Annotated in this window: 61 protein-coding genes and 5 pseudogenes (1 of these 66 running past the window's edge); 56 read left to right on the top strand and 10 right to left on the bottom strand. The window is 35.2% G+C overall.

The window, feature by feature from the left end; genetic code table 11:
* The 8 genes in view from hypF to ACP3VS_RS20330 are tightly spaced (at most 55 nt apart) and all read left to right on the top strand, a layout consistent with a single transcriptional unit that may run on beyond the window.
* On the top strand, positions 1–2,123 hold the 3' portion of the coding sequence (hypF, locus tag ACP3VS_RS20365) for a carbamoyltransferase HypF (RefSeq protein ID WP_197224042.1). 181 nt of this gene lie to the left of the window's left edge; only the last 2,123 of its 2,304 coding nucleotides appear in the window; its start codon lies off the left edge, out of view; its stop codon occupies positions 2,121–2,123.
* Positions 2,124–2,138: 15 nt separating this feature from the next.
* Positions 2,139–2,372: a HypC/HybG/HupF family hydrogenase formation chaperone gene (locus ACP3VS_RS20360; protein WP_197224041.1), complete on the top strand. Its 234-nt coding sequence runs from the start codon at positions 2,139–2,141 to the stop codon at positions 2,370–2,372.
* Positions 2,347–3,453 carry a hydrogenase formation protein HypD gene (gene hypD / locus ACP3VS_RS20355; protein ID WP_197224040.1) on the top strand — a complete coding sequence of 369 codons (1,107 nt, stop codon included), beginning with the start codon at positions 2,347–2,349 and terminating at the stop codon, positions 3,451–3,453. Before ACP3VS_RS20360 ends, hypD begins: the two co-directional genes overlap by 26 nt.
* A gap of 1 nt (position 3,454) precedes the next feature.
* A complete protein-coding gene (gene hypE / locus ACP3VS_RS20350; RefSeq protein ID WP_197224039.1) occupies positions 3,455–4,465 on the top strand; it encodes a hydrogenase expression/formation protein HypE in 1,011 nt (336 codons plus the stop codon).
* 55 nt (positions 4,466–4,520) lie between these two features.
* Positions 4,521–5,048 carry a cytochrome b5 domain-containing protein gene (locus ACP3VS_RS20345; protein WP_197224038.1) on the top strand — a complete coding sequence of 176 codons (528 nt, stop codon included), beginning with the start codon at positions 4,521–4,523 and terminating at the stop codon, positions 5,046–5,048.
* Positions 5,048–5,953, top strand: a complete 906-nt coding sequence (locus tag ACP3VS_RS20340) for a hydrogenase small subunit (protein ID WP_197224037.1) — start codon at positions 5,048–5,050, stop codon at positions 5,951–5,953. The genes ACP3VS_RS20345 and ACP3VS_RS20340 overlap by 1 nt, the downstream gene beginning before the upstream one ends.
* Positions 5,946–7,352 (top strand): nickel-dependent hydrogenase large subunit, encoded by a 1,407-nt coding sequence (locus ACP3VS_RS20335; RefSeq protein ID WP_197224036.1) that lies wholly within the window; start codon positions 5,946–5,948, stop codon positions 7,350–7,352. Before ACP3VS_RS20340 ends, ACP3VS_RS20335 begins: the two co-directional genes overlap by 8 nt.
* Positions 7,352–7,801: a hydrogenase maturation protease gene (locus tag ACP3VS_RS20330; protein ID WP_426389782.1), complete on the top strand. Its 450-nt coding sequence runs from the start codon at positions 7,352–7,354 to the stop codon at positions 7,799–7,801. Before ACP3VS_RS20335 ends, ACP3VS_RS20330 begins: the two co-directional genes overlap by 1 nt.
* Positions 7,802–8,923: 1,122 nt before the next feature.
* Here ACP3VS_RS20330 and ACP3VS_RS20325 read toward each other — a convergent pair.
* The 5 genes from ACP3VS_RS20325 to ACP3VS_RS20305 form a co-directional block, all read right to left on the bottom strand.
* Positions 8,924–10,030 carry a Ger(x)C family spore germination protein gene (locus tag ACP3VS_RS20325; protein ID WP_197224034.1) on the bottom strand — a complete coding sequence of 369 codons (1,107 nt, stop codon included), beginning with the start codon at positions 10,028–10,030 and terminating at the stop codon, positions 8,924–8,926.
* Positions 10,031–10,034: 4 nt separating this feature from the next.
* Complete coding sequence (locus tag ACP3VS_RS20320) at positions 10,035–11,138, bottom strand: GerAB/ArcD/ProY family transporter (RefSeq protein WP_197224033.1); 1,104 nt, start codon at positions 11,136–11,138, stop codon at positions 10,035–10,037.
* On the bottom strand, positions 11,122–12,636 hold the full coding sequence (locus tag ACP3VS_RS20315) for a spore germination protein (RefSeq protein ID WP_426389780.1): 1,515 nt from the start codon (positions 12,634–12,636) through the stop codon (positions 11,122–11,124). The genes ACP3VS_RS20320 and ACP3VS_RS20315 overlap by 17 nt, the downstream gene beginning before the upstream one ends.
* A gap of 1,070 nt (positions 12,637–13,706) precedes the next feature.
* Entirely contained in the window at positions 13,707–14,816 is a 1,110-nt protein-coding gene (locus ACP3VS_RS20310; protein ID WP_426389778.1) for a GerAB/ArcD/ProY family transporter, read from the bottom strand.
* Between the two features lie 162 nt (positions 14,817–14,978).
* Positions 14,979–15,131, bottom strand: a complete 153-nt coding sequence (locus ACP3VS_RS20305; RefSeq protein ID WP_426389776.1) for a Ger(x)C family spore germination C-terminal domain-containing protein — start codon at positions 15,129–15,131, stop codon at positions 14,979–14,981.
* A 280-nt stretch (positions 15,132–15,411) separates the two neighbouring features.
* On the opposite strand from ACP3VS_RS20305, the gene ACP3VS_RS20300 reads away from it, so the two are divergent.
* A complete protein-coding gene (locus tag ACP3VS_RS20300) occupies positions 15,412–15,783 on the top strand; it encodes a hypothetical protein (RefSeq protein WP_426389774.1) in 372 nt (123 codons plus the stop codon).
* Positions 15,784–15,989: 206 nt separating this feature from the next.
* Entirely contained in the window at positions 15,990–16,214 is a 225-nt protein-coding gene (locus ACP3VS_RS20295) for a hypothetical protein (protein WP_426389772.1), read from the top strand.
* A 76-nt stretch (positions 16,215–16,290) separates the two neighbouring features.
* On the opposite strand, the gene ACP3VS_RS20290 is transcribed toward ACP3VS_RS20295, so the two are convergent.
* Positions 16,291–16,443: a hypothetical protein gene (locus ACP3VS_RS20290; RefSeq protein ID WP_012294237.1), complete on the bottom strand. Its 153-nt coding sequence runs from the start codon at positions 16,441–16,443 to the stop codon at positions 16,291–16,293.
* Between the two features lie 135 nt (positions 16,444–16,578).
* Positions 16,579–16,716, bottom strand: coding sequence for a hypothetical protein (locus ACP3VS_RS20285; RefSeq protein WP_012294238.1), 138 nt, complete (start codon positions 16,714–16,716; stop codon positions 16,579–16,581).
* A 170-nt stretch (positions 16,717–16,886) separates the two neighbouring features.
* Here ACP3VS_RS20285 and rsbW point away from each other — a divergent pair, with 170 nt between their 5' ends.
* The 4 genes and pseudogenes from rsbW (at position 16,887) to ACP3VS_RS20265 (ending at position 19,603) form a co-directional block, all read left to right on the top strand.
* Positions 16,887–17,357, top strand: a complete 471-nt coding sequence (rsbW, locus tag ACP3VS_RS20280; RefSeq protein WP_197224029.1) for an anti-sigma B factor RsbW — start codon at positions 16,887–16,889, stop codon at positions 17,355–17,357.
* 397 nt (positions 17,358–17,754) lie between these two features.
* Entirely contained in the window at positions 17,755–18,432 is a 678-nt protein-coding gene (locus tag ACP3VS_RS20275; RefSeq protein WP_426389770.1) for a YetF domain-containing protein, read from the top strand.
* An 89-nt stretch (positions 18,433–18,521) separates the two neighbouring features.
* A pseudogene (locus ACP3VS_RS20270) lies at positions 18,522–18,995 on the top strand (8-oxo-dGTP diphosphatase).
* Positions 18,996–19,126: 131 nt separating this feature from the next.
* Positions 19,127–19,603: an NUDIX hydrolase gene (locus ACP3VS_RS20265; RefSeq protein WP_197224027.1), complete on the top strand. Its 477-nt coding sequence runs from the start codon at positions 19,127–19,129 to the stop codon at positions 19,601–19,603.
* Between the two features lie 221 nt (positions 19,604–19,824).
* Here ACP3VS_RS20265 and ACP3VS_RS20260 read toward each other — a convergent pair whose 3' ends face one another.
* A complete protein-coding gene (locus ACP3VS_RS20260) occupies positions 19,825–20,367 on the bottom strand; it encodes a recombinase family protein (RefSeq protein WP_036215928.1) in 543 nt (180 codons plus the stop codon).
* A gap of 95 nt (positions 20,368–20,462) precedes the next feature.
* On the opposite strand from ACP3VS_RS20260, the gene ACP3VS_RS20255 reads away from it, so the two are divergent.
* From ACP3VS_RS20255 to topB, 40 genes and pseudogenes are all read left to right on the top strand, one after another.
* Positions 20,463–21,893: a SulP family inorganic anion transporter gene (locus tag ACP3VS_RS20255; protein ID WP_426389789.1), complete on the top strand. Its 1,431-nt coding sequence runs from the start codon at positions 20,463–20,465 to the stop codon at positions 21,891–21,893.
* A 12-nt stretch (positions 21,894–21,905) separates the two neighbouring features.
* Positions 21,906–22,319: a universal stress protein gene (locus tag ACP3VS_RS20250; protein WP_036215934.1), complete on the top strand. Its 414-nt coding sequence runs from the start codon at positions 21,906–21,908 to the stop codon at positions 22,317–22,319.
* 43 nt (positions 22,320–22,362) lie between these two features.
* Entirely contained in the window at positions 22,363–22,920 is a 558-nt protein-coding gene (locus ACP3VS_RS20245; RefSeq protein WP_197224026.1) for a hypothetical protein, read from the top strand.
* A 394-nt stretch (positions 22,921–23,314) separates the two neighbouring features.
* A complete protein-coding gene (locus ACP3VS_RS20240) occupies positions 23,315–23,488 on the top strand; it encodes a hypothetical protein (protein ID WP_426389767.1) in 174 nt (57 codons plus the stop codon).
* Positions 23,469–24,107: a hypothetical protein gene (locus tag ACP3VS_RS20235; protein ID WP_426389765.1), complete on the top strand. Its 639-nt coding sequence runs from the start codon at positions 23,469–23,471 to the stop codon at positions 24,105–24,107. Before ACP3VS_RS20240 ends, ACP3VS_RS20235 begins: the two co-directional genes overlap by 20 nt.
* Before the next feature lie 173 nt (positions 24,108–24,280).
* Positions 24,281–24,604, top strand: a pseudogene (locus ACP3VS_RS20230) (histidine phosphatase family protein); the annotation flags it as partial.
* A 101-nt stretch (positions 24,605–24,705) separates the two neighbouring features.
* The gene (locus ACP3VS_RS20225) at positions 24,706–25,308 is read left to right on the top strand and encodes a nucleotidyltransferase domain-containing protein (RefSeq protein ID WP_426389763.1); all 603 of its coding nucleotides are present in this window, start codon (positions 24,706–24,708) and stop codon (positions 25,306–25,308) included.
* 293 nt (positions 25,309–25,601) lie between these two features.
* On the top strand, positions 25,602–26,426 hold the full coding sequence (locus ACP3VS_RS20220) for a cupin domain-containing protein (RefSeq protein WP_426389761.1): 825 nt from the start codon (positions 25,602–25,604) through the stop codon (positions 26,424–26,426).
* 312 nt (positions 26,427–26,738) lie between these two features.
* Positions 26,739–27,065, top strand: coding sequence for an ArsR/SmtB family transcription factor (locus ACP3VS_RS20215; RefSeq protein WP_012294252.1), 327 nt, complete (start codon positions 26,739–26,741; stop codon positions 27,063–27,065).
* Positions 27,058–28,116: an ACR3 family arsenite efflux transporter gene (gene arsB, locus ACP3VS_RS20210; RefSeq protein ID WP_426389759.1), complete on the top strand. Its 1,059-nt coding sequence runs from the start codon at positions 27,058–27,060 to the stop codon at positions 28,114–28,116. The genes ACP3VS_RS20215 and arsB overlap by 8 nt, the downstream gene beginning before the upstream one ends.
* A 12-nt stretch (positions 28,117–28,128) precedes the next feature.
* Positions 28,129–28,548 carry an arsenate reductase (thioredoxin) gene (arsC, locus tag ACP3VS_RS20205; protein WP_036161510.1) on the top strand — a complete coding sequence of 140 codons (420 nt, stop codon included), beginning with the start codon at positions 28,129–28,131 and terminating at the stop codon, positions 28,546–28,548.
* A gap of 1 nt (position 28,549) precedes the next feature.
* On the top strand, positions 28,550–28,909 hold the full coding sequence (gene arsD, locus ACP3VS_RS20200; RefSeq protein ID WP_426389756.1) for an arsenite efflux transporter metallochaperone ArsD: 360 nt from the start codon (positions 28,550–28,552) through the stop codon (positions 28,907–28,909).
* Between the two features lies 1 nt (position 28,910).
* Entirely contained in the window at positions 28,911–30,680 is a 1,770-nt protein-coding gene (gene arsA, locus ACP3VS_RS20195; RefSeq protein WP_426389755.1) for an arsenical pump-driving ATPase, read from the top strand.
* Complete coding sequence (locus ACP3VS_RS20190) at positions 30,677–30,958, top strand: Fe-S cluster assembly protein HesB (protein ID WP_036124835.1); 282 nt, start codon at positions 30,677–30,679, stop codon at positions 30,956–30,958. The genes arsA and ACP3VS_RS20190 overlap by 4 nt, the downstream gene beginning before the upstream one ends.
* 71 nt (positions 30,959–31,029) lie before the next feature.
* Complete coding sequence (locus ACP3VS_RS20185) at positions 31,030–31,251, top strand: hypothetical protein (RefSeq protein WP_197224022.1); 222 nt, start codon at positions 31,030–31,032, stop codon at positions 31,249–31,251.
* A 106-nt stretch (positions 31,252–31,357) separates the two neighbouring features.
* Positions 31,358–32,290: pseudogene (locus ACP3VS_RS20180) on the top strand (flavoprotein); the annotation flags it as partial.
* Between the two features lie 335 nt (positions 32,291–32,625).
* Positions 32,626–33,759, top strand: a complete 1,134-nt coding sequence (locus ACP3VS_RS20175; protein WP_426389752.1) for an ATPase, T2SS/T4P/T4SS family — start codon at positions 32,626–32,628, stop codon at positions 33,757–33,759.
* A complete protein-coding gene (locus ACP3VS_RS20170) occupies positions 33,759–34,499 on the top strand; it encodes a hypothetical protein (protein ID WP_426389751.1) in 741 nt (246 codons plus the stop codon). Before ACP3VS_RS20175 ends, ACP3VS_RS20170 begins: the two co-directional genes overlap by 1 nt.
* Before the next feature lie 156 nt (positions 34,500–34,655).
* A complete protein-coding gene (locus ACP3VS_RS20165) occupies positions 34,656–34,862 on the top strand; it encodes a hypothetical protein (protein ID WP_031417591.1) in 207 nt (68 codons plus the stop codon).
* A gap of 78 nt (positions 34,863–34,940) precedes the next feature.
* Positions 34,941–35,126, top strand: a complete 186-nt coding sequence (locus tag ACP3VS_RS20160; protein ID WP_426389749.1) for a hypothetical protein — start codon at positions 34,941–34,943, stop codon at positions 35,124–35,126.
* Positions 35,104–35,784 (top strand): Fic/DOC family protein, encoded by a 681-nt coding sequence (locus ACP3VS_RS20155; RefSeq protein WP_426389747.1) that lies wholly within the window; start codon positions 35,104–35,106, stop codon positions 35,782–35,784. The genes ACP3VS_RS20160 and ACP3VS_RS20155 overlap by 23 nt, the downstream gene beginning before the upstream one ends.
* Before the next feature lie 162 nt (positions 35,785–35,946).
* The gene (locus ACP3VS_RS20150) at positions 35,947–37,050 is read left to right on the top strand and encodes an S-layer homology domain-containing protein (RefSeq protein WP_426389745.1); all 1,104 of its coding nucleotides are present in this window, start codon (positions 35,947–35,949) and stop codon (positions 37,048–37,050) included.
* Between the two features lie 68 nt (positions 37,051–37,118).
* On the top strand, positions 37,119–39,176 hold the full coding sequence (locus ACP3VS_RS20145) for a hypothetical protein (RefSeq protein ID WP_426389743.1): 2,058 nt from the start codon (positions 37,119–37,121) through the stop codon (positions 39,174–39,176).
* 80 nt (positions 39,177–39,256) lie between these two features.
* On the top strand, positions 39,257–41,785 hold the full coding sequence (locus tag ACP3VS_RS20140; RefSeq protein WP_426389741.1) for a pLS20_p028 family conjugation system transmembrane protein: 2,529 nt from the start codon (positions 39,257–39,259) through the stop codon (positions 41,783–41,785).
* Positions 41,785–42,108 carry a DUF5592 family protein gene (locus tag ACP3VS_RS20135; protein WP_426389740.1) on the top strand — a complete coding sequence of 108 codons (324 nt, stop codon included), beginning with the start codon at positions 41,785–41,787 and terminating at the stop codon, positions 42,106–42,108. Before ACP3VS_RS20140 ends, ACP3VS_RS20135 begins: the two co-directional genes overlap by 1 nt.
* Positions 42,101–42,742 carry a hypothetical protein gene (locus ACP3VS_RS20130; protein WP_426389738.1) on the top strand — a complete coding sequence of 214 codons (642 nt, stop codon included), beginning with the start codon at positions 42,101–42,103 and terminating at the stop codon, positions 42,740–42,742. Before ACP3VS_RS20135 ends, ACP3VS_RS20130 begins: the two co-directional genes overlap by 8 nt.
* A 23-nt stretch (positions 42,743–42,765) precedes the next feature.
* Complete coding sequence (locus ACP3VS_RS20125; protein WP_426389736.1) at positions 42,766–44,709, top strand: VirB4 family type IV secretion system protein; 1,944 nt, start codon at positions 42,766–42,768, stop codon at positions 44,707–44,709.
* Position 44,710: 1 nt separating this feature from the next.
* Positions 44,711–45,316 carry a hypothetical protein gene (locus ACP3VS_RS20120; protein WP_426389735.1) on the top strand — a complete coding sequence of 202 codons (606 nt, stop codon included), beginning with the start codon at positions 44,711–44,713 and terminating at the stop codon, positions 45,314–45,316.
* On the top strand, positions 45,313–46,356 hold the full coding sequence (locus ACP3VS_RS20115) for an NlpC/P60 family protein (protein WP_426389733.1): 1,044 nt from the start codon (positions 45,313–45,315) through the stop codon (positions 46,354–46,356). Before ACP3VS_RS20120 ends, ACP3VS_RS20115 begins: the two co-directional genes overlap by 4 nt.
* Positions 46,357–46,372: 16 nt before the next feature.
* On the top strand, positions 46,373–47,296 hold the full coding sequence (locus ACP3VS_RS20110) for a hypothetical protein (RefSeq protein ID WP_426389731.1): 924 nt from the start codon (positions 46,373–46,375) through the stop codon (positions 47,294–47,296).
* A gap of 311 nt (positions 47,297–47,607) precedes the next feature.
* A complete protein-coding gene (locus ACP3VS_RS20105) occupies positions 47,608–47,901 on the top strand; it encodes a hypothetical protein (protein WP_036165797.1) in 294 nt (97 codons plus the stop codon).
* On the top strand, positions 47,901–48,227 hold the full coding sequence (locus ACP3VS_RS20100; RefSeq protein WP_036165800.1) for a hypothetical protein: 327 nt from the start codon (positions 47,901–47,903) through the stop codon (positions 48,225–48,227). Before ACP3VS_RS20105 ends, ACP3VS_RS20100 begins: the two co-directional genes overlap by 1 nt.
* A gap of 1 nt (position 48,228) precedes the next feature.
* Entirely contained in the window at positions 48,229–48,690 is a 462-nt protein-coding gene (locus ACP3VS_RS20095) for a hypothetical protein (RefSeq protein ID WP_051891007.1), read from the top strand.
* 19 nt (positions 48,691–48,709) lie between these two features.
* Positions 48,710–49,942 (top strand): MobP2 family relaxase, encoded by a 1,233-nt coding sequence (gene mobP2, locus ACP3VS_RS20090; protein WP_330493412.1) that lies wholly within the window; start codon positions 48,710–48,712, stop codon positions 49,940–49,942.
* Between the two features lie 14 nt (positions 49,943–49,956).
* Positions 49,957–50,340: a hypothetical protein gene (locus ACP3VS_RS20085; RefSeq protein ID WP_036165806.1), complete on the top strand. Its 384-nt coding sequence runs from the start codon at positions 49,957–49,959 to the stop codon at positions 50,338–50,340.
* A gap of 13 nt (positions 50,341–50,353) precedes the next feature.
* Positions 50,354–51,973 carry an LPD25 domain-containing protein gene (locus tag ACP3VS_RS20080; RefSeq protein WP_051891012.1) on the top strand — a complete coding sequence of 540 codons (1,620 nt, stop codon included), beginning with the start codon at positions 50,354–50,356 and terminating at the stop codon, positions 51,971–51,973.
* Between the two features lie 138 nt (positions 51,974–52,111).
* On the top strand, positions 52,112–52,885 hold the full coding sequence (locus ACP3VS_RS20075; protein ID WP_036165809.1) for a DNA-methyltransferase: 774 nt from the start codon (positions 52,112–52,114) through the stop codon (positions 52,883–52,885).
* Positions 52,886–52,989: 104 nt separating this feature from the next.
* The gene (locus tag ACP3VS_RS20070; RefSeq protein WP_036165812.1) at positions 52,990–53,226 is read left to right on the top strand and encodes a hypothetical protein; all 237 of its coding nucleotides are present in this window, start codon (positions 52,990–52,992) and stop codon (positions 53,224–53,226) included.
* Between the two features lie 181 nt (positions 53,227–53,407).
* Positions 53,408–53,758 carry a hypothetical protein gene (locus ACP3VS_RS20065; protein WP_196243937.1) on the top strand — a complete coding sequence of 117 codons (351 nt, stop codon included), beginning with the start codon at positions 53,408–53,410 and terminating at the stop codon, positions 53,756–53,758.
* Position 53,759: 1 nt separating this feature from the next.
* Entirely contained in the window at positions 53,760–55,898 is a 2,139-nt protein-coding gene (gene topB, locus ACP3VS_RS20060; RefSeq protein ID WP_197148993.1) for a DNA topoisomerase III, read from the top strand.
* A gap of 15 nt (positions 55,899–55,913) precedes the next feature.
* Here topB and ACP3VS_RS20055 read toward each other — a convergent pair.
* Positions 55,914–56,303: pseudogene (locus ACP3VS_RS20055) on the bottom strand (transposase); the annotation flags it as partial.
* 610 nt (positions 56,304–56,913) lie between these two features.
* Here ACP3VS_RS20055 and ACP3VS_RS20050 point away from each other — a divergent pair.
* Both ACP3VS_RS20050 and ACP3VS_RS20045 read left to right on the top strand, forming a co-directional pair.
* A complete protein-coding gene (locus tag ACP3VS_RS20050) occupies positions 56,914–57,162 on the top strand; it encodes a hypothetical protein (RefSeq protein ID WP_036165818.1) in 249 nt (82 codons plus the stop codon).
* A gap of 38 nt (positions 57,163–57,200) precedes the next feature.
* Positions 57,201–57,368 (top strand): hypothetical protein, encoded by a 168-nt coding sequence (locus tag ACP3VS_RS20045; protein WP_207889922.1) that lies wholly within the window; start codon positions 57,201–57,203, stop codon positions 57,366–57,368.
* Positions 57,369–57,489: 121 nt separating this feature from the next.
* Here ACP3VS_RS20045 and ACP3VS_RS20040 read toward each other — a convergent pair.
* Positions 57,490–57,671: pseudogene (locus tag ACP3VS_RS20040) on the bottom strand (lytic polysaccharide monooxygenase); the annotation flags it as partial.

Genomic DNA, 57,671 nt, shown 5'->3' with positions numbered 1-57,671 from the left:
AGAAAAATTCACCAAAACTATCTAAAATAACAGATATAAAAATCCAAAAAATACCACACAACTATTATCAAGATTTCACTATTCTTCAAAGTGAAAAAGGGGAACAGCCTACGACTCTCGCTATTACTCCAGACGCTGCAATTTGTGAAGTATGTTATGAAGAAATGATGAATACACAAAATCGTCGTTTTCAATATCCATTTATTAATTGTACACAATGCGGTCCACGTTATACGATAATACATCATTTCCCATATGATCGTCCTTATACTAGTATGAATAAATTTCCAATGTGTTCAGATTGTCAAAATGAATATAATAATCCGAATGATCGTCGGTACCACGCACAACCAATTTGTTGCCCAAATTGCGGTCCGACATTGAAGCTTCTTAATAAAAAAGGGGAGCTATTAGCGGATAACCAACGTGCCTTACCCAAAACAGCAGAATTGTTGAAACTTGGAAAAATCATTTCCATTAAAGGAATAGGTGGGTATCATCTTGTTTGTGATGCCACCCAAGAAAGAGTAATCGATTTAATAAGGGATAGAAAAAAACGTCCACAAAAACCATTAGCTATGATGGTAAAATCACTAGAAGTTGCAAGAAAGTTTTGTCATATATCATCTGATGAGGCAGAATTATTATCGAGTTCTAAAAGGCCTATCGTTTTATTACAAAGAAATAAAGAAAATTTATTATCAAATAATATCGCCCCAGGCTTAACGAAGATTGGAATTATGTTACCCTATACACCTATTCACCATTTGTTATTTGAAAATCAAGAATTAGAGTGTCTAATCATGACAAGTGCAAATAGTTCCGGGCTTCCGATTTATTATAAAGATTCGGATTATGAGGGTTTGAGTCAACTTTGCGATTATATCTTAACGCATAATCGTGAAATTGCACATCCAATTGATGATTCAGTTATACAGCATAATGGACAGAATCCTGTATTGATGAGATATGCTAGAGGTTTCGCACCAGAGGTAATAGAGTCCAATATTAATGTTTCAAACATTATTGCTTTTGGTGGCAATCAAAAAAATGCATTTGCCATTGGGAGACAAAAGGATATCATACTAAGCCCACAAATTGGTGATTTAGATAATGAGGAAATGATGAACTGCTTTAACAAACAACTTCAATGTTTTAAAGAATGGTACGAGGTTGATGAAAAATATATAGCTGTTGATATGCATCCCTTATACGCAACAACTATACTGGCAAAACAATTGGAAAACAATATAATACCAATCCAACATCATCACGCACATCACGTATCTTGTATGACAGAACATAACCTCAATGAGCCGTGTTTCGGTATTATTTTAGATGGCACTGGTTACGGTGAGGACGGTCATATATGGGGGTTCGAATTTTTATACGGAAATGCAAAAAAAATCAGCAGGTTAGGTCATTTAAAATACACACCTTTACCTGGTGGTGAAAAGGCAGTAAAAGAACCGTGGCGAAACGCAGTTGGCATGATACTTTCATCTATAAAAGAAGAAGGAAATAAATTTGCTAGGCAACTTTTCCCTGAAAAATCAAATGAAATACATGTTTATGAACAAATGATCTTAAAACAGTTAAATACAACGTTGGCAGGAACTTGCGGACGTTTATTTGACGCAGTTAGTGCAATACTGGGCATTTGTACAAGTTCTACTTATGAAGGTGAAGCAGCAATCATGCTATCTGATTATATAACTCATAACACAATTAATAGAACAACAAAGGTATATCCTTTTCATATTATTGAAAAGGATCAAATGGAATTTGAACTTGATATGAGTGCTATGATACATCAAATAGTCATCGATAAATTAAAACAAAAACCTCTAATCCCAATCATCTATAAATTCCATCAAACGATTGTTGAAAGTTGCGTTAAAATGATCTCAAAAATTGTTGAAAAATTTCCTCACTTAAATAGAAATATAGTCCTTTCAGGTGGTTCCTTCCAAAATAACTATTTATTAACCGAAATAACCCATATGCTTCACATGGAAGGGTTTCAAGTATACACACATCAAAAGATTCCATGTCATGATGGCGGCTTAGCTATCGGACAACTTTTGATTGCTGCTCATAAAATTACAGAAAAAAATGGTTAGGAGAGACTTGAAACGATGTGTTTAGGGGTACCTGCTAAAGTAATAAAAATACAAGATGAAAAGGCACTGGTGGATGTAATGGGATCAAGGATGTTTGTTGGAATCATATTTGTGCCAGAAGTTCAACTAAATGATTATGTTTTGTTACATGCTGGACAAGCCATGACCATAGTTGATGAGAAGTTCGCAAAAGAGAGTATGGAAGAATGGAGGAATTTAATGAATGGAGCAACTGACGAATCTATCTAATCCGATTATTCTACGAAAATCATTAGAAGCGGTCATTCAACTAGCCGAGCGATATAAGGAAGAAAAAGGTAGAATTCCGGTATTCATGGAAGTGTGTGGTTCACATACTATGGCTTTTGCAAAAACGGGTATTAAAATGACACTGAAAAACCATGTTCGTTTAATTGCAGGTCCAGGATGTCCAGTTTGTGTAACAGATCAAAAATCCATAGATACCATGATTGAATTATCAAAAGATACAAATCACATACTTTGCACATTTGGTGATATGATGCGTATCCCTGGATCTAAGTTTTCTTTAATGGATGCAAAAACAGAAGGCAAGGATATAAGAGTTGTGTACTCGCCGCTAGACAGTATTAAAATTGCAGAGGAGAATCCAGTTAGAGAAGTCATTTTTTTAGGCATTGGTTTTGAAACGACGATACCTATTCTCACAGCCGCTATTCAGGAAGCGGAAAAGAAAAGGTTAACAAATTATACTATTTGGATGACAACAAAATTAGTGGAGCCTGTATTAAGGACTCTACTTAATTCTAAAGAAATTAATATAGATGGTTTTTTATTACCTGGCCATGTTTCTGTAGTGACAGGAAAAAATAGTTTTGATTTTTTAGTAGAAGATTATCATGTTCCTGGTGTTATAACTGGTTTTGAACCAGTTGAATTGTTAAGAGGGATATATAAACTTTTACAGCAATTATTAAACGAAAAAATTGAAATTATTAATGACTATCCATATATGGTGAAAAATGAGGGGAATGTCGTCGCAAAAAAGTTAATGGAAAAATATTTAGATTACTACGATGAAGCATGGCGTGGTATGGGGGTAATTCAGAACAGTGGTTTTACTTTAAAACATAAATACGAGAAATATGATGCAAAGAAGAAGTTTCATGTATCTGTTAGTGAACCGAGAAAAACAAAATGCCGATGTGGTGAAATTATTCAAGGAGTAATTACTCCTGAGGAATGTGTACTATTTAATAAAGGTTGTACACCAATATTTCCTATTGGTCCTTGTATGGTTTCGACAGAGGGTACGTGTGCAGCACATTACCAATACATGAGGGAGGAGTAATTTGGTCCAACGAATTAGTTTAACACATGGAGAAGGTGGAGAATTAACTCATCGGTTAATCAAAGATGTTTTTATTAAGTCTTTTGGAAACCTTCAGCACACTCAACTTGATGCTGCAATAATCAAAGGGAGTTCTTCGAAATTAGCAGTTACAACAGATAGTTACGTTGTGAAACCTTTATTTTTCCCTGGTGGAGATATTGGAAAGCTTGCTATTACAGGAACAGTCAATGATTTAGCAGTAAGTGGTGCGACACCTCAAGCTATTACGACAGGTTTTATTCTTGAAGAAGGATTTCCATTAAGGCAATTAAAACTCATAGTTGAGAGTATGGCCAAGGAAGCAAAAAATGCAGGTGTGTCAATCATAGCTGGTGACACGAAAGTAGTAGAAAAGGGAAGTATTGATGGGTTATTTATTAACACGACTGGTATTGGGTTTGTTAAAGAGACAAATCAATTGCGTCCAGAAGATATAAGAGTGGGAGACACGGTGATAGTAAGTGGAACAGTTGGAGACCATGGAATTGCTATCGTATCTGCACGTGAGGAATTGGGATTGATGACAGATGTTCAAAGTGACTGTGCTTCATTAAATCATTTGATACTGGATCTTTTAGAAAAAGTGGAAGGGATTCGTGTAATGCGAGATCCTACACGTGGTGGTATGTTAACTGCACTTGTCGAACTATGTGAAGAGTTTCATTGTACAATTGAATTAGAAGAAAGTTTAATTCCTGTTCGGCAAGAGGTAGAGGGCGCATGTGATATTTTAGGTTTTGATCCACTCTATCTTGCGAATGAAGGTAAAGTATTGATGATTGTGGACAAAAATCAAAAAGATATCGTTTTAGATATCCTACTAAATCATGAATTAGGAAAAGATGCAAAAGTGATTGGCCAAATTATAGAATGTCAAAAAGAAGAAGGAAAAGTGTTATTAAAAACACCTATCGGTTCTACAAGACGTTTATTTCGTCTTTCAGGATTACTTTTACCTAGAATTTGTTAATCTAAATAAAAATGAAGCATAAAATGTATGTAATCTCTCTAATTAGGAGGATAACATGCAAAACATCGAGATGCTTAGATGGCAGTTAAACAGTCTTGTTTCGCAAGTACGACAAGATATTTTTACGCTCTCTACAATTAATCCATCAATAACACCTCAAATTCTTCAAAGGTTATGGGATACAATTTCAAGTATACATTTGATTAGTGAATTACTTGCCAATCAAGCTTTAAATTGTTACCCGCCACTACATGGTAATTCACAAATAATTCCTGTAAACAATACTCCTATAAACACTCAAGTGCCACCTATTACAACACCTCAACCAAATCAATCGATTTCCCAAATAAACGGACGCATTTTTACCATCGAAGAATTAGCAAACTTTGATGGTAAAAATGGAAGGGCTGCCTATCTAGCTGTAAACGGAATTGTTTATGATGTTACTAATAACAGAGCGTGGGCTGCTGCAACCCACTTTGGCTTACTTGCAGGTAAAGAATATTCACAAGAATTTGCTTCATGTCATGCTGGTCAACAATCAATTCTAGACACATTACCGCAAGTGGGGAGGTTAGTATAATGACAATATCAATTTTACCACCAGAAGATTTAAGTAATGGAGCCATTTCAGCAAGGTTAACGTCAAATGCGTTAAATAATATTAACAATGGACTGATTCAGAAAAAGAATCTTGTTTATTTAGAACTAAATGGTTGTTCAGGGAATATCATTTCTTTGTTAAACGGTCAAAATCCAGACTTTGAATACACCTTTACATCAATGGTCAATATTCTATACAGTAATTCACTAATGGTTTCTGAAGGGGAAAAAGCTATTGAAAAGTTAATGAACGCATTAGAAGGAGATTACATTTTAGCCGTTGAAGGTGCAGTAGCATTAAAAAATAACGGTCTTTACAATATCATTGGTAGTTGGAAAGGAAAACAGTTAACAGGACTAGAGGCAGTCAAAATGCTAGGTGAAAAAGCATCGCACATTTTAGCAGTTGGTGCATGTGCTACGCATGGTGGGGTGTCGGCAGCAAAACCAAACCCATCTGAATCAGTAGGCATAAACAAAGTTCTAACAAATAAAAAAATAATCATGTTACCTGGTTGTCCTGTGCATCCAGATTGGTTTTTAGGGACGTTAGCGCATCTTTTATTGTATGGCGAGCCAGATACAGATAACCTAAACCGTCCATTGATGTTTTATAGTACGCTTATCCATGATCGTTGCCCAAGAAGACCGTTTTTTGACCGGGGAATTTTCGCAGATAAATTAAGCGATAAAACCTGTCTATTCAAACTTGGTTGCCGTGGCCCAGTGACGAGAACGGATTGTCCGACAAGGCAATGGAACGGGCATGTAAATTGGCCAATTGGGGATGATACACCTTGCATTGGGTGTGCGCAATTTGGTTTTCCAGATGCGATGGCTCCTTTCATTAGCTATGACACAACGAGAGTGGTAAAAGATGAATAAAAGAATTGTCATAAATCCTTTAACACGTATTAGTGGTTTTTTAGAAATTGACGTTCGGATTGAAAACAATATAGTTGTGGATGCGAAAACAAAAGGAAACTTATTTCGAGGATTTGAACAAATGTTAGTAGGCAGAAGTCCATTTGATGCGGTTTATTTTACACAAAGAATATGTGGCATTTGTTCTGCAGCACATTCTATGGCTTCCTCACTCGCTTTAGAAAATGCACTGAAGATTGAACCTGTGGAACAAGGGCGATATTTACGGGACATCATTCATTGCTGTGAGTTTTTACAAAATCATATTCGTCATTTTTATCAATATACTGTTCCTGATTTTGTGAAATTGGACCAAAATACGCTCTTAGAAACGGATCATAACGATTTTCGACTAGCAAAAGCTATCAACGATCGGATTGCACAGCATTATTTAGATTCACTAGCTATCAGTCGTTCTGCTCATCAAATGTTAGCGGTATTAGGAGGGAAAGCGCCACATAATCATGGTGTGTTTATCGGTGGTATAACCACAAAAGCGACAGCTGAGAAGGTAGTACTCATTGATTCACTATTACAAAAAATTATTGAGTTTATTGACGATAAAATGATTCCTGACGTTTATGATATTGCTCATTATTACCCCGAATATTTTAAACTAGGTGGAGGGTACAGTAACTTACTATCTTATGGTTCATTTCATGATTATAAAGAGCTAGGAACACTTTATACGAATCCACTTGTATTAACAAAAAAAGGCCTAGAAGTGTTTGACGAAAATAAAATCGAAGAAAAAGTAGATTACTCTTATTATAAGTTGTCAGTGAACACTGACAAACGAGATCAAGTTGTTCCAGAACCAGACATGGATAAAAAAGAGGCATATTCTTGGGTAAAGGCACCACGATACAATGGTCTTCCTTTTGAAGTAGGTCCATTAGCAAGACTAATTTTAAGTGGAAATTATATAAATCGTATTTCAGCGATGGACCGTACAATTGCAAGAGCAATAGAAGCAAAGAAGATTGCAGAGATTATGAAAATACTACTCAAACAGATTATTCCAGGTGTGGAAATGCAACAAAAATATGAACTCCCTTTATCAGCATCTGGTAGAGGATTAGTAGATACTACAAGAGGGGCGTTAGGGCATTGGCTTGAGATTAAAAATCAGAAAATTTCCTTCTATCAAATTATAACGCCATCTACGTGGGATTTTTCAACTCGAGATGAAAATGGATATAGAGGGGTAGCGGAAGAAGCATTAATTGGGACACCGATAGCCAATCCTGATGAACCTGTGGAGATTGGCAGAATACTACGTTCTTTTGATCCGTGCATGTCATGTGCAACACATGTATACAGTCCCGGAAAAAAAGTAAAAACTATACAGGTGTTCTGATGGAAAAAGTTATCGTACTTGGTATAGGGAATCGTTTAATGATGGATGATGGGATTGGTATTTATTTAGTGGAAGAATTGATGAAAGATGAGAGTGTACAAAATATCCAGTATATTATTGGGGAGTCAGACATCGACTATTGTATTCAACAAATTGAACATGCGACTTTTGTTATTATAATAGATTGTACTATTATAGGTGGGCAACCAGGAGATGTAACAATTCATTCACTAGATAATCTTGTTGTATCCCGATCATTCGACTTTTCGATTCATAATCTTCATTTATTTCAAGTATTGTATCAATTGAGAAATCAAATCAAAGGTTTTCTAATTGGGGTTGAGCCATATAAAATTTCATTTAACTTTGGATTAAGCAGAGTCATAGAAAATAAAAGAAATAAAATAGAAGAAAAAGTGAAAGAAGTGATTAAACAGTTAATCAACTGACATGATTATTTTTAAAAAAGGGAACTTATTTATAGTAATGAAGCAGTCAAGAAACACACGGTAATTAGAGCAACTTACAGGGTGGCTATTACTTGGAATGCTAATTAAAGTTTTTAAGACGAAGAGGAAAAGACATTTTTTAATATCGTTTATAGTTCACTATCAATAAATAACATTGAGACCACTCTATTAATGGTGGTCTCAATGTTATTTATTAAAGTGTAAAAGGCGACTTTGGTCGACCAAAAAGCGAACAACATTTTTCACCACCACCAATTAATAACGCTAGAGTGTGGAATATTTAACGAAATTTAAAAAGTGACTATTCCACACCCTATCAATTACTTTATTCATGGTCAATACAATTATCATTAACGTAGCGTATTCCCTTAGTATTAATTAATGAATGTGAATTACGCTGTTTACAAGTTGAGAAATCAAAAGAACAGAGATTGATGGATGATTACCGTGTTCTTATCACATTTTTTCTAGCTTGTGTCAAATGTGACATAAAACACCCCATAAATGTAAGCTTGGTGTAGTGCCTTCATCAGACATGATTTGACCACCGAGATTGTATTGAGTAAACCAGAAGTATGACTCTTTTAATGTATTTGGGTTTCCAGAGAGGTTAACAATGAAATAGATAATCTGTTTCAATGATTATGAGTTAAAATGTACAGATACAACATTAATAGATCATCCAATAAAAAGTAAACTGAACCCAAAATGAACTACACCCTGAATTTTAGATTCTAGCTATCATCGGGGTGTAATTTTTAAGGTTAGAATGCATCAAAAACCAATGGGATCACAATCCCTGTGGATGAAGAGTCTTAAGGTTTAGAGACTAGTTATTAATCTCATTTGTATTTATTATCTCATTATGAATATTTTGATCCTACTTATATGCTGCTGGGGCACAAACTATTAAAAAACCTGGTATATAACAATGTAATGTGTATTAAAAAGGACCTCGGCAACGTACCGAAGTCAACTAACAGCTTTTTAAGGTGGAAAACGGTTAATCTGCCTATTTTATAGGTTCCGTTGTGGGGCTAATTTTTTAAGTTAATCTTTATAATCGTTAAATGTGTATTCTGAGCCAGTGGGACAATCATATTAATTGATGACTCCATGTCCCACGATTTCTACTTCAAACTTAGGTCTAATATTTATATTAGGGTATTTTTCCTCCCACTTTATTTGTTTCCATGTTTTAGGGTGATATGCAATCAATTCTCTCCCTATTCCGAATAGATCAGAATTGGAGGCTTGGAGTTTTTTTACTAATTTTTCTGCTTTAGCAGTCAAGTCCTTTGATAATAGAGTATTGAGTTGCTGTATCTTTTCTTCATTGGATAACTTATCCTCCGGAAACTCTAAAATGTTTACATCTACTTTCACATTAATTTCTACTTTAATATTTTCGGGTGAGGCGGATAGGACAGCTAAGTTGGAATTTACTTTGCTAAAGTTATACGAAATGTAGTTCTGAATTCTTAGTTCCTTATCATCTCTGATTTCTGAAACGAATCGAGCAACCTTTTTTTTCTGATTAGACATGATAAGAAATAAGGTAGACTCTTCCAAAGTTAGAGAACCCACTAATTCGTGTTTATGAAATAATCCTGTGCCAGCTAAAATCACCTCGTCATCCTTTAATGAAATTAAGGGTAATGCAAAGTCTTTCCCTGGATCAAACATATTTGTCCTAATGGATTGAACATTAAGTTTTGGAATTTGCGTTGATTTCTCTGCACTAGATAACAATTCAATGATGAATTCTGCGATGAGTGTATTTTTTTGTGTCATCTTTTTCAATATATCTTCAGCATTTCCCTCTGTAACAACGATATTAGCTGAGACAGAGCTATTTGGATCACGATAAAAGATGTCTAAGAATTGATAAATGTCTTTTTGAGCTAATTCCTCTCCCAATAAGAATAAACGATTTTTAGTCGGATCAAAATCGCCAGATAGTTTATTGTCCATATCTATTCTGGTTTCGCGAATGGTGTTCCCTTCTCCTTGAATTATGAAATTAGTCGGAACCCCATTCTTCATATCGCGAACAATGGCCGTCGTTTTAATTTTTTCATCTTGTTCTAAATCAAATGCAGAGGCATATACCAATCTTCCTTCTTTAAGAAGTCTCTGATCCCAACACCCTGCTAAGCAAAATACATTCACTACAATTATTACCCAAATCATACATTTTTTTATCATTCTCCTAAGCCCTTTCACTCTTTCTGAATAAAAGAGAGATTCCAAATAAGAATAAAGGAATTATCAGTAACGTGACATACGACATTATAATGACAGCTTTATTCATTAAATCAATTTCCGACTCTTTATTAGGAATTATAGAGACCCCACTCGCTATGATACCTATTAAGAAGATAAATACTGTGCGTCTTTTTTTTGAAAAAGTGATTGAACACCCTTCGGTAGCTAAAAAAATGTAGCTTGTTAATGAAGTAATGACATTGATAACCCAAAGAGAGATGAACAAGAGATCAATCCTCTCAACAATTTGTAGATATAATGATTTTACATAATATAATACGGGTTGTGGGATACTTAACAACTCCTCTGGACTAAAAATCACCACTGTGACTACTGTTAGGAAGGTGTATAACAATGTTACACAAAGATTAGCTATAGATGCTGAGAATAAAATCTTTTTTTCTCCTATATGTTGAAAGTATGGGTATAGAATGAGTAATAACTCAAATCCAAGCATTGAAAAGTAAGCTTCCTTGGCCCCTTTAAGAATATTTCCAAATCCAGAATGCCCAATAGGAAATAAAAACCTCCACTCTGCTGGATAAGTTAACATAACAATAAAGGAAATAATAATCAATAAGATGATGAGGGAGGAAACCATAACAAAAAAATTGCTGATTTCTGACACAGTTCCTTTTCCTATATAAATAGCAGTTAGTGTTAGAAGCACTATCACAATCCATCTGGGGGTAAGAGGTAAAACCCACATTTTAATGATGGCAGATGAGTACATCAATACGAGGCTAGCGACCATTACCGCATAAATAATATAAACAATGTTTATGCTGTTTCCCGCAACTTTTCCAACTAATTGGGTAGAATAGTGAAACAGTGACTTAGAAGGAAATCTCCTTCCAAGACCCCAAATCATTAGAATTAAAATTTGAATTACAATCCCTGAAACCAAGACCGACATCCAGCTGTCTTGCTTTGACTTAGAAAAAACATCAGATGGTAAACCAAGTATACCTACTCCAATTTGTGCCTGCATAATTAAAAATGTTAACTGAAAGGTAGTCAAAGTGGTTAGATTAGTCAGACTTTTCATCTTTTTTCCATCCTCTTGCGTGAGACGTCTTCCAGCGGTTTTGGGTGTTCAGATCTTTCGGTCTTACCTTCATCGACCATATAGGGCCTCTAATAATTGTATCTTTTAAAGCAGAAAAATCAAAAGGTGCCAAAGGGTATAGATACGGATGACTTAATGATTTTAGTTTACACATATGAATCAATATAATTGTCAAGCCAATAACAATTCCAAACACTCCAAACAGTGCTGCCCCTATCATGAGAGGAAATCCCAATATCCGACTAGAAGTACTTAATTCATTTGATGGAATGACAAATGAAGAAATTGCCGTGATGGCCACCACAATGACCATAGTGTTGGATACGAAATTAGCTTCTACAACAGCCGTTCCAATGACGAGTCCCCCTACAATCCCTATAGTTTGTGCAATCGGGTTAGGTAGCCTGATGGCTGCTTCCCGAAGAAGCTCAAGTGTTAATTGCATAATTGCCGCCTCTATTAAGGGAGGGAAGGGGACGAACTCCAAAGAGCCCTTAATAGAAAACACAATTTCAATTGGAATAATTTCGTAGTTGAAAGAAATTAAAGCAATGTAAAAAGCAGGGAGACATACCGTTGTGATGAAACTAAAAATTCTAATCATTCTAAAAAAAGAGCTAATTGTGGTTCTGGAATTGTAGTCCTCAGCCGTTTGAAAGAAACTAAAAAATGTGACTGGAAAAATCAATGCTGTTGGACTACCATCCATAATAAGTGCGACTCTTCCTTCCGTCAGATTGGACACAACACGGTCAACTCGCTCAGTATTTAGAAATTGTGGAAAAGGTGAATAAGTATTGTCTTGAATATATTCTTCAAATCCACCTGGTGCCTGAATAGAATCAGTCTGGATATAACTGATTCGATTTTCAATTTTTTTCAAGATTTCGGGATCTGTTATATCATATAAATAGATCAAAGCATATTTGGAATTTGATGTCTCACCAATAGTGGAAAGTGTAATCGTAAGTTTTGAACTAGAGATCCTTTCACGAATGAATTGAATGTTTTCCGAAATATTTTCTCCAAAACCTTGATGTGAACCTCTAATGATTCTTTCATTTTCTGGTTCTATTCTACCAGAATGCTCGTTAGGAAAAGGAACCAGCAACAGGGTATCTGATAAATCTTCCATGATGACACAATAGCCTTCGGGGATCATTTCAATTGCAATGTCAAGGTTTGTTGTCGTCACTAACTTTGCGCTCGTGATCACATGTTTAAGGTCATTTAAAGTTGAGTCAATTAACGGTTTTATGATATTAGTTTCCAAGCTTGTTTTATCAGTAAGAGAATCTAAAAAAAAGATTTTGATTAATTTTTCATTCATTTTTAACTCTCTTATAAATAAATCATCTGTGTGATGTAATCCATCTTGGATGTACTTTTCTTTCTGTATGATAGTGGAAATGACTCCTTGATCTAAACCCATTTTCTCATTCTGAATCTTTTTAGTATCTTGATTTTCATTACTCATTGATAAAACACCTTCTACTGTAGGGTATAAATAAAGATTTCCCAATAAGAGCATTCTTATACATTTATAAAGTAAGCTGCATTATAAATGATTAATCTAAAAAGCTTCTACAACTTTTTAAGTTTTATCTATGTTAAAAGTATTCATTAAGATAATTGTATTACTACGTCAACAATTAAATTTAAACTTAACTTGTATTTTTGAAGAAGCAATAAATTATGTCTTCTGAAAAACTTGCAAAAATAGCACTAAGTGCAAGGTTACAGAGAAATATGGTACTTCATAGTATAGAAATAGCATGCCTGCGATTGGAAAGCACATGAAATTATCGAGCACAACAATCTTTAGAAATCAGAACAATATCTTGAAAAAGTGAAGAAGTAGCCCATTGGGTACTTCTTTTTAATACATAATTATACAATCAGGAGGCCTATTAGTTAATGAATTTAACTATATAGGTGTGTTGTTGGAACATAACATAAATTTAAGTCTTCCTATCCAAAAAATGAGGTACTTTTCTTTAAAAATCGAAGGTATAGGGGATTCACAAAAATAAATTGCCTCTGGTGACACAATACAAAAAGATGTTGATAAAAAGTAGGAACCGAACCAAATTAAACTAGTTTATTAATGAAGAGCAAATTATATTGTGAGTCCCTAGTCAATTGCATTTCATAAAAATTATGGAGAGAGGGAGAACTTAGTTAAGTGTTAAGGATTTGATGGTCTAGCTTTGTCCTTCAAACTGATGTATAAGGAGCCATTCGTTTGAATCTGTGCAAAATAGACATCTTTTGCTTTTTTAACTTTTTCATTAGCCAATCTTCTGTCAAATCAAGTTCCACTAGGGTTTTCGTAAATAAGCTGGCCAACTGAAATTACTTCTGTTGGTAGGTTGGTGGTGATACACCTGCTTTCACGTCCTGTTTCGTCGCAACCTGTTCAGAAGTTTTTTGTAAAACACTAAGTTTACCATCTGTCTCAAGTTATGCATATTGTACATCTTGTACAGAGAAAATAGCTTGTTCGCGTAACATCAATCTCCATGGTTCCCTAAAGTTCCCTAACTTCTAATGCTGTTGGCTTTTATCTTCACTTCCATGAGGTATGTGGTTTCTTCGTAATAAAAATATAATTCCTAAAAAGACTGGCCAAAGAATTACAATATATCCAATATAGTTACTAGCCATAATAAGTTTTGTTTGAATTTCCTTTGAGAGTGGTAATTTTATAAGGCAAAAAATAATCACTGCAATATATATAAGTTTATATTTACTTCGCTTTACTAAAAGTGAATCTAGTCCTTTTTTTGCACACCATACATAAGCACCAACCGTTGATAAAATTAGAAATACCCACATTGTAATGCCAATAATATCGATTCTTTCTACAAAAGACAGTTCCCCTGCTTTAAATAAATTTAAAACGGAAAATTCTACGTTTTTCAATTGCCATTCTGAATAGTACATTATACTTATAGCAGTTGTAAAAAAGAATAAGAGTATACTTATCCAAATTCCTATCAAAGAATCGCGAAATGCTTTTTTCTGATTTATAATGTAAGGAAAGTAAAACATGATTAGTTCATAACCTAGAATAGAAAGGTAGCCTTCTTTAAAAGCAGTAAGAAATTCTTTAATATTGAAATTAAATAATGGAAATAAATGACTTATATTCCCTTTTTCAATAGCCCAATGTAAAAAATAAAATAAAGCAATTGATAAAAAGAAGGCAAATATGCTAAATCTTGCAATAGATTTTATACCTCCATTAACAATGTAAACAAGAATTAATAAAAAACAAATAACTGGTAAAGTAATTGTTTGCTCTTGTAGTGCTGAACTTTGTATAAGATGCATATAATCACTTATTATTCCTGCGCTAAAAACAATGAATTGAATAATAAGAAATAGGTTAATTATCTTACCAAAAGATTTTCCTAACAAAACTTCATTTATACGAAATAAATTATCATTTGGGAACTTTGAACAAAGCCAAATTATCTGCCATAAATTCACACTTGCAATAATCCCAAATAAAAGTGGCATAAATGCCTGACTATATCCCATTGAACTAAGGTTCTGTGGTAAAGTAAGGATACTTGTGCCCATCATTATATTTTGCCCTAATATGATAACATGGTAGCGATTCAATATTTTTGCATTATTATTTGCGCACAAACGTAGTTCACCCATTTTCGGTTTATAGTCAACAATGGTAATCATTTTTAATAATGAATGCTTAGATTTTTTTGAATATATCTTATATAGTATTTGAATACTTATTCGAATACGCCATTTCTTAAAATAGTAAAGGCAATATGTACATTTACTTTCATATTTTTATACTTCTTTTGTTAGTTTTGATTGTCTCACAGTTCTTCTATATTTTCCCCAAAATCCAAAAATATCTGACTCTAACTCTTGAATACGATCAATTACTCTAGATATTTCATTTTTAAGTTTCTTTTCAATGTTCTTTTCTAGTGCAGTCACACTTTTCTTCTTGTCCGATATCGTAACCTATTAATGAAGTTAACCCCACTTTATCTAGGGATATTAGACCGTACACGAATAAAAATAACATGAAATAAAATCTTCTAATCGGCAATTCTTTACTCCCTATCCTTTTTCTTCTCATTATTTTGTTCTATCTAAGAGGAGTTTATACTATCCAAGAATGATACAAGCATTAAGTTACTTATATTGCATAGAACATCTTTATAATGTTAATAATTTACTTGTGTACAATTTAAAAATCAGGAGAAAAATGCCGATGATTAGAGTATTTTTATTAATTTCCCCTTTTACTCTTTTTCTACTTACAGGCTGTTGGGATATTACTGAACCACAGAAAATGTACTATGTCTATGGAGTCGGGGTAGATTATATAGATAATCAGTATGTAATTTATTTACAGTTCATTAACTTCTCCAATGTTGCGAAATCTGAAAAAACCAGTCCTGATGCCACCCTATCTGAAATTGCACATGCTAAAGGAAAAACTATTGAAGAAGCTATTTATAAATTATATCTATCAGCTGACCAAGAAATTTATTGGGGGCATATGACTTATTTACTATTATCTGAGGATGCTTTAAAAAGTGAACTTGCTAATTCGGTATCTAGACACTTTCACAAGATTTAGGGAGACAAGATATCAAATTTACGTACATTGTACATCGGACTTTATTGAAGAAATTCTTCTAGTTACCCCTATATTAAATAAGCCACTTGATAATTCAAAATTAAGCACCCCCTTGAACACAAATACATTAGAGGCATTTACAAAACCAGTTGATTTAAGAAAATTAATTATAGGGTTGATGAACCAAGTATGAGGTAGCTTTATCATTGGTTTCTATCAATAAAAATTGGGTATCTGAAAAAGAGAATCCCTCAACCGAAACAGCCATAAATGGTGTCTGCGTAATTTCAAAAGATGGATTTAAAGGTGCTATAACTAATAATCTTGTTGGTGGGAATCGCTGGATGACAGGTCAGGATTCAACATACAACCCCATCCTCTCGATAAGAACTTTCGTTTGTATTATTTCAGAACACGCCTTTGCGTTTTGACAAGTATTAATTTGTGGAAATAAAAAAGCTTAGACTCAAATTAATGAGTATCTGGGCAATATTAAAAAATACTTTACTAAAAATATGATTTTTGTGGATCGTCTTTATGTTCTTTTTTACGAGACTCTTCAGACGAATCCATTTCCTTTTCATCATTATCTTTTCCACATCCAAACAATAATCCCGTACAAAGTATTAATGTAAGTGCGCTAAAAACAATTTTTTTCATTTATTCACCTCATTTATATTACTTCATTGAAGACTTCTAATAGGTTTAGTGTTGTGAATTCGAATTATACCTCACAATAATCGGTTTTAATTCCAGGTTTTTGCTATTAGGTGCTACGTTGTGTAATGATAATCTTTAATCCTTCAAATCACCATTGGTCATCGTACCTTGGTCGAATTTATCAAGCAATGACTTATCGATTTTCTTTTTATCAACTGATTGTTTAATGTAGTCACGTACTGCTGCCTTAGTTGTTTCATTAGTGAATAACATTTTATCAACATCCTTTGCGATTAAGTGAACAAAGCCTTTTACAAAAGAACATTACGTAAAAATGGCAAAGTGAAGCTAGTTGGTTTATCGACTAGATTACAAAAATTATTTGAAATTACTGAACTAAGTGTTTGGGGATTTCGAAACTATAAAAAGGTGGGATTAAGATAATGAAGAAATTTGACTATATTGAAATTAGGGTTCCTGCTAAACCGCAATTTGTCAGTGTTATTCGGTTAACTGTTTCTGGTTTAGCAAGCCGGATTGACTTTAATTATAATGATATCGAAGACTTAAAAATTGCTGCAAGTGAGGCTGTCACTAATGTCGTCCATCACGCTTATAAAAAAGATGGAGAAGGTGAAATCGTCATCGGATGTGCGTTATACGACAATAAAATAGAATTGATGATTGCTGACTACGGCGATGGTTTTAATTTCGAGGAAATTAAGACTAAGATTAGACCGTACCATCCTGAAGAAAATATTGCTGGGCTAAGAGAAGGTGGGTTAGGACTTTATTTAATGGAAACTTTGATGGATGAGGTGATGATCAATAACGATGGTGGCGTAACTGTCTTTATGACAAAGTATATCACTAGGGAGCATGTGGAAAAAAATGTTGAAAGAGTCACTACATAAATCTTCTCCCAAGGAAGATTTATTAAAGTGGGTTGAATTGTACAAGTCAACAGCTTAATGAGGCTGATACTGATAAATAATGCGTAGAGAGAAAATAGAGGATCACTATAAGTAACTCGTTTGATTTTAAATTAAGGATTTATAATACTTTGTACAATAATGAAGGCGGAATGCTTAGGAGTGATTCCCTTTATTTACAGTCTTGCTATAATGACAATTGTTATTTAGTGAGCCCCTATACACACTTAGTTAAAGAAAACTTGAAATAGATATTGTGCAGTATAAAGAAAAAATAAAATCCCTTTAAAAAAAAGCAGTGATTTATAGCTTTAAATGATTTAATCCCTAAAAAGAAGTTAATAATGTCAATAGTTCTTTTTTAGAAGGGAGTTAAATTTTGAACGTCTTTTATTTAACAATAGAAATTGTTATTGGTTTTTTTCTGTTATTCATTCTTGTGAAAATCGTGGGGAAGAAAATAATAAATCAAGTATCTCCTTTTACATTCATAGCTGCTATAGTACTTGGAGAATTATTAGGTAATGCTCTTTATGATGAAAAAGTAGGAGTTCTTTACATTATTTACTCTATGGTATTATGGGCATTACTTTTGTTAATTGTTGAAATTTTAGGTCAGAAATTTCTAAAGCTGCGTCTAATATTTGAAGGAAAACCATCTGTTTTAATACGAGATGGAGTTATAAATAGGGAACAGTTGAAAAAAAATAGGATGAATATTAATCAACTTCAAAGTCTATTGCGTCAATCCGAAACATTTTCTATACGAGAAGTAGCTTATTGTTATTTAGAATCCAATGGTTCTATTAGTATATTGAAGAAATCACCTTATCAAAAAACTACAAGAGAAGATTTTAATAAACCATTAAAAAAAGTGCATGTTCCAGTTACCATAATTAGAGACGGTAAATTGTTAGTCAATGAATTAAGGGATATTGGGAAAAATGAGGAATGGTTGAAGGTTCAACTTAAGACCCAAAACATAATGGATATTAGAGATGTTTTTATAGCTGAATGGTTAGAAAATGATGGATTGTTTGTCCAAACCTTTAGTTAAATTTAAATATATTTTCTACTATATCTTTTTATCAAGTTGTAAAAGACCTAAGAAATATATGGTTAAAATAAAAATTAGTAGGTGAAAAAATGGGTAATTATGTAAATTGTAAAATGTGGACTGTTTGCATGATTCAAAAAGAAGATAAGGTTTTACTACTTGATAGACAACATGATCATTTCAAAGGGTTTATTCCACCTGGTGGAAAAGTTGAATTTCCAGAAAGTATTGTGGAAAGTGCAATTAGAGAAGTAAAAGAAGAAACGGGTTTAGAAGTAAATAACCTTATCTTTAAACGTCTCTATGAATATGTAAATCCAGTTACTATGGATAGATATATGATTTTTAACTACATCACAAAAGATTTCAAAGGAGAATTACTTGAAGATGCACCAGAAGGAAAGGCCATTTGAGTAAATATAAATGAAGCAGATAGCCTTCCGATGCAGGAATCTATTCGAAGAAGATTCCCTTTATTCTTTAAAGAAGGGACATTTGAAATACAAGTTGAATGGAATCATGCAGAAAATAAAGAGGGAAAAGTTACAATAAAGAAGACTTAACTAACGAGTGTGATTGTTCAATTGAACCGTAGCTTTTCACTATTGTCCAGGTTAGTTCGATACATATATAAATTAGTTGGTTAAAGAAAGGTCAAATTTATTTTAAGGTTATTTTTGGGAGGAGATAAGCAATGAGGGCACCTTATCAAGTTTTGGTATTTCCTTATACAATCACTGACAATTCCGTTGAATATGCAATTTTTAAGAGAAGTGATTATGGGTATTGGCAGGGGTTAGCTGGTGGTGGAGAAGAGGGTGAGACTCCTATTGAATCAGCTAAAAGAGAAGCATTTGAAGAGGCTGGCATTACCAGAGATCATCCATATATTGAATTAGATTCTATGTCTTCACTACCAGTAGAAGATGTAGTTGGGAATTTCCTTTGGGGAGAAGACGTTTATGTATTAAAAGAATTTTCTTTTGGTGTTAAAGTTCCTACAAAAGATATATCTTTATCCAAAGAGCACCTTCACTATAAATGGTTATGTTTTGAAGAGGCAGTAACGCTTTTGAAATGGGATAGCAATAAAACGGCGTTATGGGAATTGAACAAAAGGTTATTACATCGGTTAAACACCAATCAAAAGTTTGTGAAAGAGTATATTTAGGCTAACCGGTGCTTTACTTGAAGAACACGTAGTTGCATAGGCAGCTAATTTTTTTAATTAACGAGCCTATTATTGAATACCATTCTTGTATGACTTTTCGGGAAGTAAAAACGAAGGATTTTTAATTCACTCAAAAAACAAGCCTGCTCAAATTAACGCATAAGCAGGCTTGTTTTTAATTTAATTAAAAGTGGTTATAAAGATTTCAGTTTTCTGTTGTTTTATTCTATTGACTCTAGATAACGATAAAGTGTTGATTTACTAATACCTGTTTCATTCTTAATATCCAGTAATGTGCTATTTCCAGACTGATACATCTCAATTGCCTTTTTTACATTTTCATCTGACTTCTTAGGTCTCCCAATTGACTTTCCTTTTGCTTTCGCTTCAGCCATTCCCAAAGTAGTTGATTGCTTTATGATATCACTTTGAAATGTTAAAAAGAATTGTAAAACTTGTCCTAGTTGCATTTCAAGAATTTGTTTGGACGTAATATTTTCCTCCATAAAATGAATTGTTACTTGATCTCTTTTACAAATTTTTAGTAAGTCTTCTAAATGCCTAGTTGTATCTGCGATGCTAAAGAAACGAAGTACCTGAATGGTATCGTCTTTTTCTATGGTCATGAGTAATTCTTCAAGAACTAATCGCTTTTTCGCACGACCATGATTTTCAGTAAATAGATGGTCACAATTCTTTAAAGCAGCAGTTTGAATTTGCATATCCTCATCATTATATAAGGGTCGTTGATAACCGTAAATCATATAATTTCACTCCATTTTAGTTCCACAAAGGTTCCTTTTTGGGAAAAGTGTGCTATGATATTTTCAAAGATTATATTGTAGTCAAGAAGGAGAATATCATGCAAAGTTTAAAGCAACAATGGTTTGGTAATGTGCGTGGTGACATCTTGTCAGGGATTGTCGTCGCCTTAGCACTTATACCAGAAGCAATAGCCTTTTCTATTATTGCTGGTGTCGATCCAATGGTCGGACTTTATGCGTCCTTTTCTATTGCTGTTATTATAGCATTTGTTGGGGGAAGACCGGGAATGATTTCTGCCGCAACAGGAGCAATGGCACTCGTGATTGCAGATTTGGTGACAGACCATGGGTTACAATATTTATTAGCAACAACAATTTTAACAGGAATTATTCAAGTTTTATTTGGTGTAGTTGGAATTGCTAAGCTCATGCGTTTTATACCGAATTCCGTCATGATTGGATTTGTTAATGCACTAGCAATCTTAATTTTCATGGCTCAAGTACCACACTTTTTACGGGAAGGGTATATAACGTATATATTTATCGTGGTCACATTATGTATCGTTTACATTTTACCTCGATTCATTAAAGCAATACCTGCACCGTTAATTGCGATTATCCTGTTAACGGCTGTAACATTCATTTTTAATTTTGAACTAAAAACGATAGGAGATTTAGGTGCGATTTCACAGAGCTTACCGCATTTTTTCATTCCAGACGTACCATTCAATTTTGAAACGTTAGCGATTATTTTCCCTTACGCACTAGCATTAGCGCTTGTTGGATTAATGGAATCACTAATGACCGCACAAATTGTTGATGATATGACGGATACAAAATCCAATAAAAATATCGAGGCACGTGGACAAGGAATTGCAAACATCGTTAATGGTTTCTTTGGAGGTATGGCGGGATGTGCAATGATCGGACAGTCGATGATTAACGTAAAATCAGGTGGACGAGGACGCCTATCAACACTTGTGGCTGGGATGTTCCTAATGTTCTTAATCCTAGTACTTGGCAACATCGTGATCGATATTCCAATGCCAGTACTTGTTGGGATTATGATCATGGTAAGTATCGGTACATTTGATTGGGGATCGTTTAAGTATATTGTCAAAGCACCTAAAAGTGAGGCATTCGTTATGCTCGCAACGGTAGCTGTAGTTGTCTATACAGATAACTTGGCGATTGGAGTAGTATTAGGGGTAATTTTAAGTTCATTATTCTTTGTCGCAACGATTTCAAAGGTACGAATACATCAAGATAACGGTACATTTATTGTAGAAGGTCCTTTATTCTTTGCCTCTACACAAAAATTTGTCCAAACACTTGAAGCAGTTAAGGCTGATATCGTTACAATCGACTTAACAAGTAGCCATTTATGGGATGAATCAGCAGTTGGTGCAGTCGTAAAAGTCGTCACGAAGTTAGAAGAGCAGGGGAAAACAGTCAAAGTCATTGGCATGAACCCAGCGAGTGAAAAATTATATAACCAATTATTAAATGTAAGTGTATCACATTAAGGGGGATACATTATGTATAAGCATATTTTATTGGCTGTTGATGGTTCTGAGAATTCAGTGCGTGCCGCAAAAGAGGCAGTCAAAATTGCTTCTGAGAATTCATTGATTGAAATGGTGTATGTGGCAGATTTTGAAAAGGCAAAAACAGAAGTGTTACATGCTGCATCTAGTGATAGTTTACTATTAGAACGTAAACGAAAGGTAGCACCAGTAGAAGAAGTTTTAAGAGTTGCTGGTAGTAATACAAAATTAACGATTTTACATGGTACACCTGGTCCTAAAATTGTAAAGTACGCAAATGAAAAGCAAGTTGATCTAGTTATCATTGGTAGCCGAGGCTTAAATACATTACAAGAGATGGTGTTAGGAAGTGTAAGCCATAAAGTTATGAAACATGTTCATTGCCCAGCGTTAATTGTGAAATAGTGAGGTCTATTAATCCCAATACAAGGGAAGGAGAAAACTTCTGATGCGTAAATATGATACGCCTTTGGCTATTTTCTTTGCTCTATGCTCCACCTGTTTACTGATTGCATTTATATTTAATCACGATTTACTTGATTGGGCTTTTGCAAGACATCATAATCAGTTTTCTTGGTATATTAGACCTATATTTATAATTCCTTTTTGTTTTTTTGCCTTCAAAAGGAGCCTTGCCGGAATCTCCTTTACTCTGTTCTGCATTTTCACATCCATGTTTTGGTTCCCTGAACCGACTACTGTAGATACAATAGTGCAAGAATTTCTTCAATATGAAGTCGATTATTTAACTGGGGATTGGGAATTGGGTAAAATTTTGCTTACATTAATGGTACCACTATCTTTAACCCTCTTAGCTCTTGCTTTCTGGCAACGAAACATTTGGTTCGGCTTCTCGATTATGGCCTTTATAGCAATAGGGAAAGTAGGATGGAGTATCCTATTTGTAGGGAACTCTGGCAAATCTATAATTATTCCAGCAACATTTGGTCTTATAGTATGTATGGTATTTGTTTATCTCGGAATTACACGAAGTAAGAGGCAATAACCTTGTAAAGAAATAGAAGGGATGTATGTTGCGTAAACGACAATGCGAGAAACGAAGCAATATCTTATTGATGTTTTTAACGATGATATGGTTAGCGTAATAGAAAATTCAATTGTAAAAAAATAAGTGAAATTTGAATAAAAAATATTTATTATTATACTGTAAATGGCGCAATCCTTTCTTCTGGAATGCGTCTTTCTTCGTCTAAAAGTCAAATTTAGAAAGCAAATTATAAATGTTGTGCAACTAACGGGTGTGATTGTTCAATAGAAGCGAAGATTTCCACTAATGTCCAGGTTAGTTCAATGCATATATAATTCCAAAAAATAAATAATAAAGGAAGTAAGGTCACTTTCTGGTATAATTATGTATTTGAGATAATTAGGAGGTATATATGAAGACAAATATTTTAAATATACAAGAGGAAGCAAAAAAAATTGTAGAAAAAGTTGCTTATATTTATCAATATCATACAAGAGAGGATTTTATAGGTTTAATTGTTCACGGTTCCGTTGTAAAAGGTGGCATTATTCCAGGTTCAAGCGATATTGATTTTCATCTTTATTGAAACGGCTTTTGAAAAACAAGGTATACTGCCATTGGAATTATATCTAAAAATTCATCGAGACTTAAGCAAAATTGATATAAAACCATTTAGGTATATTCAATGTGATGCATTAACAGATAAATTGCCAGAGGGATTTATTGGTCCAGTTCCTGGCACTTATCAAATTGTGGCTGGAAGGCTACCAGTAGAGGAAGCATCAAATGGACAATTGAAGCAAACGGCATTACAATCATTAAATGATTTAACTGATGTTCCTAAGTATTTTTCTACACTATTAGACCACGGAAAAGAGAGACTAACGAGAGTTGTACGTTTACTCAATACACAAGTTTCCCCAACCATTTATCACGTCCTCACTTTAATACATCAAGATGCCATTGCAATATGGCAGATGCCAAAAAATAAGGCAATACACATATTACCCGAAGAAATGAAAAAATTTGCAATTCAATTTTATGAATGTGCTAAAAGGTATTACCCTGATGAAATATCGGTTAATGATGCTTTAGGTATGATTGAAAATGGCGCAAAGTTCTTCGAAAGTGTAAATTTCTGGTTCAAACGAAACGAAAGTAAGATTATAAGTCAATGTTTTTCCACAAACGGGCGCCTTAATTGAAAAGGATAGCAAAACCCCGAAGCAACAATCTTTGAGAGAACTGTCTATACAATTAAAGGAAGCAGTTTAGTTTTATATTTTTGGGATTTAAAGATATAAGGAGGAAAAGGCATGCAAATACTGTTAATTCGCCACTGAGAATGTGAAGCAGATATTTTAAACGTACATGAAGGGAGAGTTTTGAGAATGGAGAGACATTCATAGAATTTCGAATGAGAATAGAAACGATATTTTCAAAGATTGTGATAGGAGATACATATGAAAGTATAGCGATTGTTGCTCATGGTGGAGTAATTAATAATATATTACGTGCTTTTTACCAAATGCCAATCAATATGGATTATTATTTTAAAATTGGAGATACGGGAATTAGCCTAATTGAACTTACTGAAAAGGAAAAGGTAAGTCACATTCTAAATGATACGAATCATTTAGATAATAGGATAACTTTCTTAAAAATCTTGTTCCACTTTTTAAGAAACCTATTTAATCAATAGAATTCCACCGTTAATTTTAAAACGGTGGACTTTATAACGAAATTAAGGTTACAGGATACTTTTATTCAAATATTATTTCAACGCTACCGGAGGAGATTTATTTGCGGACAGATATAGATAATTGGGAATCAATCACCACAACAGAAATTAATAAGCTCTTTTCTATTATTCCGATTAAATGGGGTATTGGAGGGGGATGGGCTTTAGATTTATATTTAGGCGAACAGTCAAGGGCACATGAGGATATTGATGTAATAATACTTCGAGAGGAACAATTGACCGCCTATAATCATTTGTCAAGTGATTGGATGTTATACAAAGCAGAGAATGGGAAACTTGTTCCTTGGCAAGAAGGTGAGTTTTTAAAAACCACAAATGATATCTGGGTTACAAAAAGCAGTAGTTCTCCCTGGGCTTTTCAAATTATGTTAGTAGAGACAGAGCAACAATCCTGGATTTACAGGAGAGAAAAATCTATTCGAAGAAGATTAGAGGATATATTTTTAAGAACAGATGATGAGATACCTTACCTGAGACCCGAAATTCAACTCCTTTATAAAGGTGGTAGCTCAAAGGTTAGAGAAAAAGATTTTAAAGATTTACAAATTATGCTTCCACATTTACTGCCTGAACAAAGGGATTGGTTAAAAATGACTTTGAAAAGACAATTTCCAACTGGTCATTCGTGGCTTGACTATATCTAAGAGTGAAATGTGATTGAAAACAGAAGTTATTATTAATTCCGAAAATTAGGAATCTTATTCAACAATCGGCCGCTTTCCGTAATAAGGAAAGCGTCTTTATTCATAGAAAGGGCCAGATTGTGCAATAAATATAGCTAATAGATGCATTCGGAAATTTTCTTTAAACAGTAATCATTGCTACTTTGATAATATTTCTTATTTTTACGGATAAACATACAACTAATTTTCAATGAAAGACGTTTCTAAAACAATTGCATATGATAATACGATGAATCTGTGAAGGGAATGATTAAATGTATTATCAATCTAACGGGTATCCATATCAAACCCCTTATTATGGAAATGCATCAATGCATCATTATATGGAATACCCGAATTACTGGACATACCCTTATGGGGCAACTCCTGCAAATCAATTAAATCCTTATCATGCTACCAATGGTAATAATGAAATAATGTTAAAAGATTATGGGGCTAACCCATTTGTCATTAATATTAACGAGGCGTCAAAGAAAAACAATACGTATCGTTCAGCTTTATGGACAGGAAAGCATTTACAGCTAACATTAATGAGTCTAAATCCAGGAGAAGATATTGGACTAGAAATGCATCCTAATGTCAATCAATTCTTACGTATAGAGCAGGGTCAAGGGGTAACTCAAATGGGCGAGAGTAAAGATAATTTAACCTTTAAAAGAAATGTCCATGATGATTTTTCCATTTTTATCCCTGCCGGAACATGGCATAACTTAACAAATACAGGAAGTATTCCACTAAAACTGTATTCAATCTATTCCCCGCCTAACCATCCGTTTGGAACCGTTCACCCTACTAAAGCTGCAGCAACGGCTGGAGAAAAGGGTAACAATAACAGTAATGGAAATACCGTTATTTCTGGCAAGACTCCAGATGAATGGGTGCGGTACACGGAATTCTTGGTAAATGAAGGATTAGAGGATGTTCAAAGAGGAATAAATCCAACACACATTCTTCAGGAATTTATTCTTATGGGGGTTCTAGTAGGAAAAGGATATTCTCCAGAAAAGGCATATGAGACAGTGGAAGAATGGGAACGGACAGGGGAATCTAAACTTCTACAACAAAGCAAAAATATGTAGAAAAACTTTTAAAGATAATGGATACAGATATCATTCAATTAAGACACTCATGTAGAAATGGGTGTTTTTTTGTTATAGGGCCATAATTTGAATAAAATACAATAATTAAATAGTACGCGCTAATTCTAATGAATTTGTTTTAAGAGAGTTGAAATAAGAAATTTTCAAATTGGGCAAATTTCTGTTGCAATTCAAAACATTAAAACATAGTATAAGAATATAGTTATATACATATTAATTCACCTTTCCTTAACGAGGTGATTTTATATAAATTGATATATAAGCAAATAATTATATAAGGAGCTCAGATAAATGGAAAACACACTAATTGAAAAACAACTAAAAGCAGCAGCTGATTTAAATCGTATTAAATTACTTGCATGCATGAAAAATGGGGAGGTATGTGTGTGTGATTTGGTGGATGTGCTAGGAATATCACAACCAGCCGTTAGTCAGCATCTACGAAAATTAAAGGAGGCAGGCATTATTACGGAACGAAAAGTAGGGACTTGGAAACATTACCGTTTAGTAGAGGAACAAACGCCACTGATGAAGGGGATTTTAGAACAAATTCAGCCTTTAAACGGGTGCAACTGTGGCACAGATTGCTGCCATGTAGGGGGAAATACAAATGAGTAATGAATCATTAACCAAACAGCTTTCTTTTTTAGATCGTTACCTTACCCTTTGGATATTCGTTGCGATGGGAATAGGTGTTGTATTAAGTATCACCATGCCTAATGTTGGTGAAGCGTTAGAGTCCATGTCTATTGGCACAACGTCTATACCGATTGCTATCGGGTTAATTGTCATGATGTATCCCCCATTAGCAAAAGTAAAGTATGAAGAAATGTGGCGCGTGTTTAAGGATTGGAAAGTGCTATTACTATCACTTTTACAAAACTGGTTACTAGGCCCGTTCCTCATGTTCTTTTTAGCGATTATCTTTTTACATGATTACCCAGAATATATGGCTGGACTCATTATGATTGGCTTAGCTCGATGTATTGCCATGGTGATTGTGTGGAATGATTTAGCGCGTGGAGACCGTGAATATGTAGCTGGTTTAGTTGCATTTAACTCTATTTTTCAAATTTTAACATATTCTATTTTTGCTTACTTTTTCTTAAATGTATTACCTGGTTGGTTTGGTCTAGAGAATTTCCATGTATCTATTTCTATGTGGGAGATTACAAAGAGCGTTCTAATTTACTTAGGAATACCATTTGCTGCAGGGTTCCTCACACGATGGGTAGGGATTAAAACAAAAGGAAAACAGTGGTATGAGGAAAAGTTCTTACCGAAAATTTCACCACTGACTCTAATTGCACTGCTGTTCACGATTGTGATGATGTTTGCTTTAAAGGGAGAGCAATTAGTAGAACTGCCACTTGATGTAGTGCGGATTGCTATTCCATTATTTATTTACTTTGTGATCATGTTTACTGTGTCATTCTTCTCTTCCCGTAAAGTTGGGGCATCTTATCCTGTCACAGCAGCTCTTTCTTTTACAGCTGCAAGTAACAACTTCGAGCTAGCGATCGCCGTGGCAGTTGGCGTGTTTGGCCTTCACAGTGGCGTGGCATTTGCTGCTGTTATTGGTCCACTTGTAGAAGTACCTGTTCTCATCGGACTTGTATGGGTTGCCTTACGTTGGCAGAAAAAATACTTTAAAACCATTAAATTATAAGGAGCAATTACTATGACAAATACACTTTATTTCTTATGTACAGGAAACTCATGTCGAAGCCAGATGGCTGAAGGATGGGCAAAGAAATTACTCCCTACCAATTGGACAGTTAAAAGTGCTGGTATTGAAGCTCATGGCGTAAATCCGAATGCTATTAAAGCGATGGCGGAGGTAGGGGTTGATATTTCAAATCATACATCCGATTTAATTGATTTTGAGACATTAAACAACGCCACATTAGTTGTCACTTTATGTGGGGATGCAGCTGATAAATGCCCAATGACACCTCCTAACGTTCGTCGTGAGCATTGGGGATTTGAAGATCCAGCGAAAGCGACAGGTACTGATGAAGAGAAGTGGGCTGTATTCCAAAATGTTCGTGATGCAATTGGTAAACGCATTGAACAATTTGTAGCTGAGGAGCTGAAATAAATTGAAAAAAATTCATATCTATGAGCCAGCAATGTGCTGTTCTACAGGCTTATGTGGACCCTCTATAGACCCAGAATTATTGCGTATGTCATTTATTATGAATAATTTAAAGAAAACAAACATAGAAGCAAAAAGATTTAATCTTACAAACGAGCCAAATGCTTTTGTAGAAAACGAAGCAATCAATCAACTATTAATGTCAGAAGGAATGGAAGCCTTGCCTGCAACATTTGTGGATGGAGAATTACTTTGCAAAGGGGTCTATCCAACAAATGAACAATTTTCACAGTGGTCAGGACTTTCAGAAGACGAATTACTAAAAAAGCCAAAAGTACGCTTGTCACTAAAAGGAGATGCGTAAGATGGAACGCTTTACAAGAAGTCATTTCCCAGACACCCCATTCCTGTTTTTTACGGGGAAAGGGGGCGTTGGGAAAACATCGGTTGCGTGTAGCCTATCAATAGCCATTGCAAAGGAAAGGAAAAAGGTACTTTTAATTAGTACAGACCCCGCATCCAACTTACAAGATATTTTTGGCCAAACGCTTTCTAATAGTCCAACAAAAATTGAAGGCATAGACAATTTATTTGCAATAAATTTGGACCCTGAACAGGCGGCACAGCATTACAAAGAGCAAATGGTTGGTCCGTACCGTGGAAAACTACCTGATGTGGTATTACAAAATATGGAGGAGCAACTTTCTGGTGCTTGCACAGTAGAAATTGCTGCTTTTAATGAATTTGCAACACTATTAACTGATACTTCAGTCATTGGAAATTTTGACACAGTCGTGTTTGATACAGCGCCAACAGGGCATACGTTACGATTATTACAACTGCCTTCTGCATGGTCTACGTTTCTAGATGATAACACGACTGGTACCTCATGTTTAGGTCCTTTAAAAGGGCTAGAACAGCAACGAGAAGTCTATAAAGAGGCAGTTGAACGTTTAAAGAATGCTAATCAAACAACGTTAATGTTAGTGACACGTCCTGAAGAAAACCCTTTAAAGGAAGCAGCACGTGCTTCTCAGGAGCTGTTTGAAATCGGTATTCAAAATCAGACATTACTAATTAATGGATATATGAGTAATGTCTACTCTACTGATGATATTGAAGAGGCTTTCATTGCGCATCAAGCTGATGCATTAGCAAGAATTCCTGATGAACTAAATCGATTTGAGCATTTCTACTTACCATTTGTACCATACTCATTATCAAGTATTGAGCGTCTGCAAGCATGGATGACTGACCAAGAAGTTGTATATGAAGATGAATCAAATGAAGAAACTAAGATTCCTGAGATAGAAGAAATGATTGCGGATTATTTAGAACGTAAGCCGAAACTCATTTTTACGATGGGTAAAGGTGGGGTTGGAAAAACAACGGTGGCTTCTTATATTGCATTACGATTAGCGGAAGAGGGTACTCATGTACATTTAACTACAACAGATCCTGCCGCACATCTCAATTGGACATTCGGTGATGACAACGTTAAAAATTTAACGATAAGTCGTATTGATCCAAAAGCAGAAGTGGCAAACTATGAAGCAGAAGTGCTTGCAAAGGCAAGTGAAACGATGAATGAGGAAGGTTTAGCATTTGTGAAAGAGGATTTGGCTTCTCCTTGTACAGAGGAAATAGCTGTATTCAGAGCATTTGCTAACGTGGTAGAAAATCATCAAGATGAAGTCATTATTATTGATACCGCACCAACAGGGCATACGTTGCTTTTACTAGACGCAACAGAAGCTTATCATCGGGAAATAAGCCGTTCACAAGGGGATATTCCTCCAGCTGTTTCTAACCTGTTACCAAGGTTGCGTGATGCCTCTTATACGAGTGTTGCCATTGTAACTCTTCCTGAAGCAACACCTGTTTATGAAGCTTCGCGCTTACAAGAAGATTTACACCGTGCTGGATTATCTGTTGATTGGTGGGTTGTTAATCAGACATTTTCATCTATCTATACAACAAGTCCAACATTAATTCAAAAACAACAAGCTGAAACAAAATGGCTAAAAGAAGTTAGATCCATCAGCAATAATCAATTTGTGGCCATTCCATGGGTAAAAACGCCACCGGTTGGAACACAGGGCTTACATGAATTAAAAGGAGAGAATAACAAATGAAAATGAGTCCAGAAGGTAAAAATTATTTAGAACAGGTATTAGCTGATTCAGAGGTTAAAACGCTTCGTTTCTTTGGTATTGCAGGCTGCTGTGGAGTTAATTTAGGTGTAGGCTTAGAAGCACCAGCAGAAGAAGATGCAATTCAAACAATTGAAGGTATCGAAGTCGCAATTCATCCTGATATTGCACCGCAATTAACAGATGTTACGATCCATGCAGAAGAAGAGAATGGTGAACTAGGTTTAGTATTAGTTGGATACTCACCAACATCTTGCTAACGAGTGATCCTGATCCTAAATATACTGTCTGTCGTAACAATTATTCAATCCGTTGAATGGAGGATACAATAATGACAGTAAATCATGCTAGCGTATTAACTAAAGATTATTTTATCGCTTATTTAAAGTTAATTATGAATAGTAGAGAATACACATTGATACAGGCTAAAGAGTTTGCTTTTGATTTCTTCTTTAAAGGAGATATGGATCGTTACGGCACTTCTACATGGTTGCAATTTGAAAAAGCTATAATAGAAATTGATAAAATCATGTGTGAAATTGAAGTGTGTTAATACTATCACAAAAGCTTAATAAAATACGTCTAGCTAACTGCTAGACGTAAAAAATACATTTTATATAAGAGAATGCTTATATAAAGAAGAAGAGGAGAAGGTAATAATGAAAACACTAAATATAATCAACCAAAATGGCTCTTGTTGTACTACTACAAAGGATATTGAAGTACAGAAGAGTGTTAATAAATCCAACAAGAATTTACCGATTGTCATAATTGGCGCAGGTCCCATTAGATTAGCTGCAGCTGCTTATTTAGTGGAACAAAAGTAAGCGTTTATTTTACTTGAGGCTGGGCGTGAAATAGCACACTATATTCGTACCTAGGGGCATGTTACACTATTTTCACCATGGCGATATAATTTTAATAAAGCGGCTAAAGCTTTATTAGATGACTCCGGATGGGTAGCACCTAATTTAGATACGTTACCGACAGGACATGAATTAATAGATCTATATTTAAAACCTTTGTCTGAGCTGGTACAAATAAAGCCTAACATTCAATTGAACGCAAAAGTAGTAGGGATTTCACGACAATTGAATGATAAGATGAAGACAAAAAATCGAGTAGAACAGTCCTTTACTATTTATATTGAACAAGAGAATGACATCCGTATGATTGAGGCGAGAGCAGTTATTGATGCGACGGGTACTTGGGGGAATCCAAATCCTAAGAGATATGCCAATAAGAAGATTGCAGTTATTGGTGGTGGCCATTCAGCTATCAATACATTATTGACACTTGCGGAATTACAAGAAGAGAACCCATCAACAAAGCTAGTGTGGATTATGCGTAAAAAGTCTGTAGAAGAAGCCTATGGTGGCGAAGAAAAAGATGCATTGGCAGCACGTGGCGCACTCGGTGTTCGCATTCACGAATTAGTAGATACAGGTAAGGTTGAAGTAATAACTCCTTTCTATATCTCACAGGTAAAGAAAGAAGAGAACATCCATATTGTTGGTACTATAAACGGAGAACCAAAAGTATTAACAGGATTTGAAGAGCTTATTGTCAATGCAGGAAATAGACCAGACCTATATTTCCCTCCTTACTGGAAGCGGGAAGGGACTAAACGCTAAGTTCTATTCTTTATATTTCTCATCATAGTATTAACACAAATTTTTCTAAAATGGGGTTATTACTTATTACTAAATTTGAAATTTTGCTTACACGCCGCCAAAAATTATTAATATTATGTTAGCCCCAACATAGTCCCAAAACTAGCCCCAACTGTGTGCATTTTTTTGCGTTAATCTGCATTGTAAAGAAAAAGGAAAACCCCAAAAGCTGCATAGAACAGGCTTTTGAGGGCTTTGTAGGGTACATATTACAAATAAAAAATTAGTCTATTGAACAAATGGAGGTATAAAAAATGAACGTAATGAGCGAGCAGGAACTACTAGAAAAAAGAATTAATGAAATATTGGAGCAAAGTTTTTTAGGGCCTTATTTGAAACAATTAACTATCACAGATATTAGATTTAATGGAACACAATTGAGGATACAAGATAATGAAAAAGGACGATATTTAGCGCCAGACCAACCAAGCAAGGAAGAAGTGCAGAGGCTAGTGAAACAAATTTCTGATGTTCAAAAAAGGAATTTTTCACATAGTGAACCACAATTGGATACGGAAATTGGAATTTTGCGTATTAGTGCAACACACCAACGTATTAGTCCAGACGGTATTAATTTAGCAATCCGTATTTCTCGTCCACATTTAGCTATTAGTTCAATTGCTGATTTAGTGACAGGAGAGCATGAACCACTTGAAAGATTATTTAATGTATTAATGCTCTCAGAAGACAACCTAGTAATTTGTGGACGAACAGGTTCGGGGAAAACTGAATTCCAAAAGTTGTTAGTTGGATATACAGAAGAAGATGCAAATATTTTCTTAATTGAAGATACACGTGATAGTCATATTAAAGCATTATATCCTGAAAAGGATATTACGAGTTTAAAGACAATACCAGGAGTCTTTGAAATGAGCGATGGTGTGAAAACAGCACTTCGAAATAATCCTGATTGGACCATTATCGCTGAAACACGTGGGGCAGTTTCAGCAGATGTATTAGATAGTGCTAAAACAGATCATGCTATTATTACAACACTTCATGCCAAAGGAGCTAAGAATATTCCTTCCCGTTTTATTCCAATGATACGTCAATCGCCAGCATATGCCATTATTGAAGATCAATTAATTGGTAGTGAAATTGTAGAATTTCTACGTTGGGGTTGTTATTTACAAGGGAAAAGAAAGAAAGGAGGAAAAACTATACGGAGGGTCAAAGAGTTGATGGAATATACAGATTTTACTTCTAAGGGTGCAGTAGGAAACTATGTGTATAGAGAAGTGAAAGTAAGGGACCAAAAAACAGGCAAATATCGTATTGAACAGCGTTATCACCCTTTATCAGAAAAGACATTGGCAGAACTAGAGGATAAAGAATTAATTCATTTAGTTCCAGAAGAATTTTTGCCAAAAGGAGGCAGTAAACAGTAATGAAACAATTATTAAAAGAAGCACGCGCTCTATTTTATGGCTGGGAAATCGCGTTTTATTTATTTATCTGGTTTTTGGCAAACTATCAGTTTTTCTATCTCATTTCAAAAGAGCGTACTACAAGTATTATTGTCGGCTGTATAGGTGCTCTTTTTTTCTTCTTTGTCTTTACCGTAAAAAATCGCCAATTAAAAAAGTACCAAATGCATATAAGTGAGTTATTAAAGTATGTCACGAACATGATTTTCTTTCTTCAAACAGGTGAAAATGTGCTTCATGCACTCAAGGAAACGAAAGCCACAGTTCATCCAGACATACAAAATGCTATTGAAGTCAGTATTCAGCAACTAGAAAAAGAGGCCAAGTTAAATACAAATCAGTTTGAAAAATATGATTTTCCAACCTTAGATCAGTTTCATCAAAATTTAAAAATTAAATATGAACATGGTGGTAATCCGGATGACTTATTTAGCCAAATACATAAAAACATGATATTTGAGCTAAAGAAACGTGACGAATTATACCGTAAACGTAGAGGTTTTGCGATGGCTGTGTATATGTTGCTTGGCATGGTAATGGGGATCTCATTAATGTTGCGTTTTATCGTAGGGGAACTATGGGACACGTTTTTAAACGTTGGCTTTGCTGGCATAAGTGTGTTACTAATAACACAAGTATTTGCCCTTTTGAACCTATACTTTTTACAGAAAAGAAGTATGGATATATCGATTCGCTACTAATTTGTTCATTACTAGAGGATTCGCCAAAAATGGCGAGTCCTTTTGAGATTTAAGTTTTGAGTGTTTGTAAAGTTCTTTGTTTTGTTGTAATTAACAACAAAATGTGTTATAGTTATATTAAAAGAGAATTTCAATAGAATATTTGAGGAGAGCATTATGACTGAGGTATATTTGAGTCAAACTGATATAGGGAAAATGACTGAAAAAGTTGGTTGGGGCGATCAACGTAAAATCGCTGTTTTAATCAATAGAAATCAATTTCCTCCACATGATGTTCGTATTGGTAGTACCAAAGGGTGGAAAAAAGAAACTATTGATAAGTGGTTTAAAGAAGTGGTGGAAAAAGGTTTGCAGAAAAAGTGAAAATATATTAAAACATTTTGAAGGGATGCAGGGAGTGTCCTCTTGTGATCGAAGCCACAATTTTAAGGAGCTAAAACTATGAGAAAAAAAACGCATGAAGAAAATATGGAAGAAGTAAAAGCTGTTCTAGCGTTCGAAGGCTTAGAATTAACGCCAGAGTTTGAACAATTAATTCTAATGGAGGCTAAAGGAGAGATTACAACTTCTCAGATGCATGAAATGGCAATGGAGATATTGGACAATGGAAAAGTTCAATCAATCTAAATATTGTTACCCTAATTCAATCGTTTTAATTAATAAATTCAATATTCATGACCAACAAAAATTGGATCAACTAGAAGCACTCTATGTTGGAAAACGTTTGAAAGAGTTGAGAGAAGAGCCACTGTATGGGACTTTTGATTTTTCTCATTTGAAATCTATCCATAGATACATTTTTCAAGATATTTATGACTTTGCCGGAGATATACGGGATGAAAATATATCGAAAGATCATTTTCAATTTGCTAATTCATTGTATATTGACGATCAAGGAAAAACGTTATTCAAGGAATTAAAGAATGAGAATTTTTTAGAAGGTCTCTCTATGGCAGAGTTTTGCAAACGTGCTGCTTATTTCATGGCAGAAATTAATGTTTTACACCCGTTTAGAGAAGGCAATGGACGAACTCAAACCGAGTTTATTCGACTTTTGGCAATGAAAAATGGTTTTGAGTTAAATTGGGGCGAAATTGAGAAAGAAGAGTATACAAGAGCTACTATTTTATCTAAATTTGATGACACGAAATTAAGTGAAGTAATCTATAAATGTATTGCTAATCATGAACCTAACAAAGAAATAATCCACTCGTTTGATAAGGGATTTAAACTACAAGTGCAGCAAATGAAAGGCAAAAATGAAAGACATTATCTAGATCGTTAAATCAGGGATTCGCCAAAAATGGTGAGTCTTTTTTCATGGAAATTTATTGCTTATTTTAACAGATATAGTATAATATAGTTATAGAAACTTCCTATTTAATAGTTACTCGTTTGAAATATAAATTAAGCAAAAAAATACCATTTGTTGAAGGAGGAAAATGTTATGAGAAACAAATTATTTATGGCGACAATAGCAGCTGCTATTGCTATTCCGGTGATGGTGGCACCTATTCCAAATCATTATGCTGAGGCTGCAGAAACAAAAGGAACTGTAGTATTGGCCAATAATCCTTTCAAAGATGTAAAAGTAAATTCTCCTTACTATAAAATTATCCATGAAATGCGCGATGCTGGGATCATTCAAGGTTATGAAGATGGTACTTTCCGTCCGGATACAACAATTAGTCGTCAACACGCTGCGGCTTTAGTTAGCCGTGCGCTTAAAATCAATGGTTTAACGCTTGAAAAAACAAAGGAATTTAAGCAGCCAAAGGATTTACGTACGGACAGTCCTTTTTATGATGACATCAAGAGCTTAGTAGAAGCAGGACTTTTAGAAATGGATAGCCAGGGCAATGTGAATCCAAATAAAGCCCTAACTCGCGGTGAAATGGCGAAGATTATTGCTGTCGCTTTCAATCTTGAAGTGAAGGCAGATTATTTGTTTGGAGATGTAAAAGGATCGAAGTATGAGGAATACGTGAAAGCACTATATTCGAATGGCGTAACGACAGGTTATGAGGACTACACGTTTAAATTAAACGGTTCTTTGACACGTGTTCATTATGTACTATTCATGCACCGTGCTATGAATATAGATGCTGATTTCGTGGCAAAACCAATTCCAACACCAACACCAACGCCAGAACCAAAACCAGATCCTAAACCAACAAGTAAAAGTCCAGTCAAGTACAGTGATTGGAGTTATCAGGATATTAAAACAAAAATTCCTCGTCCAGCTGGTTATGTAGCAGGGGAACATGAAAAGAAGAATGCAGAGATTTTTAAAAATCTCATCATAGAAAATGGACATAGAGGCAAGGGAAGCTTTAATATAGAGGAAAAATCTTGGGATTCTTCTTCGTTTACATTTGAAGAAAAACTACGTTTTAATTCCGAATATGCAGGTGTAACTTACGAGGAATATGTCGCAATTATTAATCAAGTGATCAAAACGGGAGAGGTTTATGATGGTGGAAAGTTCGCAATGTACTTTAATTACCAGAACGGAATGATTTATGAATCTGGAACCGATCAAAGCAAGTAAAAAAGTTATATTAAAAGACCTTTTTATTTTGAAAGGTCTTTTTTGTATGGTGAAAGGGTGAAAGGATTATGCTAAAACGGACAATTTATATTATTTGTTTGGGGGTTCTATTGTTTTCAAACTTTAACTTTAACGGTAGTCAAACAATTGATGTAGCCAATGCTACTACCAATGTGCCTATTAAAGATACCATAACGCTTACTGTGAAATTTCCTGATACGGTTGGAGAAGGCTTTGGTGTAGAACCTACCGACCCTGAAGAAATTCATCAGATGGTGGATAGTAAAGGTAAAAGTCATCCACAACGTACAGGGTGGGGAGCTATTAAATATGAGTGCGTAAGAACAGATACAGATTACATTGCTGGTTACGACTATTATGGGAATCCTATATGGGATGTCCATACGGTATCGGGATGGAGACAAAAGGAAGACTACAGCACAGAAGATAGCCATGTTCCCCATCAGCCTGCTGAAGTCAAAAAAGAAATCGTGCAACAGTTTGGACAAGACATGTATGATTTAGCTGAAGCAGCTGGTGCTTTATTCTATTATGACGATACAACTCCGGTTCCTGCTCGTTTCCTTACAGGTGACATTGGTGAATATAACAAACGAGTGAATGGTACAACAGGTCGCTATTCAATTTACTATAAAGACTCTACTTATACTGGTCAACATTGCCAGAACGGGGAAAAAGCTTATTTTTATCGAAATAATGATTTCTTTGTCACAGCAACTTTTGATGTGGAGTGGGTAGAGCCTGGAGATAAACAAGGAACAGGTCTAGGGAGAGCTTATTGGGAATTAGAAAGAAAAGATAAAAATGGGTTAAGCGAAGTAGCTGTCTACAGTAGCTTTAAAGGAGAATATGATAAGCATGTTGCAGTTCGAAACATTAAGCATACAGTAGACCTCGACACCAAACATGTTGAACAAGAAGGACCTATAGAATTTTATATCAATGCGAAACAAGTACAAAATAAGGACATGCAGTATGCCTTTGAATATGAGTACACCAATAAAAAAATTGGTTGGGTTTGTACAGGGGCAGGAGAAGAACAAAGGTGTGATTGGGATGATCGTCCGGATTGGCGGGCCGTTCAAAAATTTGAGTTGAATGGTTCTATTCCTGTTGATCACCAGCAAGGGAAAGCCGAAAAATCGGACAAATTAGATGATGTTTTAGTGAAAAAATGGGTCGTTGGCAGAGAAGATAAGTATGGTCCGTTAAAAGAATCAAAAGCCTATTATGAACAATATAGTCGAGCTGAAGGGAACGTGTGGCAGGATGACGTAAAGTTAAAAACACAAACTACGTTGCCAATGACACCAGGTAAATTTATGTATAGCGTGGAACTACCTTCAGGCAAACATAAAGACGGTGATTTTTACCCACTGAAGAAAACGCAAAGCTCAGGTACCTATAAAGCAGCCGAGTTAGATGAGAGCTTACAAGCTGAATTTGCGGATGGCGTACAGCTGCAACAGAAAGTACTAACGGATAAGGGAATGAAAGCAGAACAGCGTCAATTTGAAAGTGAATTTGTTTCTGATATGTTTTTCACAGCCTCCGGAACAGGCTTTATGTCAGGCTATAATTATGCAGAGAAAGTGAAGCAAGCTATTAAGAATGATCAAGCCCTACCAAGTTTCTCGCAAGCAGTACAAGAAGGTACAGCTAAAGGGGAAGCCGAGTTTGTTCAATATACAAATGGTGTGCCTTTTGAGGATGATTGGGTCTTTACGAAATCTGAAGAGGATTTTCCTCACTTACAACGTTATTCTTTACCAGTTACACCGAATTCTGAATTGCTACCAAAAGAAACATACAAAAATCAATTAGAGTTAGTAGATATGGGTCTAAGTGATTTGAGCTTTACTTTTGATCAATCCTTTAGCTTTGAACATTTCTTATTCGGTTCAGGGTATGATGATGCATGGATTATCGAGCAGCCAGAGTCAAGGTTCCCTGTGACAGAATATGAGACTGTGGAGTTGACGCATGACCAAGTAAAAGCACTTGCAGCTGCAGAGCGACAACATTCTAATAATAAAATTCATAACTTCCGTTTTGTGGATCGGACGTTCCCTAATAAAGTGAGGGAAATTAGAGGCGCAAAATAAAGACAACTGTTTATCGATAAGGATTCACCAAAAATGGTGAGTCCTTTTTATATGTAGAAAATAAGAAGGGAGGATTCGATATGGACGATAATGAAATTATTGAGAAACATAAGATACTTGAATCCATCTTGCATGTGAGTGATGGCTTTCTTTGGCAAGATGTGTTTAGGGCACTTGGAAGTGGCATTGTCTACACTTTAAGCTGGCTAAATCAATTGTTAGAAGGTATAGCGACTAAAATTATCACACTGAACGACTTTTATTCTACGGGCGCAATGGGAGAATTCATGGATAAGGCGCGACCGCTGATATGGATCGTCTTTTTTATTGCTCTAGTAGTCCTGGGCTTTCAATTTATGTTCAATAAAATCGAGAAACGTAATGAAGTTCTCCTCAATATTGTGATGGCTTTATGCTTTATCGTCATCATTCCAGATTTAATGTCGAATACGCAAAAGATAGTTGGTGTCGGGATTGAGCAAATGAATCCAGAAAATGAAACACTCTCTAGTAATATGATTAAAAGTAATGTGGCTGACGTCCTATACTACGCGGAACATGATTTTCAATTTTCGAGTAGTACACGTGGGGACGAAAGTTCACCTCCACGGCCAGCTAGTAAAGCAGATAGCTCGATAGGAACTACAGATTATACTTACGCGAATCGTTTTTCTGATTCTTCAGCCTTGCGTATCCCTTTCTTGCAGAAATTAGACTTTCATGAAGATGATGGATGGATATTTAAAGAAGATTGGGTAAAGCAATTAAGTGACGAAACAAAAGAGGTTTTGAAAACAAAATCTGTGTCTACAGGTGTTGGGGACGGTTATCAAGTAGAGGACTTAGAAAAAAATGCAGTTCCTATGACTAAAATAGGTCGGGAAACTTATTATCGTTATCATGTCAATTGGCTGTCACTGATTGTGTCCTTACTGGTAACATCTATTGCTTTAGGTATTACTGTTCTTAAAATTGGTCGTTCCATTTTTGACCTCGCTTTCCATCAAATTTTTGGTATGTTCATTGCAGCAAGTGATCTTACTGGTGGGCAACGTACAAAAAAGGTACTGGTGGAAATGGTCAATACCTTTGCGGTGATCTTTGTTATGACCGGGCTCCTACAACTGTTCGTTTTGTTCGTGAATTGGGCAAACGGATTAAAGGTGGAGATTGGTATGTTTGGTGTGATTTTACTCATGATTGCAGGGGCTTGGGCATTGATTGATGCTCCGGACATTGTTCAACGTATGCTTGGTATCGATGCGGGTTTACGCAATGGATGGCAAGCAATGATGGGTGCATATGCCGGAGGTAAAGCATTGACAGCTGGCGCACAGGCTCTTAAAAATGTGGCAGGAAAAGGTGCTGCTACTGTAGCTGGTGGAGCAAATATGGCGAAGAGAGCTGTTGAAGGAATGCGTACAGAAACACCATCTGAGGCAGGAAAACGTACTTCTGTGCCAGCGATACCAGGTAGTGGCGATGTAAAAGCCATGCCGAAATCAGATGAGCAGCATTCAAATTCTACTATGGGAGGTACATCAGAACCTATCCCGTCATCAGGTGAAAGTGATGGAATGAGTGCATATGATCAGATAGCTGCAACTTCCCAAGATTATGAGCCAATCCCGTCTAGTGATAACAGTAACCAGGTGGATATGCCAGGAAGTATAGGAAATGTTCAACCTGGTCAAATACCAAGTCAAGGTGGAAAGGAAAAAGGAAGTCCATCAATCCAACCAAAGTCAGTAGCAACAACAGCTAAACCATCAACAAATACAAGTGATGTTTCGCAACAAGGTGTTATGCCACGTCAAGAAAGTCAACCTATATCAGGAAGTCCTAGTGTTGATTCTTCAATACAAGATGCAACCGGTCGAGATGGCGACATGCACCAGGGTTCAATTCAGCGACAAGAACATGAGTCAATTCCATCTAGTGGAGAAATCCCATCGGTAGGAGTTACACCACGGCCAAGTACATCAGGAGTGACAACACAATCGGGTGCAGGCAATGTTCCAACAGGCCCAAACGTACGTCAAGCAAGTGAAGCAATTCCATCTGTAGGAGTAGCACCAAGCACATCAGGAGTGACAACGCCATCAAGTGCAGGAAATGTTCCAACAGGTCCGAATGTAAGTCAAGCAAGTGAAGCAATCCCATCTGAAGGAGTAGCACCGCAAACAAGTACACCAGGAGTGACAGCAACACCAAGTGCAGGTAATGTTCCAACAGGGGCGAACGTACATCAAGTAAGTGAAGCAATGCCATCTGTAGGGGTTGCACCTCAGCCAAGTACACCAATAGTGACACAACCATCGAATTCAGGAAATGTGCAGCAAGGACCAGTAGTTTTGACTGGAGGAGGTCAAGGTAGCACTATGCAACCTAATCAAAAGTCTTCTACTATTAATCCTAAAACTTATGGCCATAAACAGACCGTGCATACAAATACAATTCTTGGCGGAAATCCTTCTGTACAACAATTTAAAGAACGGGTGACTCGTGCTGGTAATAGTGGATTTACACTCGGTCAAAATATTCGTCGTATGTCCAATAATATAGGAAAAGTAGGAAAAGGAAAAAAACAAGGGAGTGACCAAGAATAATGTATGATATTCCAAAAGAAATCAAAACAAAGCCTAAATTTGTCGGCTTAGAAGTAAAGGAGTTAATCATTTTATTGGTTAGCTTCTTTCTTTTTTTCACCGTATTAAAAGATTTAGTACACGGTATTTTGTTCATTCCTTATATATTGATTGCTGGTGGTACATTGTTTTGGATGGTGTTGCCTTCCAGAAATAATCCTCGACTCAAAAACTACATGTCATTGTATTTATATTTCAAGCGAAATAAATATACCTATCATGCAGCAGATGTCAAAAAAATTATGAATGATTATTTATATGGAGAGGGGGATCATCGTGAATAAAGAGAAAATCCAACCTATTATTGTCCCTACTTATACGGAGGAAAAAGCATCTAAAAAGAGCTTCTTAAAAAAGTTTCCTTATTTTCAAAAGAGTAAAACGACAAGGAAAAAGGTTGAAAGAAAATCACATGTTTTACGGAAGACCCCCATGATTATGCCTTTTCTCGATATCACTGAAGATCACATTGTGATGAAAAAAGGCTACTTTATGGATATCTTTCAAATTTCGTCAAATGATTTGCACTCACTAACGGATACCGATATAACCATAAAACTTTTAGAAAAAACTCGCTTTTATCGTAGTTCTGCGTCTCAGCATAAAGTAGTCGGGTTAAACTTTCCAGCCAATACAGAAAAGCAAAGGCTTTATTGGGAGAGAAAGAAGGAAAGAACGACAGATCCATTACGGATACGCTTTATCAACCGGAAGTTATTTGAGTTAGAATTTATAGTGCGTGAACGTACAAATCGTGAATTTTTCTTGTTCGTATATGCTGAATCTTCTCAGACTTTAGAGGATGAAAAAAAACAAGTAGTGAGAGGGATGAGACAATCATTCCCTTTGCAAACTTTATCAAATGAAAAGAAGCAAGACATTTTATTTTTGATGTCCAATCAAAACTCAAAATTATAAGTATAGGAGGGGGATGATGAACGATGAAGTTGTTAGACTCGGTTATGAAGTTTAAGCAGCCGGATAAATCGAAGCGAGAAAAAGAGCATAACCCCACTTTTTTAGCTGCCATTCAGCCCCAGGGTGGAATTTTATTTAAAGATAAATATATCCAAAAGGGAGACGGTTATGAGGCCTGTATTCATATATGGGACTATCCAACGGCTGTATCAAAACTATGGTTAGAAAAAATATTTTCCATGCGTGATGTCATTTCAACAATGGATATTGCAACAATGCCTAAAGATGAAACCGTTAGTGCCATTAACAAAAGCATGGTAGAGCAGACAGTACGTTATTCAAGTGGTAAGCAACAGTCTGAAAAAATGGATGCTCAAAATAGTTATCAAGAGTTAGAAAGTCTTTACCAGGGGATTTCGCAGATGGGTGAGGTCGTAAAGCTTGTCGATATTCGCTTATTTGTACATGCCAAAACAATGCATGAACTGGAGCAAAAAGTACAAATAGTTGAGACGGATTTAATATCATATGGGTTTAAGGGAACGGTGTTTCTTAATGAAAGTAGTTGGGAATGGCAGTCCCTTTTTGTGCCTTACGAAGAACAACAAACGTTTCCAAATAAAAGAGAAAGTAAAGGCATACCAGCGCTTTCGTTAGCTGCAGGTTTGCCTTTTCATTTTTCAGAGCTTAACGATTCAACAGGAAGTTATTTAGGCACAACATTTAGTGGTGGTAATGTCATTTACGATTTGTTCCATCGGGATAAAAAACGTCGATACTATAATGCTGTTGCAGTAGGGACAATGGGAGCTGGTAAGTCAACGTTGCTAAAAAAGCTCTTTACAGACAATGCCTGTCGAGGAAACTTTATTCGAGGATTTGATGTAACAGGCGAGTTTGAAACGACAGTCAAAACATTAAACGGCCAATTAATTAGTCTTGACGGTTCGCAAGGGATTATCAATCCTTTACACATTTATCGCGTAAGAGATGGCTCGGATCAAAAAAGCGAAAAGTTAAGTTTTATGCAACATCTTTCAAAATTAGCTACATTTTATCAATTTTTAACGGTCAACCCTTCGACAGAAGAAATGGAAGAATTTAAGAAAATAACGCGAGAATTTTATCATTCTCTCGGGTTTGAAGGTCTTATTGAAACAACAGGCGTGACACAATTGAAAAATGAAGAGTACCCAATTTTCAGTGATTTCTTAGTACATGTTCGTGATGAGTTATACGAAAATGCTGAAAGACGTATCATTCGACCAGAATTATCTATTGCACGGGCTAATCGATTAGAAAAAATTGAATTGGTCATCGATAACTTGGTGAACACATATGGCCATTTATTTAACGGCCATACCACGTTACCAGCATTTACGGACGAACAAATCATTATGTTCTCTATTAGAAATCTCACAAGATTATCAAAGAATATATTTAATGCACAAATGTTCAGCGCACTTTCACTGATTTGGGATAACCTCATTCAAATTGGAGCTCCCCAATTAAAGGCTATCTATGAAGATCCTAATTTTAATGAAGATGATGCCTTACGATTTGTAATCTTTATAGACGAGTCTCACCGCATAGTCAATGCAGAAAATGTGCTGGCCGTTGATTACTTAATAGAATTCGAACGGGAAGCTCGTAAATATCTCGGTGGATTGGTATTTGCAACTCAGTCCATTCGCGATGTTGTGCCAGAGCATGCGGATTCAGAAGTTGTGTCCAAGATTCGTACCTTATTTGAACTAACACAATACAAATTTATTATGCAGCAAGATTCAAATACATTAGATGCTATGCGGACTATTTTTGAAGGACAAATTAGCGAAAGTGAGTTGGCTCAAATACCTCAATTACAACAAGGAGATTGTTTATTGTCGATTAGCGGTGTTGGCAACCTGATGTTTTCCGTAGAAGCATCTGAGGAAGAATTAGCTATCTTTAGAGGAGGTATGTAGTGTGGAACGTTCAACAAAATCGAAATTAATATTGGTCGTATTCATTGGTTTGGTCATGTTAGCATTCATGATAAAAATGTTCTTCTTTGATGGAAAAGATAAAAATGATACTGGATTTGATGGAGAAAAAGAATATAGCTACACAGATCCTATAGAGGAAGAAAAAACAAATTCAGAGGACGAAACCAATAAAGATCAACAAGTACCTGGGGGAAATACCGAAATCGATTATAACTCAGAATACGAGACAAAATTCGGTGAAGAAAAGGTGCAAATAGCGAAGAAGATAGCAGAAAAGGTCATGCAATCTTGGCTAGAAAATGATACAGACATGGAGATGTGGAAGGAAATTTCTACAGCTCCATTTTTAATTGTCGTGCAAAATGAAGTACTGGCTCCCAAAGATCAACTAACAAGAAAGGTACAGGCACAGGAAGTATCCTCTACAGAGGCTTCCGGAGACCGAGATATACGATTTATGATCTATGCAACATGGGATGTGCTGTCGGCAGGCAAGAAAGTTAGAGAACAGTCTAATATGTACAAGTTAACTTTAACACTTTCTGAGTCTGGAGAGTGGGTTGTAAAAGAGTTGAGTCGTGTATGAAGCAACTAATAAATTTTATTGGAAAGCAGGTAGGTAAGAAGGTTTTGCTATGGATTGGAGGCTCGTTAGGGCTTTCATTCTTTGCCATTGTGGGTGTTATTTTACTGGCAATCATCATCATAATTGGTGCCGTTGGAGGCTCAGGTAGCAACCGTACACCGATAGGAGGAAATGGTTTATCCTCCTGTTCCGTGACAGGAGAAATCGATGAAGCAAGTTGGAATGCTGCCTTTTCGAATGCAGGTGCTTTTACTGGAAAAGGTGATTTATTTATTGAACTTGCTCGACTAAATGGCATCGATCCTGTGTTGGCAGCTGCTATTGCTTTTCACGAAACAGGTCGAGGGACATCAAATGCGGTGGTCAATAAAAACAATCCAGGAGGCATCATGGACCCGGCCACAGGTTGGTCTAAGTTAATGCATTTTTCCACATTAGAGGAAGGTTTGTCATACACAATGGCGAATTTAAAGCGTCGAATTATTGATGATGGACTCTCAACAATTGAATCATTAGGAAGCGTTTATGCACCAATTGGAGCAGCAAATGATCCGAACGGATTGAATGCACATTGGGCTCCAACGGTCACTAAATTTGCTAGTGAATTGGGTGGCTTAACGATGAATTGTTCTCCTATGGGTTCACAAATTGTTGGAAATGATGCTTTTAAAACGATTTTAAACGAGATGTTAAAGTATGAAGGTTGGTCCTATGTTTGGGGTGGATACAATCCAAATATGGGCTTTGATTGTTCCGGATTAATGCAATGGTCATACGCCAAAGTTGGTATCAAGCTGCCACGTACAGCCTATACACAATACCAATTTGCTCAACCAATTACACGGGACCAATTGCAACCAGGCGACTTAATTTTCTTTAAAAGTGCTAATTACGCACCAGTTACACACGTTGGTATGTATGTAGGAGCCGGAAGAATGTTTAACTCACAAAATGATGGAGTACGTTATGATGACGCGTTAACTGGTTATTGGGGTTCTGTCATTGTGGGCTATGGAAGAGTGGCCGACTTCTCTGAATAAAGGAGGGCGTTAACTTGTGAAATTAAAAATAAATAAAGGCAGAGAAAATAAGTTTTATGTAAGTTTGATGGCGTTTGTGATCATTAGTTTTTTAATTATTTTCACATCAAAATTGTGGATGTATGATGATAATCCTATTAAACAAACCCCTTTTAATAAAGACATATTAGGTTTAGAACAAACCACATTGATTTTAAAAAAGTGGCATTATAACCCTGAAAAAGGGTTCATGGAAGTGTTTCTGGAAACACGGCACACAGGTTCAGATAACGTTAGACCTACATTTGCCTTTGCGGCCAAAGCGTCTAAAACATTGGAGTCCTACCCTGTGAAAATTATCTATCAAAAAGATAATCAATTCGTTCTTCATATTTCAGAAGTGCCTCACAACTATACTGTTATTGGTTTGTTTGTAAAGGAAATTCGTGATCAGAAGATACTAGAAAGTGAGGCAAGGGACAAGTTATTCGCTGAAAAAGGAGCAGTTGATCCATCAGCTACTTTAGATTTGCCACAGCCCAAAGAAAAAATTATTGTTGGTGATTATCGAAAAATAAGTGCAGATAAAACTTTGAAAGAAATGGCACAAGTCGTTTATGAAGAAGAGTTTATTGCACTTGAAATTGAACAGATTGTTAAAAAGATTAATACTTTGGAAAAGGAACAGATTCCATTACAAGATGACATTATTGCATCAATTCAGAATGAAATGAAGCAACTTGAAAGTGAACTAGTGTATAAGACGGAGGATGAAAAACAAGAGGTACGTCTCCAACTTGTAAAGAAAAAAACAGCTATTGAAAACGTAAATGAGAAAAAAGAAGAATATAAAAATAGGTTACTTGAAATGCAAAATAAGAAAAAGAAGTTGCAAGAAAAAATTGAAATGATTCGCGCCGGTGAAAAGAAAAAAGATGCTGCTGAAGATGAATCAGTCTAGACGTAACCTGGTTATTATGAGTGGTAAATAGCTAGATTTTAGTGAAAAAGCGTAGGAAGAAAACAGGAAGAACGTAACAAATTTTATTTAGAAAAAAGGAGATAAGGGGAAGAAAACAGGAAGAATCCAACTTTTTTATGGGGACACCGAAATACTAGGCTCTGCCTAGTCTATCACGCCATGTGATAGCAGATTTCCCTTATGCTCTTTCACTCAGTAGCCTGCGTTTGCAGGCTACTTTCAGTTTCGCCTCTTTTAGAGACGAAACTCTCTGCGCCCTAGCGACTTTGAAGTAAAGGAGAGATTGTACAATGGCCGAAATAAAGGCTCGTGTTGATCCAGCAATCAAGAAAAAAATCGCAAGCATGGCCAAAAAAAAGAAGATGACACAAAATGCTTTTATCAATCTTCATTTGGAACTGATAACGACTCCAAATTTATTTCAAGAAGAAAAAAATCGCTTTGAAGAAATGCTGGGGATGCATATAGATGTGTTTGCGACATTTGCAAAATCGAATGAAGAGTTGCTGAAGAAACTTACTTCAATCGAGGGTATATTAAATCGCGAAGTGCAAAAAGTTATTGAGCAAGAGGTGAACGAATAATGGGGGATATATTAGTTCGAGATGTAGATGATTTAGCAATAAGTAAAATAGAAGAAGCTGCTAAAAAAGAAAAGGTGTCACGCCAGGTGTATTTAAAATCATTGCTTGAACGAGTTGCCCACTACGATGTGTTCATAGAAGAACGAGATCGCTTTGAAAAAGTTGTAATGGCTTCTCAAAAACAAATGGAACAATATTTACGACAACAAAGTGAACTATATGAAAGTGTATCGCGAATTGAATCCATTCTGTACTTACTATTAGATAGCGATGCAGAAGAAATAAATCAACAGCTGACAGAATTAATAGGAAAGGTAGTGAAGTGAAGTGACAGGTACGAAAAAGAAGAAAAACTTCTGGTTAACGGATTCTACAATATTAAAACTTGAACAGTTAGCAACTGATAAAAATTTAACACTTGGTGGTGTTATAGAGTACCTAATTGAGACTCTTTTTGCTCATGAAACTTCTCAAAATCAAGCACTTTTAACAGAAGTAGAAGCAATGATGCAAAAACATTTACAAAACGTATTGGAGCCACTTACAGAAGACTTAAAGAGAGTACGTGTAACAGGTAATGTTATTGATCGTAATACTCAAATGATGCTTGAATTTTGGAATCACTATTTTATTATGACAGATGCAAAACAATTAGGTTCTACAGATAAATATAAAACAGTGCCTTTTGAAGAAGCTGAGGAAGTAATTAAGGATCGTATTGCTCATAATCGTCAAAAGAAAATAGATCGAGAGACAAAAAGAACTTTGTCAGATAATCAAGATTCTTAATGGATAGAAGGAGATTAATATGAATAGTTCTCCTGGTGTTATTTTAAAAAGTCGATTTGTGATGCCATCAAGCGATGAGTACCAGGATTTTATTAGTTATATAGATCGTGATGCTGCCAAAGTAAACGAGAAGATTATTTTTGATGAAAATGATTCTTTCTCTGTTTTTTATCAGTACATGGACTATATGGGAGATGAAAATAAGCAAGGTGCATTGTTTTCTTCTACTGAGGATATTATCAATACGGAACAAAAAAACTCATTAAAAGATTTGTTTCAACAGGCACAAGAAAATGGTTCACCACTTTGGCAAGACGTAATTAGTTTCGATAACACCTGGCTACAAAAGTATGGACTAATGGATGAAAGTGGACAAGTTAATGAAGTCCAAATGAAAAATACTGTGCGCGCTGCAGTAAACGAAATGTTAAAAGCAGAAAATATGATGGATAGTGCGGTATGGTCTGCAGCTATCCATTACAACACGGACAATCTTCATGTTCATATAGCGACAGTAGAGCCAATACCTACAAGAGTTAAAAAGTGGACAAAGAATTTGGAAACAGGTAAATGGGAAGAGCAAGTTCGGGCCAAACGTAAACAAGGGTCACTGGATAAAATGAAGTCAAAAGTGGCCAACCTTATTATGGATCGCACAAAAGAACGTAATCTTGTTACGGATTTGATTCGGGGTAGTGTGAATTTAAAAAAAGAAAAAGGAATCGATTTATCTACACACCGCCAAACAAAAAATTTATTTCGAAAAGCACTCCAACAATTACCTTCAGATCGTTCTCAATGGAGGTACGGCTATCAGTCTATCAATGAGGCAAGACCGTATATTGATCAAATCGTTGATATTTATTTAGATCGTTACTATAAAAATGAAATGAGAGATCTTCATATACTTCTGGATGAAGAAGTTGAAGTTATGAGGGAAAAGTACGGTGAGGGCAGCAAGTATCAAAACTATAAGCAGACCAAACTAGATGATTTGAAAAAACGTATGGGAAATGCGGTTTTAACAGAAATGCGCGCCTATCAAAAAGAAGCTGATCATCGTTTGTATGACCTATCTAAATCTCAAAGGAAGTATCAAGCTCCTATGTATCGTCAAAATTTACAGGTTTCTAAACGGTTAAATTATGCATTAAACAACTTGAATTTTCGATTACGAAAAACGTACCACGACTTTAAAAAAGAACGAAACTTGGATGAATTTGACCGCATGTTAGATGGCTATGATCGTTAAAGGGAGGTTGTTAAATGATCTATCAAGTTAAGTGTGAACTATGCAATAAAGTTCTTGATGTAGTAAAAGAACCCTATCAAGGGGCAAAGTGTATGTCGTGCATTGAAAATAACCTAGTTAAAAAGGATGGGGGAAAAATGAACAACATTGTATATGCATTTATCAAAGAGTTAAAAGAACAACATGTTACGCTGCGAATTAATAGTATAGACGAAACGGTGAAGCTAACTGAGGAAAATCGACAATTTATCTTTGGGGCAATTCAACAAGGGACATTCATTGTGCCATTCAATCAAGAGAGTCATGAAATTGTTATGGATACCTCGTTGCTTGAATATTTTCCTGAAGCAGAACGACAGGAATTAACTGACGCCCATTTAATACCAGAAGATTTATAAAGGAGTAGATATTATGGTGACTGCACGTAAGAAATATACAGCAAAAACAGCAGAAGAAAAGCAAAAAGAAATAGAAGAATTATCAGAGAAAATGACCAATCAACTTAGCGCCTATTTTGTATCTGAGGAAGCTCTAAAAGAACATCTAGCTTTTATGTCAATTTTTTATAACTATTCCTTGCGTAACATGACTTTGATTCAAAGTCAGTTCATGGGTGCACAAGCAGTAGGTTCATTTAAGTTTTGGCAGGACAAAGGCGTATCTGTTAAACGAGGTGAAAAGGGGATTCAACTTTTTGTTCCTACACCTGTTACGTATTTTAATCGTGATGGTGAGTGGATTCAAATGCAATACGCTAATTCAAAAGAAAAAATGCAAATTAAAAATGGAATATTAGAAACTCAAAAAAAGTTGTTTTTCAAAATTGGCCACGTGTTTGAATACACCCAAACAGATGCAAGAGAGAAAGGGATGCCTGTCTCTGAAATATTTGACCAGTACTATCAGGATGGAGTCATAGATAATGAAGATGAAATGTTAGTAGCGTTACATAAAGTCTCTGAAAATGTCGGATTTGAAATATTACCAATACCTCCGCGTGAATTAGGAGTGGCGAAAGGTGTTGCTTATCCAAACGAAAAAATAATTGCCCTTAACCCAAGAAATACTGCCTATGAGAATGTCACAACGTTACTTCATGAATTAGCACACGCTAGACTGCATACACCTGATGTTCGAGATAGCTTTACTAAAGCAGAACGTGAATTTCAAGCAGAGATGGTATCGTATGTCATGGCCAGCCGATACGGAATAGACACCGAAAATTTTAGCCTTTCTTATTTGGCCGGATGGACACAACAAGGGAAAGAATTAAAAGATAAAGAAATGTTACTGAATGGAGTGAGGACAGCAGCGAGTGAATTTATTGAAACAATCGATCAACATTTTTCCGAAATTAACCGTTCAAAAGAGAACGAACTAATGCAGTCAAAGCAGCTGCTATTGATTGAGTACGGGGCTTTATCGAATGCCAGCTTGCGTACAATTGAGACTGAGGACTTAAAAGAAATCATTCATGACATAATAACTAATAAAGTCGAGCAATTGCAACATTCAGCATTTAAGCAGGAATTGGATCAACTTAGAAATGTCAGTGATAATTTACTTACCTTTGAGCAAGTAAATGCAGACTTTATCCAGGTGTTTAATAATGCGTTTAAAGATAATTTTGCCCTCATTAATCAACAAGAAGTGACTAATCCAAAGATTCTAATCCAATGGTCTGAAAGTGAACTAATGTCTAATGAATTAATGGGATTTGCTGAAGGAAATGATCGTATGGCCAAGCTTGAAAAGGAAGTATTTTTTGATAAAGAAAAGGCCTATAGTTATCTCAAAACAAGGTACCATGTATTGATTCCAAACGGAGATACAGTCGATTTAATTAATCCAGATCGATTAGATATAGGTGATGGAGAGTACAAGAGTCCGTATGAACAACTAATTGCAGAAAATAAACTTACTGAAATGCAACATCACGAAATTTTAAGGGAGCTTGCTTTGTATACACATGAAAAGCAACAAGCTATAAATACAAAATTAAAGAGAAAAAATCTCGAATATGTACGTTAAGGAAGCGCAGTCAATCGACTAGCGTTATTTTTATTGAAAAAATTAAAAAGAGGCTTGCACCTTCAAGCCTCTTGAAAAATATGTAAGAGAACGCTTGTTCTCCTGATTTTATTATAATATGTCGGGAGGAAAAAAGATATGAACATTAACAAAAATACTATTTACAATATGGACTGCCTAGAGGGTATGCAGTATATACCTGATAAATCAGTTGATATGATTCTTTGTGATCTTCCCTACGGAACTACAAATTGTAAGTGGGACACAATCATCCCCTTTGATCTACTGTGGGGACAGTATGAAAGAATAATTAAAGACAACGGAGCAATTGTATTAACAGCGAGCCAGCCATTCACTAGTAAATTAATTATGTCCAATCTCAAAATGTTCAGATATGAATGGATTTGGAAGAAAGGGAAGCACACAACAGGATTCCAAAATGCTAATAAGATGCCACTTAAAAATCACGAAAATGTATGTATCTTTTATAAAAAGCTGCCGACATACAACCCACAAGGTGTTGAATTTGTTAAGCCTAAAGTAGTTATAAGAAATTCATCTAGGATGCAGGTTCTAGGGAAAAGTAATGAAACCCTTACCAATAAACCATATGTTGTGAAAAAGAAGAATTTCCCTAAGTCTGTTGTTGATTTCCCACGTGACAGTAAAACTTGGCACCCGACACAAAAACCATTATCACTATTTGAGTATCTTATCCTAACTTACACGAATCCAGGTGACACAGTGTTAGATAACTGCATGGGAGCATTTACTACAGCTATAGCGTGTGACAATATAAAACGTTCCTGGATTGGTTTTGAGTTGGATTCAGAATACTGTGAAGGGGGGAGAGAACGAGTAAACGAAAATAGACAAAAGTTAGGTTTAAAACCAGTTGAAATTTTGTTCTAAAAAAGCGAAAAGAAATATTTAAATTTAGAGTGATCAGGACTCATCAAAATTGGTGAGTCCTAGCAGTTAAACGACTATTTCATTTTATAGAGGGAGATATGTGTATGACTGAAAAAATAAAAATGATTGCGGTAATAGAAGTTGATGAATATATAGTGAAAGATAACAACTACAACATTGAAGAGGAGTTCAAATGGCTAGTAGATAGCGGTATATCTTTAAGAAATCTTGTGAATGTTCCTTCTGATTTTGATATTAGGGATTATCTGCAGCAAGAAAATAAATCAATGAAAGAGCAAAAAACAATCAGAAATAAAGGTAATGGATTTTATGAACGTTAGTGTTAAAGCTTTTTGTTAACGCAGGCAATATTTTTAAAATCTATCTAAAGTTAAGGATTCACCAAAAATGGTGAGTCCTTTTTTTATCAAAAGGAGCGAGCATGTAACATGAGGATTTTAAAGCTTTTTAAGAGGTTGAGTGAGTGGGTTTTGATATTAGCGATGCTTTATATGAGTATCGATGGAATGTTTTAACTTAAAATCCATTATTAGTGATCATGGTGGAAAAGAACGTGAAATTGTCGAGGGTCTTATGAGTATTTTAGTTATGATTTCCTTAACCGAGTCACTAATTTTAAAATTTGTGTTTCGGATGTCTAAAACCTTATTAGAATACTTTTTGCTTGGTTTATCTCTTTATACATTGTTAGGGTTATCGTTTTTAGGAAACGAGGAACGTACAACATTAATAATTGTAATTTACCTTACTTTAAATATTGTCCTATTCATAGTACAGAAATTAATTCTTCGTAAAAATCTGAAACTGAATAATTTAAGTACAAATAAATTAGAAGATAAAGGTGGTCATTAAAATGAAAACAGTTATTTTAGCAGAAAAACCCCCACAAGCGAAAGCTTATGCCGAGGCTTTTGAGGTAGCAAATAGGGAAAAAACACATATTGAATTAAAGCCCTGCAGCACGTTTCCACAAGGTGCAACTATTACATGGGGTATTGGGCATTTAGTGGGATTAAAAATGCCTGGTGAATATAAAGACGAATGGAAAAAATGGGATATTAAAAATTTACCGATCTTTCCAGACGTATTTGAATATAAAGTTTCCCAGGGTAAAATAAATCAATTTAATGCAGTAAAGAAGCTAATTAATAACGCTGATTTAGTGATAAACGCATGTGACGTAGATCGGGAAGGCAGTAATATATTCTATTCAACATTTAACATGACCGGTGCCAAAAATAAAACGATTAAACGGCTCTGGATTACCTCTCTTGAAGTAGACGCAATTGTAAAAGGCTTTCAATCGTTACAATCGAACGAAAAAGATTTATTAATGTACAAAGAAGCAAAAACTCGTCAAATATCAGATTGGCTTGTAGGCATGAACGCTAGTCCTTTGTATAGTTTACTTTTACAAAATAAAGGTCTTAATGCTAGTTTAAGCATAGGCCGTGTTCAATCCCCATTAGTTTATATGATCTACCAGCACCAAAAAGAGATTGAAAACTTTGTCTCTAAACCATTTTTTGAATTAGTTGGCCATTTTAAATCAACAAATGGTCCATATTCAGGTAAGGCAAGGATTAAGACAGATACACTAAAGGAATTAACTTCACTTTTAGAAGAAAAAAGCCTGGTATTAGATAAAGAAATTACAGGTAAAGTTTTAGAATTAGAGACGAAAGAGAAACATACAAGATCACCAAGACTGCACTCTTTATCAACATTACAGAAGTTGGCCAATAAAAAATGGAAGTACAGTCCTTCAAAAGTGTTAGAAATAATGCAGTCTTTGTATGAGAAAAAACTTGTCACTTATCCTCGTACAAGTATAAATTTCATTACTGAAAATGAATTTGTTTATTTGGCTAACAATGTTGAAAAATATATGCAGTTAATAAATGTTGAATTTACCCCTAATAAAATTGCTGATAAACGATATGTAGATGGAGAGAAAGTTCAAGAGCACTATGCCATCATACCGACTAAGACAATACCTAGTGCGAATACATTAAACAGCTTATCAGTTGAGGAAAAACATATTTATGACGAAGTTTTGCGTAATACACTCGCTATGTTCCATAGTGACTATTTGTATGAGGAAACGAAAATTGTCACAGCTGTAAATGATATAAAATTTGAAACTGTTGGAAAGGTAGAAATTGAAAAAGGCTGGAAATCTTTATTTGTACATTCAGATGATGAAGAACATGTTAAAAATGACAGCAATAAGGTACTTCCTAGCGTCTCAAAAGATGAAGGAGTATTAAGTATCCTTCAAAGCAAAGAAGGGCATACAACGCCTCCTAAGCACTATACGGAGGGGGATTTAATTGGAATTATGAAAACAGCTGGAAAAACAGTTGATAATGAAACGGATAAAGAGATCTTAAATGAGGTAGAGGGATTGGGTACTGATGCTACTCGTTCTGGAATCATCGATAAAATTAAGGAAAATGGCTACATTGAAGTGAAGAAAAATATTGTATCGGTAACTAATAAAGGGGAAATTTTGTGTGAATCGATTAATGGTACTTTACTTTCAAGTCCTATAATGACTGCCAAGTGGGAAAGTAAATTAAAAAAGATTGGCGAAGGTCAAGGTTCCCAGGATGAATTTCTGCAAGGTATTAAAGATTTCATAGTTGGAATTATTGAAGATGCTCCTCAAAAAATTGGAACAGAAAAGATTTCACTGGCAGCTGAAGAACAACACCACACTCAATTTGTCGGGAAATGTCCAAAATGCGGTAATGGAATTAGAGAGAAAAAAAGTTTCTTTGGATGTTCAAAATATCCTGATTGTAAATTTACCTTATCTGATAATTTCCGTAAGAAAAAATTGACGAAAACAAATATTAAGGACTTACTGGATGGGAAAGAAACTACAGTCAAAGGTATAAAAAAAGCTGATAAAAATACCTATAATGCTGTTGTTAAATTAAATGAAAAAGGCTTTATTGATTTTGTTTCATTTGCAAAAAAAGAGTAAAAGGAATTGAGAAGTTCATACTCGATTCCTTTTGTCATTTTTTTCTCTTTCATTATTTTTAAAAATGGTAATTCTATTCTCTAACAAAAAGTTCATAATCGCTGGTGTTTTATAGACTGCATCTGCCGCAACAGCTAATGCTTTTTTAACGTTTTGACTGACTCTTTCAACAAGGGGGTGTAATACATGGCTATCGTGCACATTTCCGGGAGTCACAATGGCACCCAAGACAAAGCCCTTTTCATCTGTCGCTGCATGAAAGGAATACGCAAACTGCTTCGTACGTTCATCGTTCAGGTAATATCCACTTTCAGGATCTGTCGAGCTTTCCTTTATTTCTTTTTCAAATTTCTCCGGGGGAAAGGGCTTTTTCTCGTGTTTCTCAAAATCAATATTTAACTCTAATTATGCTGGTTTTAATTTTTAGTAGTAACTTTATGTTATATCAAACTTCAGTATGAGCAAAGCTATTACACGAAGAAACCCATTCAATTGTTCTAGGTTCAATGTAAGGTATATTGCCTTTGTTCATTATGCTATATCGCAATAAATTCTTGGTTAAATCAGCAATTATTTTATCGGTACTAGGATGTATTTTAATTCGTTTTCATATACTTTCTTCGCCTAGAGCCTTATGAAACGATTACTTGGATTGGTATCGTTGTAGAAGATAATATCATTCTTTTAGAGCTTTTTTAAATTTTTTCATTTGTTCGTTATATGCCGAAGATACTAAATGAAGTAAAGTGAAGTAACCTCCCTGTCGTTTTTTCTTTCTCACAAGTTGTAGAGCATTTCGTGCGAAACAACCCAATTATTCAAATAATTTGCTCTGAATTGCTAATGATTTATTATGCATTCAACAATTGGAAAAATACAGCACCAATAGGAACGCCGTGGTCACGCACCAATGTTCCAAGTAACAGATATGATGGACGTTATACAAGAGGAACGTTGTCGATTAGAAAAAAATGTGAATAGTGAAGAATTTGCTAAACGTCCTATGTAGGGTTGGATGCTAGATTGGTTAGAGAAAAGTAACGAAGAGTTGTTGAATGAAGCAATGGAAATTTATAAAGAAGAAAACAACGAACAAGATCTAGGGAATTACGTGTGTCATATTTGTTTTAAACCTAATCGTTATTTTCTAACAACTTCGTCTCCTGTTGGTGATGGGTATGGACACTCAATAAATATTTGTGATTGTTGCGGAAGGAAAATAGGAGAATTAGCCGAGCAATTAAGCCAGTTGAAAGAGAAATGATTTAATCAAATTGTCGTATAAAGGAAGGTGAAAACAGCATGGGTAAACTAACCAAAAAAGAGCGTATGAGACAAGCTGCTAGTGATGCTCGTTATGAAAGGCGACATAGGGATTTGCAAATTGCAATGAATGAAATACTATTTATTTTATCAGAAGGCACTAGATACGAAAATGATGTTAAAGAGGCATTTGACATACTAGAGTAATACGAAATTGAAATACGTGCTGGTAGGATGGGGAATCGAATTTTTTGATAATTTCACTCAATAATCTTCCCTAATTTATCTCAACTTTTTTACAAACATCGCAACTTTATTTCAAAGCTACAACATTATCAGTAGAAGAGTTCCATTTTAGCTCGGCACTAGTAGAAATAACTTTTGTTGTATGTTAACCATTTGGTTGAGATGGGGCTTCCATATCCACGTAGATACCATTATTAACCAAATTTATATCAATCACATTATAGAATGCATTTGAAGTGTCTGCGACATCCCAAACGGCTAGAA

This window comes from Lysinibacillus sp. VIII_CA (genome assembly GCF_049943995.1).
Lineage (GTDB): Bacteria > Bacillota > Bacilli > Bacillales_A > Planococcaceae > Lysinibacillus > Lysinibacillus pinottii.
Note: the sequence above shows the minus strand (reverse complement) of the source record. Positions and strands in the feature narration are given on the sequence as shown.

Excerpts from the sequence above, each read along its gene's own strand:
- ACP3VS_RS20360 (WP_197224041.1), top strand. The coding sequence starts at position 2,139 with ATGTGTTTAGGGGTACCTGCTAAAGTAATAAAAATACAAGATGAAAAG.
- hypD (WP_197224040.1), top strand. The coding sequence starts at position 2,347 with ATGGAGCAACTGACGAATCTATCTAATCCGATTATTCTACGAAAATCA.
- ACP3VS_RS20345 (WP_197224038.1), top strand. The coding sequence starts at position 4,521 with ATGCAAAACATCGAGATGCTTAGATGGCAGTTAAACAGTCTTGTTTCG.
- ACP3VS_RS20340 (WP_197224037.1), top strand. The coding sequence starts at position 5,048 with ATGACAATATCAATTTTACCACCAGAAGATTTAAGTAATGGAGCCATT.
- ACP3VS_RS20335 (WP_197224036.1), top strand. The coding sequence starts at position 5,946 with ATGAATAAAAGAATTGTCATAAATCCTTTAACACGTATTAGTGGTTTT.
- ACP3VS_RS20330 (WP_426389782.1), top strand. The coding sequence starts at position 7,352 with ATGGAAAAAGTTATCGTACTTGGTATAGGGAATCGTTTAATGATGGAT.
- ACP3VS_RS20325 (WP_197224034.1), bottom strand. The coding sequence starts at position 10,030 with ATGATAAAAAAATGTATGATTTGGGTAATAATTGTAGTGAATGTATTT.
- ACP3VS_RS20320 (WP_197224033.1), bottom strand. The coding sequence starts at position 11,138 with ATGAAAAGTCTGACTAATCTAACCACTTTGACTACCTTTCAGTTAACA.
- ACP3VS_RS20315 (WP_426389780.1), bottom strand. The coding sequence starts at position 12,636 with ATGAGTAATGAAAATCAAGATACTAAAAAGATTCAGAATGAGAAAATG.
- ACP3VS_RS20300 (WP_426389774.1), top strand. The coding sequence starts at position 15,412 with ATGATTAGAGTATTTTTATTAATTTCCCCTTTTACTCTTTTTCTACTT.
- ACP3VS_RS20290 (WP_012294237.1), bottom strand. The coding sequence starts at position 16,443 with ATGAAAAAAATTGTTTTTAGCGCACTTACATTAATACTTTGTACGGGA.
- ACP3VS_RS20285 (WP_012294238.1), bottom strand. The coding sequence starts at position 16,716 with ATGTTATTCACTAATGAAACAACTAAGGCAGCAGTACGTGACTACATT.
- rsbW (WP_197224029.1), top strand. The coding sequence starts at position 16,887 with ATGAAGAAATTTGACTATATTGAAATTAGGGTTCCTGCTAAACCGCAA.
- ACP3VS_RS20265 (WP_197224027.1), top strand. The coding sequence starts at position 19,127 with ATGAGGGCACCTTATCAAGTTTTGGTATTTCCTTATACAATCACTGAC.
- ACP3VS_RS20260 (WP_036215928.1), bottom strand. The coding sequence starts at position 20,367 with ATGATTTACGGTTATCAACGACCCTTATATAATGATGAGGATATGCAA.
- ACP3VS_RS20250 (WP_036215934.1), top strand. The coding sequence starts at position 21,906 with ATGTATAAGCATATTTTATTGGCTGTTGATGGTTCTGAGAATTCAGTG.
- ACP3VS_RS20245 (WP_197224026.1), top strand. The coding sequence starts at position 22,363 with ATGCGTAAATATGATACGCCTTTGGCTATTTTCTTTGCTCTATGCTCC.
- ACP3VS_RS20240 (WP_426389767.1), top strand. The coding sequence starts at position 23,315 with ATGAAGACAAATATTTTAAATATACAAGAGGAAGCAAAAAAAATTGTA.
- ACP3VS_RS20220 (WP_426389761.1), top strand. The coding sequence starts at position 25,602 with ATGTATTATCAATCTAACGGGTATCCATATCAAACCCCTTATTATGGA.
- ACP3VS_RS20215 (WP_012294252.1), top strand. The coding sequence starts at position 26,739 with ATGGAAAACACACTAATTGAAAAACAACTAAAAGCAGCAGCTGATTTA.
- arsB (WP_426389759.1), top strand. The coding sequence starts at position 27,058 with ATGAGTAATGAATCATTAACCAAACAGCTTTCTTTTTTAGATCGTTAC.
- arsC (WP_036161510.1), top strand. The coding sequence starts at position 28,129 with ATGACAAATACACTTTATTTCTTATGTACAGGAAACTCATGTCGAAGC.
- arsA (WP_426389755.1), top strand. The coding sequence starts at position 28,911 with ATGGAACGCTTTACAAGAAGTCATTTCCCAGACACCCCATTCCTGTTT.
- ACP3VS_RS20190 (WP_036124835.1), top strand. The coding sequence starts at position 30,677 with ATGAAAATGAGTCCAGAAGGTAAAAATTATTTAGAACAGGTATTAGCT.
- ACP3VS_RS20185 (WP_197224022.1), top strand. The coding sequence starts at position 31,030 with ATGACAGTAAATCATGCTAGCGTATTAACTAAAGATTATTTTATCGCT.
- ACP3VS_RS20175 (WP_426389752.1), top strand. The coding sequence starts at position 32,626 with ATGAACGTAATGAGCGAGCAGGAACTACTAGAAAAAAGAATTAATGAA.
- ACP3VS_RS20170 (WP_426389751.1), top strand. The coding sequence starts at position 33,759 with ATGAAACAATTATTAAAAGAAGCACGCGCTCTATTTTATGGCTGGGAA.
- ACP3VS_RS20165 (WP_031417591.1), top strand. The coding sequence starts at position 34,656 with ATGACTGAGGTATATTTGAGTCAAACTGATATAGGGAAAATGACTGAA.
- ACP3VS_RS20160 (WP_426389749.1), top strand. The coding sequence starts at position 34,941 with ATGAGAAAAAAAACGCATGAAGAAAATATGGAAGAAGTAAAAGCTGTT.
- ACP3VS_RS20155 (WP_426389747.1), top strand. The coding sequence starts at position 35,104 with ATGGAAAAGTTCAATCAATCTAAATATTGTTACCCTAATTCAATCGTT.
- ACP3VS_RS20150 (WP_426389745.1), top strand. The coding sequence starts at position 35,947 with ATGAGAAACAAATTATTTATGGCGACAATAGCAGCTGCTATTGCTATT.
- ACP3VS_RS20145 (WP_426389743.1), top strand. The coding sequence starts at position 37,119 with ATGCTAAAACGGACAATTTATATTATTTGTTTGGGGGTTCTATTGTTT.
- ACP3VS_RS20140 (WP_426389741.1), top strand. The coding sequence starts at position 39,257 with ATGGACGATAATGAAATTATTGAGAAACATAAGATACTTGAATCCATC.
- ACP3VS_RS20135 (WP_426389740.1), top strand. The coding sequence starts at position 41,785 with ATGTATGATATTCCAAAAGAAATCAAAACAAAGCCTAAATTTGTCGGC.
- ACP3VS_RS20125 (WP_426389736.1), top strand. The coding sequence starts at position 42,766 with ATGAAGTTGTTAGACTCGGTTATGAAGTTTAAGCAGCCGGATAAATCG.
- ACP3VS_RS20115 (WP_426389733.1), top strand. The coding sequence starts at position 45,313 with ATGAAGCAACTAATAAATTTTATTGGAAAGCAGGTAGGTAAGAAGGTT.
- ACP3VS_RS20105 (WP_036165797.1), top strand. The coding sequence starts at position 47,608 with ATGGCCGAAATAAAGGCTCGTGTTGATCCAGCAATCAAGAAAAAAATC.
- ACP3VS_RS20100 (WP_036165800.1), top strand. The coding sequence starts at position 47,901 with ATGGGGGATATATTAGTTCGAGATGTAGATGATTTAGCAATAAGTAAA.
- mobP2 (WP_330493412.1), top strand. The coding sequence starts at position 48,710 with ATGAATAGTTCTCCTGGTGTTATTTTAAAAAGTCGATTTGTGATGCCA.
- ACP3VS_RS20085 (WP_036165806.1), top strand. The coding sequence starts at position 49,957 with ATGATCTATCAAGTTAAGTGTGAACTATGCAATAAAGTTCTTGATGTA.
- ACP3VS_RS20080 (WP_051891012.1), top strand. The coding sequence starts at position 50,354 with ATGGTGACTGCACGTAAGAAATATACAGCAAAAACAGCAGAAGAAAAG.
- ACP3VS_RS20075 (WP_036165809.1), top strand. The coding sequence starts at position 52,112 with ATGAACATTAACAAAAATACTATTTACAATATGGACTGCCTAGAGGGT.
- ACP3VS_RS20070 (WP_036165812.1), top strand. The coding sequence starts at position 52,990 with ATGACTGAAAAAATAAAAATGATTGCGGTAATAGAAGTTGATGAATAT.
- ACP3VS_RS20065 (WP_196243937.1), top strand. The coding sequence starts at position 53,408 with ATGGAATGTTTTAACTTAAAATCCATTATTAGTGATCATGGTGGAAAA.
- topB (WP_197148993.1), top strand. The coding sequence starts at position 53,760 with ATGAAAACAGTTATTTTAGCAGAAAAACCCCCACAAGCGAAAGCTTAT.
- ACP3VS_RS20050 (WP_036165818.1), top strand. The coding sequence starts at position 56,914 with ATGCTAGATTGGTTAGAGAAAAGTAACGAAGAGTTGTTGAATGAAGCA.
- ACP3VS_RS20045 (WP_207889922.1), top strand. The coding sequence starts at position 57,201 with ATGGGTAAACTAACCAAAAAAGAGCGTATGAGACAAGCTGCTAGTGAT.